Source organism: Isoptericola sp. GX10416 (genome assembly GCF_056590155.1).
The window spans coordinates 112,199-168,631 of sequence record NZ_JBWPVO010000009.1 but is presented as its reverse complement, the minus strand read 5'-3'; the positions used below and the strand labels follow the sequence as shown (position 1 = coordinate 168,631).

The window sequence follows — 56,433 nt, the reverse complement described above, 5'->3', positions numbered from 1 at the left end:
GTCTTGCGGTCCGTCACCCCGCCCGCGTCGTCGACGCCCACCGAGTGCTCCGTCATCGCAGCCTCGGTGTTGAGCGGCTCGACGTCCGAGATGGAGCCGATGAAGGTCGTCTTGCCGACGGCGAACCCGCCGGCGACGACGATCTTCGTGACGGTCGGCGCTGCCCCGGCATCCGTGGAGGGCGACGCCGCTGCCGCGGGAGCGGACTTCTGGACGGACTGCTGCTGCACCGAGTGCTGCTGCGCAGCCTGACCGGCCGATGCGGCCTGCGGGCTCACCGTCCCCTGAGAAGCGGCGACGTTCGAGGCGGCGCTCGCCTGCTGCTCGGGTGCCGACTGCGTGGGGGCCTGCGGGGCGTTGGACATCTGCTGCTTCTCCTGGGGTGCACCCGCCTCGGCGCGCGTCGATCCACCGAGCACGCTCTGACGCACCGGTGAGCTGGTCCGTGCTGCGCCGAAGGGTGACGGCGCACCGGCGGCAGGGGCGTTCAGCCCGCCCGCCGGTGACGAGACCGGCGCCCAGCTGGGGGCCCGACTGCCGGAACCCCCGGGCGCCGCGCTGTCAGAGGGTGGAAATGCCATTGAGAACACTCTCCAAGACGCTCAGGGAAAGCCCCGAGTGGTTGCTGCCGTGGCCCGTGTGGACATTCACCGGAGCCGACGTGTGCACAGTGATGTGGCCCTCCTCCTGCATGTCCGCCACGAGGATGCGGACGACCCCCAGGGGGAGCTTCAGGAGGGCCGAGAGCTCGGCGATCGACACGTACGTGTGCGCCGCGTGCTGCAGGATCGCGCGCTTCTCGGGGGTGAGCCCGAAGCTGCTGACCGCTCCTGGCATGACCTCGACCAGCGCCTCGAGCGGCAGGTCGGACATGGAGGACCGGACGCGGCCACCCGTGACCGCGTAGGGACGCACCGTGGAAGCCTCGTAGCCGTCTGCGGAGTGCGTGCCCAGGGAACCGAACGGTGCGTGCGACATCCTCTATCTCATCCAACCTGCGCTGAGCGCGTCGTGCCGTCGACGGGAAGACTGCCCCGCATCTCGGAGATGAGCTGCGGCGTGAGCGTGGCCTCGGTGCGCGACACCAGCAGGGCCATCTCGTAACCGATGAGGCCGATGTCGCAGTTCGCCTCGGCCACGACCGCGAGGACCGAACCGTTCGAGACGTTCATCAGGAAGAGGTAGCCGTTGTCCATCTCGATGATGGCCTGCCGGACGTTGCCACCACTGAGCTGGCGCGAGGCGCCACGGGTCAGGCTCGACATCCCCGACACGATCGCAGCGAGCTGGTCGCCGCTGGTGCGATCGAGATGGTCCGACATCGCCATGAGGAGACCGTCCGCAGAGACCACCAGGGTGTGGCGGCTGCCCGGGACGGTCCGGACGAAGTTGTCGAGAAGCCACCCGAAGTTGGTCGCTTCAGTACTGAGGGTCACGCTTCCTCCTCGTCAGGTGCGCTGAGTGCGCAGGTCACCGCTGCTGCGGAGACGATCCAGGGACATCATTCACGGTCAAGGGGTCATCCGTCGAGGCCTCGTCACCCGGTTGCCTCGGAACGTCCGCGAGCGGTTGCCGACTGGAAGGCCGACAGCCGCGCGCGCAGCTGCTCCGGATCACGTTCGATACGGGCTGAGAAGCGGTCCGCTGACACGGGCTGCCCAGCGTTCCTGCTCCGGCGGGTCAGGCCGTTCGTGGCCTCCGGTGCCACCGCGGTGGGCCGGTACGTCTGCTCCTCGTTGCTGGTCGTCACGTTCTCTTCCTGGAAGACGCCGCGCTGCATGAGCGTGGACATCTCCTCGTACAGGACGGCCGAGGCCATCCACTCGGACCGCGCCTCGACGGTGTCGGGCACGTAGTGGGGGTCGAGCGCGTCAGCCCTGGCGTCCCCGGTGGAACGCAGCGGCAGCACGGACTCGCCGTAGGACCTGGCCGCCGGGCGGCCGTCGTCCGGCGACGCCGCGAAGGCGGGCGCGGCAGCAGGGGGTGCGGGATCCTCGGACGGTGCCGGTTCGACCGGGCGAGGCGCGGGGAACGGGACGTCCTCGACGATCGGCGGCTGGTAGGCCACCGGTGCCGCGGCGGGACGCTCTGGAGCGAACGGCTCCGGCTCGGTGGCACGCGGTGCCGCGGCACCCGACCACCCGCCGTCTGCCCCCGGCGCCTGCTGCAGCGGGCGCTCCGGCGCGGAGCCCGCGGAGTCCTCGCTGACGGCGAGCGTCGGTGCCGTCAGCGGATCGACGCCCCGAGCGGAGCCGACGGGCTCAACCGAGGAACCGTTCGTGACCGAGCTCGCCGCCGCAGCGGCAGCCTCCTCGACGGCGGGCTTGCGGCCGAAGAGGCCACGCTTGCGCGAGCCCTGGGCGGACGCCGTCTCGCTACGCCGGCTCGGCAGGTCGGACATCAGGTCCTCGAACGCCGGCAGGGTGGTGAAGCCGGAGTCCTCGGAGGCCGCCGGCTCGTCGCGCGGGCGCTCCGGCGCGGGAACTGCCGCGACCGGTGCGGGCGCCGACCGCGCCGGCGGCGCGACGGGCGGCGACTGGACCGACGCCGGGCTCTCCGCGACCGGGCTGAACGCCACGGGCACGTCGGCAGGGTCGTCCGTCACGGCGTCGAGCTGGAGGGTGCCGTCACCGGAGGTCTCCTCCAGGCGCTCCATCGACCGGAAGCTCGAGAAGAGGCCGGTGCGCTGCTCCGGCTCGATCGGCGCCGGGGCCGGCTCGTCCTGCGGAAGGAGCGGCATCGCGCCCGAGTGGACGTTCGGCTCGTTCACGCCCCCGGCAGGGCGCTGGCGGCTCGGCAACGAGCTGCCCGACGTCGACACCTCGCGCGGCGGCGACCAGGAAGCGTCCTCGGCCTGCTGCGAGGCGGCCTCGTCCATGTGGGGCGTGGCGAGCGGGGGCAGCACGATCGACTCGGTCGGCGGGCCCTCGTCACCACGACGACGGCGCGGCATGCCGGTGGCGGTGGTGCCGTCCGTCAGGGCGTCGAGGTCGACGGGCTGGGCCGTCGGCGGCTCCGGCTGCGCCATCCCGAACGAAGACTGCGCGGGCTGCCGCTGGTCGGCCGGCTGGAGCCGGGCGGCGGGCATCGGCATCGCCGGCGCCGAGCGGCGGTCGACGGTGGCATCGTCCGGGTACTGACCCTCCGGTGCGTACGCCGGGGCGGCCGGGCTCGACGCCGCCCGCGGGTCGGCGGGGACGGTCTGCGGGACCGCTTCGGTCAGGCCGGTCCTCGCCTGCTCCGGGCCGGCCTGCGCCACCGCGTGCTGCGTCGCCGTCTCGAGCGGGTCCGTCGGCTGCGGCAGGGGAACCGCGTCGTCGGACAGGAAGAGCTCGTGCGGGAACGCGATGGTCACCGTCGTGCCCTTGCCACCCTGACCGGCGCTGAACTCGACGGTGGCCCGCAGGCGCACGGCGAGGCGGCCGACCACGAAGAGGCCGAGGCGCTGGGCGCCGACCGCGTCGGACGCGGTGGTCGAGGCGACCTTGTGGTTGGCGTCGGCGATCTCCTCGGCAGACATGCCGAGGCCGTGGTCGCGGACCGTCACGACGACACCGCGCTCGTCTCGCGCCGTAGAGACCTCCACGGGGGTGTGCGGCTCCGAGAACATGGTCGCGTTCTCGAGCAGCTCGGCGATCAGGTGAGCCGCGTTCAACGCGTTGTGGCCGAGCATCTGCGGGTCGGTGTGCAGGCTGAGCCGCACGCGGTCGTAGAGCTCGATCTCGGACGACGCCGTCCGGATGACGTCGGAGACGGGCATCGGGTGACGGACACGACGGCCGGAGTCGATGCCGGCGAGGACCAGCAGCGACTCGGCGTTCCGGCGCATCCGGGTGGCGAGGTGGTCGAGCCGGAAGAGGTTGGACAGTGTGCTCGCGTCCTCCTCCGAGCGCTCGAGCTCGTCGAGGAAGGCGAGCTGGCGGTTGAGCAGCACCTGGTCACGCCGGGCGACGTTGACGAACATCTCCGCGATCGAGCCACGGAGCGCCGCCTGTTCCCGGGCGACGTCCATCGTGGTCTCGTTGACCTGGTTGAACGCGTGCGCCAGGCGGCCGATCTCGTCGTCGGACTCGACCGGGATCTGCACCAGGTCGACGTCGGGCGACTGACCCGGGACCGCCATCTGCTCGACCATCTGCGGGAGGCGCTCACGCACGTCCGCCGTGGCGACGGTCAGGCGGCGCAGCGGGGACACGATGCGTCGGGCGATGACCAGCGCGATGACCAGCGACAGCAGCACGATGCCGAAGGTGGCGACGAGCGTACCGATCGCCTGGTTGCGGGCGTTCGACGACACGCTCTTCGCGTGGGTCACCGTCGCGTCGCGGACCTCGTCGCGCACCGGCTGCATCTCGTCGACCCAGGCCTGGGAGAGCTCGGACCAGGTCGCGGCGTTGCGCTGGTTGATGTTCGAGAAGTCGAGGAACTGCAGCTGGAACCGCAGGCCGTCCAGCTCGTCGGAGTAGCCGGGGAGCTCGATCCCCAGGCCCAGGCGGTCGACGCGGTCCTGCGCCGCCGCCCGCAGGTCGTCCGTGGTGTTCAGCGCGGTCACCATCTGGTTCATGAGGTCGCCGTTGCGATCGCCGTCGGTCGCCTCGGCACGTGCCGCGTCGGCGAGACCGAGCGCCACGATCGGCCGCTCGTAGGTGTTCGCCAGCATCGCCTGGTCCATCCCCACGTAGGCGTTCAGACGCTCGGCGAGTGCCGAGTCGGTCGAGGCTGCGGAGAGCGACCGGGGGATGTCCAGCGCCCGTTCGATGATCTCGCCGTACTGGGCGGTCGCGGACGCAGCGGTGATCTGCCCGGCGATGACGTCGGTCTGCAGGTCGTCGACGGCCCGGCGGTCCTCGAGCGTCGCGTTGATGGCGTCGCGCACGTTGGTGCTCAGCATGTCGGTGTCGAGCGCGGCCAGCGCCTCGTTGCGCGCGTCGATCGCCTCGTCCGTCTGCTCCTGCGCCTCGACGAGCTGGTCCATCGCGCCCTCGACGTCGTTCAGCGCGGCGACGGACAGCGCCCGCTCCGCCGCCATCGCGGTGCCCGCCCGGTCCTGCAGCTCGAGGCTGTCCACCAGGCCCGACGACTGGTTGGACTGGATCATGTCCTGCAGCGCGCCCCACGAGATGTACGTGGCGGCCAGAAGTAGGACGAAGATCGGCACGGCGAGTGTCGCAAGGATCTTCCCGCGAACGCCCAACCTGCGGAGCATGGGGACCTCTCTCCATCACTGATCGTTCGGAGCGTCGAAAGGCGTCCCGCCTCCGCTGTCTCCGGTGTTCATGCACCTGAGGGGGCTGCTCTGGTCACTCGACGCCGCGCGCGAGTAGCCTTCCTCCGTGTGCGAGCCGTCACGATATCGGGCGAACCCCCTGCAGGGAAACTCGCCACAACTGACATCAACCTACCCGAACCGGACACCGGGGAGGTACTGATCGACGTCGCTTCCAGTGGCGTCAACCGTGCTGACCTGCTACAACGCGCCGGAGTCTACCCGCCACCACCCGGTTCTCCCGAGTGGCCAGGTCTCGAGATATCGGGTACCGTCCGCCGGCTCGGACCGGGCGTGTCGTCCCGGCGTGTCGGCGACGAGGTGGTCGCGCTCCTCGCCGGCGGCGGCTACGCCGAGCAGGTCGTCGTCCCCGCGGCGCAGACTCTGCCGGTGCCCGACGGCGTCGATCTGCTCGACGCCGCCGCACTCCCGGAGGCGGTCTGCACGGCCTGGACCAACCTGGTGGACAGCGGCCGTCTGCGCAGCGGGGAGACGCTGCTGGTGCACGGCGGGTCCGGTGGCGTCGGCAGCGTCGCAGTCCAGCTCGGCGCCGCGCTGGGTGCCCGGGTCGTCGCCACCGCGGGCGGCCCCGAGCGCACCGCCCGCTGCCGCGAGCTCGGCGCGAGCGCCGTCGTCGACCACCGCTCCGAGGACGTCGTGGCCGCGGTCCGCGAGGCGACGGACGGCCGGGGGGCCGACGTCGTGCTGGACGTGCTCGGGGGTGGGGCGCTCGGCGACAACGTGCGCCTCCTCGCCCCGGGCGGGCGGCTCGTCGTCATCGGGCTGCAGCAGGGGCGGACTGGCGAGCTCGACCTCGCCCGGCTGATGGCAAGGCGCGCGACGGTGACCGGCACGACGCTGCGCTCGCGCAGCGTGGAGGAGAAGGCGGAGGTGGTCTCGGCCGTCGGCGAGCACGTCTGGCCGATGGTCGCGGACGGCCGGGTGCGGCCCGTGGTGCACGCCCGTCTGCCGCTGGACGAGGCCGAGGCCGCGCACGCCCTGCTCGACTCGGGCGAGGTCTTCGGCAAGGTGCTGCTCGTCCCCTGACGCCCTACTCCCGGCCGGCCGCCGTCATGACGATCGCGCCGGAGACGAGGGCCAGGCCGGCGATCTCCGGCCACGAGGGGATCTGCCGCAGGACGACGGCGCCGATCACCGTCGCCGTCGCCGGGAGCATCGCGAGCAGCACCGAGAAGGTGGCCGTGCCCACGCGGCGCAGCACCACCTGGTCGAGCACGTACGGCACGACGGAGGAGCACACCGCGACCACGAGCAGGAAGCCGAGCAGCGCGAGATCGGGCACGACGGCCGGTACCGAGGAGCCGAAGAACGGGGCGAACACCAGCGCGCCCACGAGCATGCCGACCGCGAGCCCGTCGATCCCGGCCCCGCCCCCGGCGACCCGCTTGCCCAGGACGATGTACCCGGCCCAGCACGCGGCCGCCGCGAGCACCGCCACGAGGCCGACGACGACGTCGGAGCGCGGCAGGTCGCCCTCCAGCGTCACGCCCGCGAGCAGGACGACGCCCGCGGCGGCGACGACGATCGCCCCGCGCTCGCGCCAGCCCCGACCCGTGACCGCCGCGACCGCGACGGGACCGGTGAACTCGATCGCGACGGCGACGCCGAGCGGAAGGTGGTCGATGCCCACGTAGAAGACGATGTTCATCGCCGCAAGGGCGGTGCCGAACAGCCCGGCCGCCACGACGTCGTGCCGGGTCCACCGGCGGCGCCAGGGACGGCGCCAGGCGAGCAGCACGACGGCGGCGAGGACGATGCGCCACCAGCTCACCGTGGGCGCGCCCAGCGAGTCGAACAGCCCGACGGCGACGGCGGCGCCGAGGTACAGCGTCAGCCCCGAGACGACGAAGATCGCCGGGGCCGGCACCCGGTCCAGCGGACCGCGGGCCGGTGACGGCGGCGGGCCGGGCGGGACGGGCGCGGTGGCGTCGGACACCTGGGGAGCGTACGCCCGGGCGTCGGACGGACGTCCACATGGCGAGGGATGTGGAGGAAACGCGACGAGAACCTGGACGCCGGGTGATCGTGTCGCTATGTTCGCCTGCGGTCGTCGCGCCCGTGGCGACCGGACCACGCACAAGGGATAGCTATGAGCTTCGGCACCGCCGTCAAGACCGTCTTCAGCAAGTACGCCACCTTCTCCGGCCGCGCCCGCCGCTCCGAGTACTGGTTCTGGGCGCTGTTCCAGGTCATCGTCTACGTCGTCGTGAGCTTCATCGCGGGCCCGATGATGGCTGCCGGCATCGACCTGCAGACCGGCGAGATCGGCGGCTCGTACTTCGGTGGCACGGCGCTGTTCGCCCTCGTCGGCCTCGCCTTCCTGCTCCCGAACCTCGCGGTGGTCGTGCGCCGGCTGCACGACCAGGACAAGCCCGGCCCGTTCATCTTCCTCGGCCTCATCCCGGGCGTCGGCGGGATCATCATCCTCGTCCTCATGCTTCTCGAGGGCACCCGCGGCCCGAACCAGTTCGGCCCGGACCCCAAGGCCGTCGCTCCGGCCCAGGTCTGAGCGAGAACGCAGGAGCCCCGCGACGTCGTCACTCCCCGAAGTGGAGCGCCCCCCTGGGGCGCGTGAACGCGACGTCGCGGGGCTCGCTCCCGCACACCCAGACGTGGGCTCAGCCCTTGACCGCCCCCGCGAGCATCCCTCGCACGAAGTACCGCTGCAGCGCGACGAACACGACCAGCGGCACGATCATCGAGATGAACGCGCCCGCCGTGAGCAGGTGCCAGTCCCCGCCGCGGGAGCCGGCCAGCTCGGCGACCGCCACCGTCATCGGCTGGAACGGGCGGGCCGCGAAAGTCAGGCCGACGAGCAGGTCGTTCCAGACCCATAGGAACTGGAAGATCCCGAACGAGGCGATCGCCGGCACGAGCAGCGGGAAGAGCACCCGGAAGAAGATCTTCACGTGCCCCGCGCCGTCGACCCGGGCCGCCTCGACGAGCGAGGGCGGGATGTCCTTCATGAAGTTGTGCAGCAGGAAGATCGCCAGCGGCAGCGCGAAGATCGAGTGGGAGAACCACACGGTCCAGAACGAGCCGTTGATGCCCCACTGCACGTAGTCGCTGAGCAGCGGCACGAGCGCCACCTGGAGCGGCACCACCTGCAGCGAGAACACGGCGACGAACAGAAAGTTGCGGCCGCGGAACGGGATCCACGCGAACGCGTACGCCGCCAGCAGCGCCAGCGTGATCGGGATGACCACGGCCGGGATCGTGATCACGAACGAATTGACGAAGAACGTCGCCAGGTCGGAGCTGTTGCCGTACAGCGCCTCGTTGTAGTTGTCGACCGTGAACTCGGCCTCGCCGCTGAAGAGGTCTCCGAAGACGGTCCACCATCCGCTGTTGCGGATCACCGTCTCCGGGCGGAACGACGTGACGAGCAGACCGATCGAGGGGACGGTCCACAGGATCGCGATGAGGATCGCGATGCCCGAGGCCCAGGGCGAGCTGAGCCGCCCCTTGACCGCGATCGCGCGCTTCTCGGCGCGTGACATCTTGCGTGGCTTCTCCGGCGCGGTCTCCTCGCCGACGGCGTGCGACGGGAGCGGTGTCGGGGTGCTGGTCATCGGATCTCCTCCGCCATCCGCATCTGACGCACGTTGTACGCGATGATCGGGATCACCAGGACGAACAGCACCACAGCCAGCGCCGCGGCGAGGCCCTGGTTGTTCTGCCGGAACGCCTGCGTGTAGAACTCGTTCGCCACGACCTGGGTGCCGAACTGGCCACCGGTCATGGTGCGGACGATGTCGAACGCCTTGAGCGTCGCCATGGCGATGGTGGTCAGCACCACGACGAGCGCGGGCCGGATGCTCGGCACGGTGATGTAGCGGAACATTTGCGCCCCGTGCAGACCGTCCAGCCGGGCCGCCTCGGTGATGTCGTCCGGAATGGCCTTGATCGCCGCGGACAGCACCGTCATGGCGAAACCGGTCTGGATCCAGATCATCACGACGATGAGGAACCCGGTGTTCCACGGCTGGCCGATGAGGAACTGCTGCGGTGGCATCCCCAGCCACACGAGGATCTGGTTCAGCAGGCCGATCTGCTGGATCTCGCCCTGGTCGGGACGGAACTCGTAGACGAAGCCCCAGATGATCGAGGCGCCGACCATCGAGATCGCCATCGGGACGAACACCAACGCCTTGGCGAACTTCTCGAAGCGCGTGCGGTCGACCAGCACGGCGTAGACGAGGCCGATGACGGTGCTGAGCAGCGGCGCCAGGATCACCCACGCCGCGGTGACCAGCAGCACCTTCTGGAACTGCGGCTCGGTGAAGGCACGCACGTAGTTGTCGACCCCCACGAACTCCGTGCTGTTGCGGTTGAAGAACGAGTTCCAGAGCGTGATCCCGGCCGGGCGCAGCAGTCCGTAGGCCAGAAAACCGAGCGGTAGCCCGACGAACCCGAGCGCGACCACCCACGTGGGGACGCGCTTCGGCCGGTCGACGGCGAAGAGCACCAGGCTCATCACCGCGACGAAGAGCACGATGGCCACAGCCATGACGGCGAACTTCTCACCCGGGGTCCCGGGTGTCAGCAACCAGTCCACACCAGTTCCTTCCTCCTCACGTACGGCGGACCGGGCCCGCCGGCGTCACCGCCGACGGGCCCGGTCCGCTCGCCGTCACTCCGGCCAGCTGTTCTCGATGCGGTCGACGACGTCCTGCGTGGACGCGCCGGTCAGCCAGTCGACGATGCCGGTCCAGAACGTCCCGGCACCGACGTCTCCGGGCATGAGGTCGGAGGCGTCGAAGGCCACCACGGCGGCCTCGTCGGAGAGGACCTCGGCCGCGAGCTGGTCGAACTCCGTCTGCAGGTTCGCCGGGTCGAGACCGGTGTTCGCGCTGACCCAGCCGCCCTCGGGCGTGGCCAGGGCCTTCTCGTTGGCCCAGTCCGCGCTGGCCAGGTACGTCTGGAAGGCCTGGACCTCCGGACGGTCGTCGAAGGCCGCGACGAACTCGCCGCCGCCGAGGACCGGCTTGACGTCGGTCTGGTCGGTCGGCAGGTAGAAGGCGAACACGTCGCCGCTCTCGCTCACCTCGGTGCCGGACGGCCACTGCGTCTGGTAGAAGTTCGCGGCGCGGTGCATCCAGCAGTTGCCGTCGAGGATCGGGAAGCCGGCGTCCGTCCACGCGGTGGTGGCGATCGAGTCGACGCCGCCCAGGCCCGCGTTGACGTAGTCCGGGTTCTTGAGGATCTCGCCCGTGGCCTCCCACGCCTCGACGATCTGCGGGTCGTTGAACGGGATCTCGTGGTTGTACCACTGCTCGTAGACGTCGGGGCCGGCCGTGCGGAGCACGACGTCCTCGATCCAGTCGGTGCCCGGCCAGCCGGTCGCGTCGCCGGACTCCACGCCGGCGCACCACGGCAGGGCCTCCTGCTCGCCGGCGATGGTCTCGGTGAGGTCCATCATCTCGGTCCACGTCTGCGGGACCTCGTACCCGGCCTCGGAGAACATGGTCGGCGAGTACCAGACGAAGGACTTGGCGTTGGCGCCGAGCGGGGCCGCGTAGAACGTGCCGTCGACGGTGCCGTACTCCTTCCAGGTCTCGGAGAAGAACTCGTCGACGTTCGCCACGGTGGCGTCCGGCGCCGGGAGGATGGCGTCGGGGTAGTCGCTGACGATGGTGTTCAGCAGGCCGGGCTGCGGCAGGTACGCGATGTCGGGCGCGTTGCCGGCCTGGACGCGGACGAGGAGCTGCGCCTCGAACTCGCGGGAGCCCTCGTACTCGACGGTGACGCCGGTGCACTCCTCGAACGCGTCGTAGGAGTCCTCCTGCGTCTGCTGCTCGGGCTCGACGATCGAGGTGTACACGCTCACCGAGGTGCCCTCGAGGTCGCCGAACTCGTCGTAGGCGGCGCAGTCGATCGACGACTCGGTCGCCGCACCGCCGTCCGCCGTCTCCTCCGCGACGCCGCCCTCACCGTCGGGATCGCTGCACGCGGCCAGGAGGAGCGCAAGGCTCGCACCCCCCGCGACCGCTGCCAGGCCACGGCGTCGTGCTGCCGTCGTCCTTGTGGTCATGTCCAACCCTCCACTGCGTCGTGTGGTGCCGCCGGCATGGTCCGCCGTCGGACTGCGTGGGTCGTTTTGTCCCGGCTTCGGCACTCCCGACCCCTTTGTAAAGTTGACCGCAAGTTTGCAGGTCCTGCAACCGAGACGGCGGCACGTCCCGGTTACGATGCGGTGACGATCCGACCCCGCCCCCGGTCGTGACACCCTTGGCGTCGGATGTCACGAGCACCGACGGACCAGACCGGAAGGACCACCACATGATCGAGCTGAGGACGCCGCGGGAGATCGAGGAGATGCGCCCCGCGGGTCGCTTCGTCGCGGAGACCCTGCAGGCGGTCCGCGAGGCCGCGCGGCCGGGCGTCAACCTGCTCGAGCTCGACGAGCTCGCGCACCGCCGCATCAAGGAGCGCGGCGCCGAGTCGTGCTACATCGACTACCACCCCTCCTTCGGCGCGAGCCCGTTCGGCAAGGTCATCTGCACGTCGGTGAACGACGCCGTGCTCCATGGTCTCCCCCACGACTACTTCCTGCGCGACGGAGACCTGCTGAGCATCGACTTCGCCGTCGCCGTCGACGGCTGGGTCTCCGACTCCGCCCTGTCGTTCGTCGTCGGCGAGCCGTCGTCGGACGAGCGCGCGACGGCGGACGCCAAGCTCATCCGCACCACTGAGGTCGCGCTCGACGCGGGCATCGCCGCCGCCCTGCCCGGGAAGAAGATCGGCGACATCTCGGCCGCCATCGCGCAGGTCGCACGCGAGGCCGGGTACCGGATCAACACCGACTTCGGCGGGCACGGCGTGGGCCGCACGATGCACGGCGACCCGCACGTGCCCAACGACGGTCGCGCCGGCCGCGGGTTCCCCCTGCGGCCTGGCCTGGTCATCGCCATCGAGCCCTGGTTCCTCGAGACCACCGACGAGATCTACACGGACGACGACGGCTGGACGCTGCGCTCGGTCGACGGTTCGCGCGGTGCCCACAGCGAGCACACCATCGCGATCACGCAGGACGGCCCCGTCGTCCTCACCGCGCGCGACTGACGGACGCCGCCGGGCGGGCGGGCGGGCAGCTCCGGAGGGCTCAGAGCAGGGTCTTCAGGAGCTGCGCCGCGCCGTCCTCGTGGACCGGCCCGGTGACCTCGTCCGCCGCCGCCTTCACGACCTCGTCCGCGTGGCCCATGGCGACGCCCCGCGCCGCCCACCGCAGCATCTCCAGGTCGTTGCGCCCGTCGCCCATCGCGACCGTGCGGTGCGGCTGGACGTGCGTGCGCCGCCGCACCTGCTCGAGCGCGGTCGCCTTGGACACGCCCAGGGGCGCCAGGTCCATCCAGGCGCTCCAACCCACGGCGTACGTGACGTCGTCCAGACCGAGGTGCTCCACCAGCTCGTGGAACCGCTCGGACGTCGACTCGGGGCTGCGCACGATGACACGCGTGACCTCGCTCGACCAGAGGTCCTCGAGGGGGACCACGACGTGCTCCCCCTCCAGCTCACCCTCGGGGAAGCGGTCGGTCATGCGGAAGCCGACACCGAGGTCCTCGACGGCGTAGCGGGCGTCCGGGAGCTGGTCCCGCAGCAGGCTCAGCGCCGGCTCCGGGTCGAACGTGACGACGTCCTCCGCGACCCAGCCCTCCGGCAGCTCCGGGTCCAGGCGCACCGTCACCGCACCGTTGGAGCACACCATCCAGCCCGTGTCGATGCCCAGGTGCGCCGCGATCGGCAGCATCGAGATCAGGGCGCGCCCCGAGGCGAGCACCACCTCGTGGCCTGCCGCGTGGACCGCCGTGACGGCGTCGTGCACCGCGGGGGCCATCTCGCCGTCGTAGGACAGCAGCGTGCCGTCGATGTCGAGCGCCACGAGCATCCGGTCCGGCGCGGGGGTCGTCGCCATCTCAGCGCACCGGCTCGAGGACCTCGAGCCCGCCCAGATAGGGGCGCAGGCCCTCAGGGACCCGCACCGAGCCGTCCGCCTGCTGGTGGTTCTCCAGGATCGCCACGATCCACCGCGTGGTGCCGAGCGTGCCGTTGAGCGTCGCGACGGTCCGGGTGCCGCCCTCGGTCCGCTCGCGCACGTTCATCCGACGGGCCTGGAACGTGGTGCAGTTCGACGTGGAGGTGAGCTCGAGGAACCGCTCCTGGGTGGGCAGCCACGCCTCGCAGTCGAACTTGCGCGCCGCGCTCGAGCCCAGGTCGCCCGCCGCCGTGTCGATCACCCGGTACGGCAGCTCGACCGCCGCGAGCATCGCCTCCTCCCAGGCGAGCAGGCGCTGGTGCTCGGCCGCGGCGTCGTCGACCGGGCAGTAGCTGAACATCTCCACCTTGTGGAACTGGTGGACACGGATGATGCCGCGCACGTCCTTGCCGTGGGAGCCGGCCTCGCGCCGGTAGCAGGCGCTCCACCCGGCGTAGCGCCGGGGGCCGTCCGACAGGTCGAGGATCTCGTCGCCATGGTAGCCCGCGAGCGCCACCTCCGAGGTGCCGACCAGGTAGAGGTCGTCGCGCTCGAGCCGGTAGATCTCGTCGGCGTGCTCCCCGAGGAACCCGGTGCCGCGCATCGTGTCCGGTGTGACGAGCGTCGGGGTGATCATCGGCGTGAAGCCGGCCGCCAGGGCCCGGTCCATCGCCGCGTTGAGGATCGCGAGCTCGAGGCGCGCGCCGACACCGGTCAGGAAGTAGAAGCGCGAGCCGGAGACCTTCGCACCGCGGGCGGTGTCGATGGCGCCGAGGCTCTCGCCGAGGTCCAGGTGGTCGCGGGGCGTGAAACCCTCCGCGGCGAAGTCGCGCGGCGTGCCGACGGTCTTGAGCGTGACGAAGTTCTCCTCGCCGCCCGCCGGAGCGCCGTCGACCAGGTTGGGGATCCGGTAGAGCAGCTCGTCGAGCTCCGCCTCGGCCGCGTTCGCCGCGCCCTGGTGCTCCTTGACCTGCCCGGCGAGCTCCTTGCTGCGCCCGATCAGCGCTGCCTTCTCCTCGCCGGTGGCCTGCGCCACCCGCTTGCCCATCGACTTCTGCTCGGCGCGCAGCGACTCGAACTGCGCCAGGGAGGATCGGCGCCGGTCGTCGGCGGCCAGCGCCGCGTCGACCAGGGAGAGGTCCGCGCCGCGGGCCTGCTGGCTCGCGCGGACGGCGTCGGGATTGTCGCGCAGGAGTCGGATGTCGATCACGCCCGCCAGCCTAACGGTCGGCCACGCGCGCCACCTCGCGCGCTCGGGCCCTGGTTCGTCCTATGTTGCCCTCATGCCTTGGGAGCTCACCGTCGGGATCGTCGCCCTCGTCATCGGCGTCGCCGCGCTCACCACAGCGCTGGTGGGGATGCGTCGCGTCCGGCAGCGCGCCGCTGGTCGCCCGACGGCGCAGGCGCAGCCCGGCGCCCCCCGCGCGCGGCCGCAGATCGCCGTCGTCGTCAACCCCTCGAAGGAGAACACCGACCGGATCGTGGACACGGCGCGGCGGGTCTGCGCGGAGGCCGCGCTGCCCGCGCCGCTCTTCTACGACACCACCGTCGACGACCCCGGCACCGGACAGGCGCGCGCCGCGCTGGCCGAGGGCGTGGACGTGGTGGTCGCCGCCGGCGGCGACGGCACGGTGCGGGCGGTCGCCGAAGGGCTCTCCGGTTCCGACACCCCCATGGGGATCATCCCGGCGGGCACGGGCAACCTGCTGGCCCGCAACCTCGACATCCCGCTGGCCGACGTGGGCGAGGCGATGGCGATCGTCATCGGGGGCCGGGACCGCCGCATCGACGTCGGCCGCGCGCGCATCACGCCCGTGCCCGACGACGGCCCGGCTCCGGGCGACGTCGAGCCCGAGGCCGTCGCCTCCGAGGAGGTGGCGCCCGAGGGGCCCGGCGACGAGCAGGTCGCGCACATCTTCCTCGTCATCGCCGGGCTCGGCTTCGACGCCGCGATGGTGGCGGACGCGGACGACCAGCTCAAGGCACGGATGGGCTGGGTCGCGTACTTCCTCGCCGGTGCACGGCACCTGCACGGGCGCCGGATGCGGGCGCAGATCACCATCGACGACGAGACGCCCGTGTCCGCCCGGCTGCGCAGCGTCCTGGTCGGCAACACCGGCCGGCTGCCCGGCGGCATCACGCTGCTGCCCGACGCGGTGATGGACGACGGCGTCCTCGACGTCGCCGCGATCGACACCCGCGGCGGTCTGGCCGGGTGGGCGCAGCTCTTCGGCGAGGTGGTCGCGCAGGGCATGGGCGTGCAGAACGAGGCGAAGCTCAAGATCGGCCGCATCGACCACGTGCGCGCACGCCACATCCGCATCGACGTCGAGGGCGGGGAGCAGGCGCAGGTCGACGGCGACGTGCTCGGCCGGGCCAGCTGCATGGAGTCGTGGGTGGAGCCGGGAGCGCTGGTGGTCCGGGCGCCCGCATAGGCTGACGGGGTGCGTCCCCTGGTCCGTCCCCTCACCGTCGTCGCCGCTCTGCTGGCCGCGCTCGTCCTGAGCCTGCTGCCCGCGACGGCGCACGCCGACGACGTCGACCGGCCGACCCAGACGCCGCTCGTCCTGGCGGGCGTGGCAGGCCTGCAGTGGTCGGACGTGGACGCCGCACGCACCCCGAACCTGTGGCGGCTCGTGGGCGGCGGATCGGTCGCCTCGGTGTCCGTGCGCACGCTGACGCCCACCTGCCCGCTCGACGCCTGGCTCTCGATGTCGGCGGGCAGCCGTGTCTCCGCCGCGGTGGACGAGGACGCGCTGCCGGAGTCCGGGACCGACGAGGAGGACGAGGACGGTCTCGCCACGGTCGGCGACCCGGCCGCCGCCGTCGGCTGCTCGGACCCGCCCCTGCTCCCCGCGGCGGCCGAGCCGGCACCCGTCACGGTGCCCGGCTGGAACAGCCTGGTCGACCAGGACACCACGGGCGCGACGGCGGACCCTGGCGCGCTCGGCGACCTCGCCGCGGCGGCGGGGGTGTGCACGACGGCGGCAGGCCCGGGCGGGGCGGTCGCCCTCGCGGACAGCACGGGTGACGTCCCGCGGTACGTCACCGGTGCCGGGGACCTCACGCCGGACGACGTCGCCGCCTGCCCGGTCACCGTCGTCGACCTGGAGGAGCTCCCCGACGCCGCGACGGAGCGCGCCGAGGCGCTCAGCGTGCTCGACGACACGATCGGCTCGCTGAGCACCCTGCTGCCCGGCGGCGGCCGGCTCGTCGTCGCCGGTGTCTCCGACACCCCGAACGGCCCGGCCGACCTCCAGGTGGTGGTGGACTGGACCGCTCCGGGCGGGACCGCCACCTGGCTGAGCTCCACCTCGGCCCGGTGGCCCGGCGTCGTGGTCAGCGCCGACCTCGCGGCCACGCTCGCCGACGCCATCACGGCGAGCGGCACCGCACCGCCCGCCGAGACCGACCCCGGGGACGACGGCGACGGCGACGCCTCCGCGCAGGAGGCCGCCGCGTTCACCGGCTCGCCCCTGGAACGGGGCGACGACCGGCGGCTGTCGGTGAGCCGGACGGTCGAGAACCGGCAGTACCTCGGCGTGCTCACCGAGGCGCTGCCGCTCATGACGCCCGTGCTCGTCGGCATCCTGGCGCTCGCCGACGTCCTCGTCGTGGCGGGGCTGCTGGTCGCGCGCCGCCGCACCGCGAGCACGACGCGCGCGCCAGGCACGGTGCCCCGCCGCCTGGCGATCGCCGTCCTGGCCGTCGCGGTCTCCCTGCCGGTGGCCGCGACGCTGGCCACCCTGACCCGCTGGTGGGTGGGGACCAACCCGGTGACGCTGCTCGCGGCGGCCGTCAGCGCGGTCGCCCTGACCGTCACCCTCGTGGCCTGGGCACTGCGCCGCCTCGCCCGGCCCGGCCCCTGGCGTCTGCCGACCGCACTCGCCGCGGTCACCTGGCTCGTCCTGACCGTGGACGGTCTGACCGGCACCACGTTGCAGCAGGGCTCGCTGCTCGGCCCCGCCCCGTCGCTGGGCGCCCGGTTCTACGGCTTCTCGAACTCGGTGTTCGCCGTCTACTCCGTCGCCGGCCTGGTCCTCGCGGCCGGGCTGGCCGCCCTGCTGCGCGACGCCGGGGTGCGCCGCCGCACCCGCGTCCTGCTGGTCGCCGCCGTCGGCCTGGTGACCACCGCCGTCGACGGCCTGCCCCCGTTCGGCGCCGACCTCGGCGGCATCCTCGCCCTCCTGCCGGCGTTCGCCGTGCTCGTGGCAGGCGTCGCCGGGTGGCAGCTGACCTGGCGACGCGTCCTCGTGGTCGGGGGTGCCACGGTCGCGGCCGTCGCCCTCGTCTCCGTCGTCGACTGGGCGCTGCCCGGCCCGGGCACCCACCTCGGCGGGTTCGTCCAGTCCGTGCTCGACGGCGACGCGTTCGACGTGCTCGCCGGCAAGGCGGCCGGAGCGTGGGCGACCGTCGCGAACCCTGCCGGGGCGTTCGCCGTCGTCGTGTGCGCCGTCGTCGGCTGGGCCGTGCTCGATCCCGAGCGGGCGCGGCTGGGCGGCGTGGCCGCCGCCTACCGGGCCGACCCCCTGCTGCGTCGCGCCGTCCTCGCCCTGGTGACCGTCGCCGTCGTCGGCACCGTCCTGAACGACTCCGGGATCGTGGTGGCGGTGTACGTGCTGCTCGCGTCCGCACCGCTCCTGGTCGTCGGGCCGCTCGAGCACGCCGACGCCCTCGCCACGACGGCCGCGCCTCCGGACGGCCCGGGAGCACCCCGACCCGGCCCGCTGCTGGCCCGCACCCCCGCGGTCGCCGTCGGTGTGACCGCCGGCCTCCTCGTGGCGCTGCTGCTCGGCGCGGCGGCCGTGCCCGCCCGTGGCCTGGCGGGCGCCGGGGACGTGGCCGGGCCCGGGGTGCAGGTGCTCGACGAAGAACCCGTCGTCATCATCGGCACCGAGGGCCTGCGCTGGCAGGACGTCGAGCCGTCGTCGACGCCCACGCTGTGGGGCCTCCTGCGCGACGGCGCGAGCGCCACCGGTGTCACGGCCGCCGTGACCGGGGCCTCGGGCGACTGCACCGCTGCGGGATGGCTCGGCCTGAGCTCCGGGCGCAGCCCCGTCACCGGCGAGGCGGTCGACGGCGTGTGGACGTGCGCCCCGTGGGAGGTCGCCGGCGGCCGTGCACCCGCCGCCGACGGCTCCGCGCAGGTCGAGGGCTGGCAGGACCTGGCCGACCTGCAGTCCCGGTCCGAGTTCCTGCCCCGGCTCGGCGTGCTCGGCGAGATGCTGGCCGACGGCGGCACCTGCGCCACCGCCGTCGAACCCGGCGCGGCGCTCGCCCTGGCCGGCACCGACGGGACCGTCGAGCGGTACCGCACCCTCGAGGCGGCGCTCGCCGACCCCGAGGAAGCGTTCGCCTGCCCCGTGACGATGGTCGACGCCGGTTCCGCGCCGTACCACCCCAGCGGGACCGGCAGCGCGTCCCGTCCCGTGCCGGACGACGCCACCTCCGGGGGCGACGAGCGGGCCGCCGCGCTGCGGACCGTCGACGCGAACGTGCGGCGCGTGCTCGCCGTCGTGCCCGACGAGACCACCGTCATGGTGCTCGACGTCGGCAACCCGGCACCCGGGCGGCCGTCGCTGGGCGTCGGCGTGGTGCAGACCGACACCGACACCGCGCCCGCCTACCTGACGACCTCGTCGACCCGCTGGCTCGGCGTGGTGCGGCTGCTGGACGTGCCCGTCACGCTGGTCGACGCCTACGACCTGACCCGGCCCGCCGACTTCTCCGGCGCGCCCCTCACCCTCGCCGACGACCGCCCCAGCACCACCACCGCGACCGTCCGCGAGCTCGACTCCCTCACCGCCCGGGACCACGAGCTGCGCACCACCACCGGCACGATCACCGGCATCCCGGCGATCCTCGCCCTCGTGGCGCTCGCCCTGGTGGTCCTCTGGCTCCCCCGTCTGCGCCGCCAGGCACCTCGCGCCGCACGCGCCTGGTCGCGCACGCTGGACGTCGCGCTCCTCGCCCTCGCCTCCGTGCCCGCCGCGACGTTCCTCATGACCACCTGGGGCTGGTGGCGCGGCGAGAACATCACGCCAGGGCTGTGGCTGTCCCTCGGCGCCAGCACGGCGCTCGTCGCGCTCGTCGCCGCACTCTGCCCGCGCCGACCGGTGTGGGTCGGCCCCACCGTGCTGGCCACCGTCACGTTCGCCGTGCTGACGCTGGACGCGCTGCTCGGCACACCGCTGCACCGCGGGAGCCCCCTGGGCGCCGCACCGACGCTCGGCGGGCGGTTCTACGGGTTCGGCAACCCGACGTACTCCGTCTACGCGGTGGCCGCGGTCGTCTGTTCCGCCGGTCTGGGGACCGTGCTCGCCCGCCGCCTCGGCCGGGCGGCAGGCGGTGTGGTCGCCTCCGTGGTGGGCGCGGTGGCGCTCGCGGTGACCGTGCTGCCCACGCTCGGGGCCGACGTCGGGGGCGGGCTCGTGCTGCTGCCCGTCATGGTCGTCGTCGTCCTCGCCGTCGTCGGGGCGCGGATCACCTGGCAACGCCTGCTGGTCGCCGGTGGGGCCGGCGTGCTGCTCGTGGCAGGCATCGGGATCCTCGACTGGCTGCGCCCGGTCGCCGAGCGGTCGCACCTCGGCTCGTTCGTGCAGTCGATGATCGACGGCACCGGCCTCGAGACGATCGGTCGCAAGGCCGGGTACGCCTACCGGTCGTTGTCCGGCGGGTTCGACGCCTGGCTGGCGCTCGCCGTCGTCGTGCTGACCGTCCTGGCGCTGTGGGGGCCGCGACGGTGGCGTCCGGACTGGCTCGCCCGGTCCGAACGGGCGTGGCCGCTGCTGCGGCCCGTCCTCGTCGCGCTGCTGATCGCCGGCGTCGGCGGCGCGGTCGCGAACGACTACGGGATCCGCGTCGTGTCGCTCATGCTGTTCGCCGCGGTGCCGCTCGTCGCCCTCGTCGCGCTCCGCACCGACGACGCCGAACCGGCGGACTGACGGTCAGCCGCGCGTGCGGGTGCCCATCCGGCCGATCCTGTCGACGACCCGCCGCACCTGCCGTGCGCTCACGGCCGCCATGACGTCGCGGTACTGACCGGCACGGTGGAGCTGGCCGGCCAGGTCGTTCGACGACGGCCGGTGCCGCAGGTCGCAGGGCACCTCGACGGCGACGTAGCCCGCCCGCAGCAGGTCGATCGTCATCCCGGTCTCGACCCCCCAGCCGTGCGCCAGCGGGGTGGCGGCCTCGAACGCGTCCCGCGTCAGGCAGCGCATCCCGGACAGCGGCTGGGTCGGGCTCCAGCCGGTGAGCCGGTGGATGGCGCGCCGTGCGGCACCGACCACGATGCCGCGTCCGCCGGCGCCCTTCTGCGTGGGCAGCAGCGCGATGGCGAGGTCGGCGACGCCCTCGCGCACCGGGCTGACGAGCGGGGCGGTGTTGACGGCGGTGTCGCCCAGGTCGCCGTCGATGAAGAGCAGCAGCCGCGGTGCCCGGCCGTCGGCGTCCCGCATGGCGACGACGGCGGCCCCCGTCTCCATCGCGGCGGCCTTGCCCCGGTTGTGGGAGTGCCGCACGACCACTGCTCCGGCGTCGCGCGCGACGTGCTGGGTGTCGTCCTCGGACCCGTCGTCCACCACGAGCACGAGGTCGACGTGCGGGATGGCCCGGGCGGACCGGACGGTCGCCGCGATCCGCTCGGACTCGTCCTTCGCGGGGATCACGACCGCGACGCGCTGGACGCTCCGGCCGCCACGGGCGGTGGGCGGCCGTGGTGTCTTGGCCACGGGCATGCTCGGTCGGCGTGCCCCCGGGTTCACCGCCGTCTCGCCGGGCATCGGCTCACGGCTCGTCCGTGTTGCCCCTTGGTCCGCGTTCACAGCTCCCTGCCTGTGCGGCCGTCACAGCCACGATCGTCGATGTGATCCTCGGCGCGACACGCCGGGATCGGAAGTGCAAAGAACTTCCCTCAGAATCCTACTCCCACGGTAGGGCGGGATCCTGCCCGCCGCAGGGAGAGGTCGGGGGTCACCGGGTGAAGTTTCTGTGCGGGTCAGCGCAGGGTCACCTGGCGGGAGATGATGCCCGCCCGGGCGCGCCGCTCGTTCGGGTCCAGCGGTGCGTCGACGGCGAGCGCCGCCTCGAACCGGGTCGACAGGTCCTGGATCGGCTCCGTCAGCTCGTCCGCCTCGGTGCCGCGAGGCAGCTCCCACACCGGCACCACGAGGCCGCAGGCGCGGAACATCCCCAGGAACTTGCCGCCGGCCAGGCCGGAGTCCCGCTTCGCGTGGAGGCGGGCGATGGCGTCGACCACACGGTCCTCGTCCTCGGTGCGCGCCCACCGCACGAACTCGCGGCTCATGCGGCACCAGTACGCGGAGTCCACACCCTCGACCTTGACCGTGGGGACGGTCTGCTCGGCGGCCTCCTCGAGACCCTCCTTGATCTCGGCGGTCATCTCCGCCGAGGAGTCCATCCAGTAGTCGTAGCCCTCGTGGACCGTGACCTCGAACGGCACCGAGGAGTCCAGCACGTCCTGCAGGCGCGGGGTGTCCGCGGTGACGTCGAGCTGCTCGGGCAGGACTCCCGTGCCCGGCTCGGCCTCGATCGCCGCGAGCAGCGCACCCGCCAGCGAGCGGCTGATGTCGTCGGAGCTGAGCACACCCTGCACGGCGAGCAGGACGGTGCCGTCCTCGCGGTGCAGCGCGGCCCAGCCGCCCGGCAGCACGGTGGCGACGACGACGTCGCGGCCGCCGTGCGCGTCGACGGTGCGGGCCGGCGCGGTCGCCGAGGGCACGATCTCCCGCATCGAGACCCAGTCGGCCTCCCCCGGGAGCCCTTCGAACGGACGCAGCACGAATTCAGCGGTCTTGGCCATGCGCCGATCCTAACGGCGTGCGGCCGCTCGCGGGCACACCGCACCGTTACCCGTCGGGGAGCTGTCAGGGCCGGTCCGCGTCGTAGCGCGCTCGCGCGGCGTCGACATCCGCCATGTGGTGCTCCGCCCACTCCTTGAGGAGGGTGATGCGCTCGCGCAGCGAGTCACCCAGCGGGGTCAGGGCGTAGTCGACCCGCACGGGGACCGACGGCGTGACCTCGCGCGTGACGAGCCCGTCGCGCTCCAGCGAGCGGAGCGTCTGCGTGAGCATCTTCTGGCTGACCCCGGCGATGCGGGCGGCCAGCTCGGAGTACCGCAGCGGGCCGTCGCGCAGCGCGGCGAGGACGAGGGTGACCCACTTGTCGGAGATCCGGTCCAGCAGCCGGCGGCTGGGACAGCTCGCGAGGTAGGCGTCGTACGCCTCCTTGGCCCGCTGCTTCCGTTGGACGGCGGTCGTGGTGGCCATGGAACCTCCCGTGAGTTACCTGCGGGTGCCTACCGTACTTTGAGGTGCCTTCTTCCTCTCGGAGAGCGCCTCGGCGAGGCTGAGGTCGTCACTCACCCCCACCGCGAGAGGAACCTTCACGATGCGTGCACTCGTCGCCCGTACCGGCAACAACACCCCCGTCCTCCAGGAGACGTCCCCGGAGCCCCTGGCGCCCGACGAGATCCGGGTCGCCGTCCGCGCGGCCGCCGTCAACCCTGCCGACGGTTGGGTCGCGAGCGGCGCCGCCCGGTCCCTGCTCGACCTGCCCGACGTCGTCGGCCTCGGCTACGACCTCGTCGGCACGGTGACCGACGTCGGTGCCGCGGTGACGGACCTGACCGTCGGTGACGTCGTCGCCGCCCTGCACGAGGACCGCACCGCACCCGTCCGCGCCCATGCGGACGTCGCCACCGTGCCCGCCGCCGCGGCCGCCGTCGTCCCGGCCGGCCTCGACCCGGCCGGGGCCGCCTCGGTCCCGCTCAACGCGCTCACCGCGGCACAGGGGCTCGACCTGCTCGGCCCCGCCGAGGGGCGCACCCTGCTCGTCACCGGAGCCGCCGGTGGCGTCGGCGGGTACGCCGTCGCGCTCGCCGCACGGAGCGGCTGGCGCGTGACCGGCCTCGCCCGGGCGGCCGACGAGGACTTCCTCCGCCGGGCGGGGGCCGCCGACACCGTCACCGACGTGCCGGGACCGGACTTCGACGCCGTCTTCGACGCCGCCGCGCTGCAGGAGGGCGCGATCGTCGCCGCACGCGACGGGGGTGCCTTCGTCGGCGTGCTCCCGCCCGCCCCGGTCGCGCCCGAGCGCGGCATCTCCGTCGCGGCGGTGAACGTGCGGGCCGACGGCGAGCGCCTGGCCGAGCTGCTCGGGCTCAGCCGCGACGGGGTCCTCGAGGTGCGCGTGGCGGGCGAGGTGTCGCTCGACCAGGCGGCGGCCGCGTACGACCGGCGGACGGCGGGCGGCCAGCGGGGGCGGTGGCTCCTCGTGCCCTGACGGCACACGCCCTAGGCTGCCGACCATGGAGTGGCTCGCCGCGACGCTGCCCGTCGCCGACCTCGCCCGCACCGCGCTCGAGGAGCTGCGTGCCGCCGCCCGCCGCGCCGGGGTCGCCGGGCCGCTCGTGGACGCCCCGCTCGATCCTGCACGTGTCGCCGCCGCCTTCGCCTCGGACCGCCTCCTGCGGATCGACGGCGAGCCCTGGGCCGGGTTCGCCCCGCACTCCGGGTTCTTCCGCACCGCCGACGGCTGGGTCCGCACCCACGCCAACTACCCGCACCACCGCGCGCGGCTGCTGCACCTCCTGGACCTGCCCGACGGCGCCCCGCGGGACGACCTCGCCGCCCGCCTCGCACAGCGCTCCGCCCAGGACGTCGAGGACGCGGCGGCCGATGCGGGGGCCATCGCCGTCCGGGTGCGGTCGGAGCGCGAGTGGCGAGCGAGCGCACCCGGCCGGGCCGCCGCCGTCGGCCCCCTCGTGGCCACGACCCCCCGGGCGGACGCCCGGCCGGCCCGGGCCGCCACGCCCTTCGCCGGCGCGCGCGTGCTGGACCTGACGCGGGTGATCGCCGGCCCGGTCGGCACCCGCACGCTGGCGCTGCTCGGCGCCGAAGTGCTACGGGTCGACCCGCCGGAGCCGGCCGAGATCCCCGCCCAGCACCTCGATACCGGGCAGGGTAAGCGGTCCACGCTGCTCGACCTGCGCCGCCGGGACGACCACGCGCGCGCCCAGGAGCTGCTGGACCGCGCCGACGTGCTGGTCACCGGCTACCGGCCGGGCGCCATCGAGGCCCACGGCCTGCGCCTGCCGCCCGGCGCGGTGCACGCTCGTGTCTCGGCGTGGGGCGCCGGCGGCCCGTGGGCGGGACGGCGCGGGTTCGACTCGATCGTGCAGGCGGCCAGCGGTGTCGCGCTGCTCGAGTCGGCCGACGGCGTCACCCCGGGCGCGCTCCCCGCGCAGGCCCTCGACCACGCCACCGGGTACCTGCTCGCCGCCGGGGTCGTCGACGCCCTCGCCGGGCGGGCCCGGGACGGCCGCGGCCGGGACGTGACGGTCGCGCTCGCCCGCACGGCCGCCTGGCTCCTGGACACGCCCGGCCGGGAGCCGGGCCATCCCCCGGCCACGCTCCCGCCGTCGGGCACCACGGTGACCCACGGCCGCGTGCGATCCGCGCGCCCGGCGCTGCCGGTCGACGACTACCCGGCGCCGGCCCGGCCCTGGGGCGGCGACGCGCCGCGCTGGTGAGCCGGGCGGCGCCGCCCGTCAGGTCAGGCGAGCGCCTTGGCCTTGAGCGCCTCGAACTCCTGCGGGGTGATGGTCCCGTCGTCGAGCAGCCGCTTCGCCGACGCGATGTGCTCGGCGGGCGAGCCGGCGACCGTCTTGATGTAGTCGTCGGTGGCGGCCTTGGCGTCCTTCGCCGCCGCCGTGCTGCGCTCGGCCATGCCGCGCCCGCGGGCGATCAGGTAGACCAGCGCGGTGATCATCGGCGCGAAGATCAGCAGGACGACCCACAGCGCCTTCCACCAACCGCTCAGCCGGTGGTCCCGGAACAGGTCCGTGATGATCTGGAACAAGACGATGAGGTACGCCATGAAGAGGAAGATCCAGAGAAGCAGCCAGACATAGCTCCAGAAATCGTCCATCGTGCGTGTCCTTCCGGTCCGCGAGGATGATCAGAAGCCGCATCCACGACCTCTGTCACATCACGCTAGCCACGGAGTGACGGAACGGCGCGACATAGCCCGACAAAAACTCAATCGGGGGCGGTTCGATCGACGGCCGGAACGCTGCGCAGCGCGCTCTCCGCGCCCGTGACGACGGCGGCCTCCGCCGCCCGCGCCTCGGCCAGGGCCGTCGCGCGGGCCGCGACGATGCGGCCGTGCAGCGCGGCGTGCACCCGCCGGCGCGCCGACCGGGCGATCTCGTCCCGGTCCGACGCCGTGGGCTGCTGCCCGTGGGGCGCCAGCTCGTCGGCCAGCCGCTCGACCGCGGTCTCCACCACTGCCGCGACCTCCCGCTCCGCCTCGTCGAGCAGCGCGACGACGGCCGCGTCCGCGGCGCGACCCAGTCGAGTCTCCTCGAACCGCGCCGCGGCCCGGGCCACCAGCGCCCCGGCCTCGTCGACGACGGCGCGCTCGGTCGCCGGGGCGTGCGCCATCAGCGACGCCAGGTCGTACAGCAGCACGCCCTCGACGTCCGCGGCCGCAGGCTCCACGTCGCGGTGCAGCGCGAGGTCGAGGATCACGAGGGCGTCGGGCTCCGGCTCGTCGCCCGCTCGGGCGGCGGCGCGCTCCCGCGCCCGCGCCACCGAGGCGGCGTCGAGGACGTAGGCCAACGAGGCCTCCGCGTCGTCCGGCGCCGCGCCGGACCGCCCGCTGCGCGCGCCCGAGCAAGACACCACGACGTCGGCGTCCCCCAGGGCCTCGACGAGCGCCTCGGGCTCGACGCCGACGGCACCCGTGCCGTGCGACGCCGCGAACGCCTCCGCACGGCCGGAGCGGGAGTACACCCGGATGTCGTCGCAGCCGCGGGCCCGCAGCGCCGCCACCGTGGCGCCCGCGTACGCGCCGGTGCCGATGATGACGGCGCGGGCCACCGGGTACGGACGCATCGACCGGCCGGCCAGGTCGAGCGCGACCGACACGAGGGACCGCCCGGCCCCGCCCAGCGACGTCGAGCGTCCCACCTGCTTGGAGGTGCGCGACGCCGTCTGGAAGAGCAGCTCGAGCGTCTTGGAGGTGGTTCCGTCGGCCCGCGACTCCGCGAGCGCGCGCTTCACCTGCCCCGCGATCTCCCGCTCGCCGACCACCATCGAGTCCAGGCCCGCGGCCACCGTGAACAGGTGCTCGGCGACCTCGGGGCCCGTGCGGACCGTGAACGAGCCCGCGGCGACGTCCGTGGACACCCCCGAGGACTCGGCCACGAGCTCCGCGACGTGGCGTGTGGCGTGGCGGACCGTGTCGCCGTCGAGCGGAGCGTCGACGTCCAGGTAGAGCTCGAACCGGTTGCACGTCGAGATGACCACCGTGCCCTGCACGGGCCGGCACGTGCCCACGACCGTCCGCCCCACGGACATCGAGCCGGTGGACAGTCGCTCGAGGGCGTCGAGGTCCAGCTCGTGGTGGGAGGCGGTGAGAGAGAGGAGTACCACAGTGCCCCCACTTTATGATCTGTGCTCCCTCAAGGCAGAATTGTTGACCGTGACATCCCCCACGGTGAACGTCAGCGACCTGCCCGCCTCCCACCCCCTCGTCGACGGGCGTACGGCACAGTCCTCGCTGGTCAGCGCGCTGCGAGGTGATCGACCGGCGCGGACGCCCGTGTGGTTCATGCGGCAGGCCGGCCGCTCCCTGCCCGAGTACCGCGAGGTGCGACAGGGTGTCGGGATGCTGGAGTCCTGCCTCCGGCCCGACCTCGCGGCCGAGATCACGCTGCAGCCGGTCCGCCGCCACGGCGTCGACGCCGCGATCTTCTTCAGCGACATCGTCGTGCCCCTCAAGCTGGCCGGCGTGGACGTCGAGATCGTCTCCGGCGTCGGGCCGGTCATGGACCGCCCCTACCGGACGGCCGCCGACATCGATGAGCTCGTCGCCCGCGACCTCGACGACGCCGCGCTCGCACCGATCGCGCAGGCGGTGGAGCGCACCGTCGCCGGATTGTCCGACGGCGACGCCTCGACACCGCTCATCGGGTTCGGCGGCGCACCGTTCACCCTCGCCGCCTACCTCGTCGAGGGCCGGCCCAGCCGCGACCACCTCGCCGCCCGCACCCTCATGCACGCCGACCCCGAGACATGGCGCCGGCTGACCGAGTGGACCGCCGACCTGACCGGACGGTTCCTGCGCACCCAGGTGCTGGCCGGCGCGAGCGCCGTGCAGCTCTTCGACTCGTGGGCCGGCTCCCTGTCGCTCGCCGACTACACGACGCACGTGGCGCCGTCGTCCACCCGTGCCCTGCGGCAGGTGGCGACATTCGGCGCGCCCGGCATCCACTTCGGCACCGGCACCGCGCACCTGCTGCCCGCGATGCGCGACGTGCTGCGCGGCGCCGGGTTCGCCCACGCCACCGTGGGTGTCGACTACCGCACGCCCCTGGACGAGGCCGTCGCGCTGCTCGGCGGCGACGTGCCGGTGCAGGGCAACATCGACCCCGCCCTGCTCGCAGCGCCGTGGGAGGTGCTGGAGGCGCACGTCCGTGACGTCGTCGCGCGGGGCACCACGGCCCGCGCGCACGTGGTGAACCTCGGCCACGGGGTGCCGCCGACCACCGACCCGACGGTGCTCACGCGCGTCGTCGAGCTCGTCCACTCGCTGTGAGCCAGCAGGTCGACGCCGTCGTCGTCGGCGGCGGCATCGGTGGGCTCGTCGCCGCGCGCACGCTCATCGAGCGCGGGCTGCGCACCGTGGTGCTCGAGGCGTCGACCCGGCTCGGCGGGCCCGTGCGCGGCGGCGCGTTCGAGTCGTTGCCGCGCGTCCCCGTCGACCTCGGTGCCGAAGCCTTCGCCGCCCGGGGCACCGCCGTCGGCGAGCTCGCGCAGGAGCTGGGGCTCGACGTCGTCGAACCCGCACCCCTGTCCGCCTGGGGGTACGCCGCCGGCCGCGCGTTCCCCCTGCCGCGGGCGGGCGTGCTCGGCATCCCCGCCGAACCGTGGGCCGCCGACGTGCGCCGCGCCATCGGCTGGCCCGGCGTGCTGCGCGCCTCCCTCGACCGGGTGCTGCCCCGGTCCGTCGGCGCCGACGCGGACGACCTCGGCTCCCTGGTGCGCGCCCGCCTCGGCGCCCGGGCCACCGACCGGCTCGTCGCCCCGGTCGCCACCGGCGTGCACTCGGCCCCGCTCGACCGGCTCTCGGTACGGTCCGTGGCCCCCGGCCTGATGGACCGGTTCACCGTCGAGGGCTCCCTCACGCGCGCCGTCGGCGCGCTGCGGGCCACCGCGCCCGCCGGCTCGGCCGTCCGCGGCATCGACGGCGGGATGCACGCCGTCGTCGAGGCGCTCGCCGGGCAGATCGCCGCGAGCGCCGAGATCTGGACCGACACCCCGGTCACCGACGCGACCGGCCCCATCCACACCGCGCTGCGGCTCGGCCAGGAGGTCGTGGGCATCGAGCAGGCCGACGACGGCGGCTGGGTCGTGCGCTCGCGCGCCACCGCCGCGGGGGTCGCCGGCGGCCGCGGGTCGCTGCACACCGTCACGGCACCGCGCCTCGTGGTCACCACGCCTGCCGTCGGGCCGCTGCTCGCACCGTGGACCGACGTCGTCCCCACCCCGGAGGCGGGCGCCGACGTGCGGCTCGCGACGCTGCTGGTCGACGCCCCCTCGCTGGACGCCGCCCCGCGCGGGTCCGGGATGCTCGTCGCGCCCGGAGCCGCCGACGTGCGCGCCAAGGCCCTGACGCACTCGACCGCCAAGTGGCCGTGGCTGGCCGCGCGCGTGCGGGCCGCCGCCGGTGAGGGGATGCACGTGGTGCGGCTCTCCTACGGGCGTATCGGCAGCGAGACCGTGCCCCCCACCGCCGACGAGGCAGCCCAGGACGCCTCCGTGCTGCTCGGCGTGCCGCTGACCGGCCGTGTCCGAGACCACCTGCTGCAACGCTGGGACGGCGCCCTGCCCCCGCCGACCCCCGCCTACCGGGCCGACGTCACCGCGCTGAGCGCCGCCGTCGGGCAGGTGCCGGGGCTCGCCGTGACGGGCGGCTGGGTCGCCGGCACCGGGCTGGCCGCGATCGTGGCGCACGCCCAGGCGGCGGTCAACGGGCTGTAGCCGCACGGATCTCCGCGCACGAGGCGACGAGCCGACCCTCCGGACATATGTCTACCATCCCGAGGTAGACTTCTACCATGAGTCTCAACATCAAGAACGAGCGGACGCACGCGCTGGTGCGTCGGCTCGCCGAGCTGACCGGCGCGTCGCAGACGAGCGCCGTCGAGGAGGCGGTGCAGCGGCGGCTGGACGAGCTGCTCGCGGAACGGGACGACGAGGCCGGCGAGCGCGCCGCGCGCCAGGAGCGGGTCGACCGGCTGCTCGGCGACCTGCGGGCCGAGCTCACCGAGACGGACCGAGCAGCGCTGCGCGGGTCGGACGCCGACCTCTACGACGACGCAGGGATGCCCGCATGATCGTCGACACGTCAGCGGTGGTCGCCGTGTTCCTGAGCGAGCGCGAGGCGGACCAGATCGTCGATCTCCTGATCGACCGCCCGGCGGCCATGTCCGCGGCCACCCTCGCCGAGCTCGGGATCGTCGTCGGCCGGCTCGCTCCCCAGCACGCCCGGCGGCTCGACGCGCTGCTGGCCGAGTGGCAGGTCGAGGTCGCCCCCTTCACCGCCGCCCAGGCGAGGATCGCCCGGGACGCCTATCGGGACTTCGGCAAGGGCACCGGTCACCCGGCGCGCCTGAACCTGGGCGACTGCTTCACGTACGCCCTGGCGGCCGAACGCCGCGACGAGCTGCTGTACGTCGGGGACGACTTCACGCACACCGGGGTGCGGTCGGCCCTGTGAGGGACTACCGGACGCCGCGGGCCAGGTAGACGGTGTTGCTGGACTCGCCCCCCGTGATCGGGTTGGGGAATGCGACCGGGTGCGCGGAGTGCTCGGCGAACACCCGGCCCAGCATCGACCTGAAAGCCGCCTCCGGCGGGTCGTCCGACCAGAGGGCGAACACACCGCCGTCGGTCAGGTGCCGAGCCATCGCCCGCAGCCCGTCCGCGTCGTAGAACGCTGCATGGCTGGGGTGCAGGACGTGCTGCGGGCTGTGGTCGATGTCCAGCAGGATCGCGTCGTACCGGACCTGGGGCTCGCCACGGATTCTCCGGAAGAAGTCGCCCTGGACCAGCCGGCAGCGCGGGTCGGTGGCGAGGCCCGCGGCGTCCGGCAGCAGCTCGCGGCGGTGCCAGTCCAGGACGGGCTCCGAGAACTCGATGACGGTCAGGTCGGCGACCCGGGGGTCGGCCAGCGCGGCGAGCGCGGTGTAGCCGAGCCCGAGGCCGCCGACCAGCACGCGCAGGTCGGCGGGCGCGTCGGCAGCCGGGAGCATCGCGAGCGCCAGGGTGGCGAGCTCGCGCTCCGCCACCGTGAAGAGGCTGGACATGAGGTACTCGTCCCCCAGCCGCACCTCGTACACGTCCTGCTTCGCCGCCGGGTCGTAGCGTCGGCGCAGGCTGATCTCCCCCATCGGCGTGATCTGGAAGTCGAGCTCTTCGAAGCGCACAGGCATGGGGCTCAGGGTCTCACGCGGCGACGCTCCGCCCCCGGGAGTGCCACGGAGGGCTCACCCGGGGGCGGAGCGCGAGACGTCAGTCGTCGAGGTCGACGGTGCGCGTGATCCGTTCGCCCGTCGAGGACTTCGCCACCACCTTCACGCGGTCGTCGTCCGCGCGGAACTTCTTGCCGAGCGTGACGTTGCCGTACTTGTTCGCCTTCTTCGTGGTCGAGCCGACCTTCTTACCGTCGCGGTAGAACGTCGCCGTCCAGCGGGCGTTCTTCTTCGGACCGTTGATGCGGATCTGCGCCTTGGCCCGGTCGTCGCCGACCTCGGCGACCGAGTACCCGTACCGGCTGCCCTTCGAACCCTTGCCGCTGCGGCACTCGAGGTCGTCGTCGAGCTCGATCGTGCGGGCGGCACGCTGACCGCTCTTCGAGACGGCGACGAACCGGAACCGGTCGTCGTCGTCACCACGCAGCGTCTTGGCCACGGAGATGTTGCCCTTGCTGTTCGCGCGCTTGGTGGTCCGGTAGGCCTTGTTGCCGTTGCGGTACACCGTGACGGTCCACCGCTGACCGGACTTCTTGGCGTCGACCGACATGGCTGCCCGCATCCGGTCGTCGTCGCGCTCCGCGAGCGTCACCCGGTACTGCGCGTTCTTCGAGGCGTACCCCGTGCAGCTGACCCGGTCGTCGTCGGCCTGCGCCGCTCCCGCTCCGATGCCGACGCTCGCCAGCGCCAGACCCAGTGCCGCGATCGTTCCTACGATTCTGCTCTTCATCTCAGGTGCTCCTGGTGAGAGGGCCGCGGGCGCGGGATGCGCTGTGCGGCGACGTGCCTCGCACGTCAGGAACGCTCCATGAGGGAACGGTGGCAGCACCGTGAGAGACGTCTCATGATCCCGGACGGGTGTCGATGACCAGGCGGAACCACTAGAACACACGTTCGATGACTGGTAGGATCGAGGCATGACAGCGAGGTCGGGTGCCGCGCCACCCGGGACAGCAACCGGTACGGCACCCGCCGCCCGGCCGCGAGCCACCGGCGAGGATGCGACGCTCGCGCGCCTGGACGCCCTGCTGTCGGATCTGAGCGCGGCGCAGGCCGAGATCAATGCTCTGGAGGGTCGGCGAGCCGCGCTGCTCGCCGACATCGCCGACCTGTCCGAGCACGCCGAGAGGGCTGTGCTCGACGCCGACGACCCGCACCTGCGGCGCACCTCATCCGCCCGACGACGCGAGCTCGCCCGGCGGGCGGTCGTCGCGGAGGTCGGGACCACGCTGCACCTGGGCGAGCACGCCGCCGCGAATCTGTGCGACCACGCGCAGACCCTGCGCCGCAAGGCTCCACGGTCGCTCGCCGCGCTCGCCGCCGGGCGGTGTTCCTGGGCGCACGCGGCCCGCGTGGCGCGCCACCTCGCCGATCTCGAGCCGGCCGACGCCCGACGCGTCGAGGCCTCGGTGGCCCCCGTCCTGGCCACGGGCACGCCCGCCCAGGTGGACGCCCGTGCACGGCGTGCCCGCGAGAACATCCATCCCGAGCCGGTCGAGGTCCGGGCCGCCAAGGCGTCAGAACATCGCGCGGTCTACCTCGACGACGGCCGTGACGGCATGGCCTGGCTCACGGCGCACCTGCCGGCGACGCACGCGCACGCGGCGTACGACCGGCTGACCCGCACGGCGACGGCGCTCCACGCCGAGACCGACAGCCTGACCGTCTCGCAGGGTCGCGCGGACGCCCTGGCGGCCCTGCTGCTCGACGACGGCACCCTGGACCAGAGCGCGGTGCCCGCCCTGCCTGCCTCCGCAGCGCCGCGTCCTCCCGCCCAGGACCCGGCCCTCACGCGCCCTGTGCCGAGCATCGCGGCGATCGCGCGGAACATCCGCCCGCAGGTGACGGTGACCGTGCCGGTCCTCACTCTGCTGGGCGTCTCCGACATCCCGGCAGACCTGGACGGTCACGTGCCCATCGCGCCGGACACGGCCCGTGAGCTCGCCGCTCTCGCTCCCTCGCTGCGGCGGGTGCTGACCCACCCCGAGTCGGGCATCCCGCTCTCCGTCGGTCGGGAGAGCTACACCGCCCCGTCGGCACTCAAGGCCGAGCTCGCACGGCGCGACGCCACCTGCCGCTTCCCGGGGTGCACCGTGCCCGCGGTCCGGTCCGACCTCGACCACTCCACGGCGTGGGCCGACGGCGGAACCACCGGCGCGGACAACCTGGCCCACCTGTGCCGCCACCACCACGTGCTCAAGCACCAGGCCGGCTGGACGGTGCGGCACAGACCGCCACCCGGCAGTCGGCCTGGGACACCGGGCAGCAGCCCGACCACGCCCACACCTGCATCCGCATCCGCATCCGCATCCGCCCACAGCCTCGGCCTCAACGGGCACCTCGAGTGGACCTCGCCCACCGGCCGGCGCCACACGACCTGCCCGGACGGTGGCGTCGTCGCCACCCGGCACGGTTCGGTGCCGCGCGGAACCCTGCCCACCACCGCGGACCTCCCGCCCTTCTGACCGGGCACCGCGTTCCAGCTCACCGGGCGTCCCCGTGCTCCCTGCCCTCCGCGCTCCCGCCGCACCGCGCACATGCGTGACAATGGAGCGGTGACCACCTCCGCATCCGCCCCCCTGCGTCTCGGCACCCGCGGCAGCGCGCTGGCGACCACCCAGTCCGGGATCGTCGCGCGCCGGCTGGAGGAGCTCCTCGACCGCCCGGTCGAGCTCGTCCGCATCAAGACCGAGGGGGACGTCAAGACCGGTTCCCTCGCCTCCCTCGGCGGCACCGGTGTGTTCGTCACCGCGCTGCGCGACGCGCTCGGCACCGGGCGGTGCGACGTCGCCGTCCACTCGCTCAAGGACCTGCCGACCACGCCCGCGCCCGGCCTGACATACGTCACCCCGGAGCGCGAGGACCCGCGGGACGCCCTGTGCGCGCGCGACGGACGCACGCTCGACACGCTGCCGCGCAACGGTCGCGTCGGGACCGGCTCGCCGCGCCGCGCCGCGCAGCTCCAGGCCGCCCGGCCCGACCTGGAGATCGTCGACATCCGCGGCAACGTCGAGACCCGGCTCGCCCGCGCGCTGGGCCCCGAGCCCGACCTCGACGCCGTGGTGCTCGCCTTCGCCGGGCTCACCCGCCTGCACCGCACCGAGGTGGTCAGCGAGGTGCTCGACCCGCTCGTCGTCGCCCCCGCCCCGGGTCAGGGCGCGCTCGCCGTGGAGGCGCGCAGCACCGACCTGGCGCCGGACGACGGCGTCGCTCCCGCGCTCGCCGAGGCCTTCGCCGCGCTCGACCATCGCCCCACGCGGGTCGCGGTCACCGCCGAGCGCGGCGTCCTGGCCCGCCTCGAGGCCGGCTGCGCCGCACCGATCGGCGCCTGGGCGCGGCTGGAGGAGGGAGCGCTGGTGCTGTCCGCCGTCGTCGCCTCCCTCGACGGCACGGAGCAGCTCAAGCACACCGCCCGCGTCGAGATCTCCCCGACGACGGCGGTCGCCGCGGCCGACGAGGCCGCCTACGCCCTCGGCGTCCGTGTCGCCGAGCGCCTGCTGTCCGACGGCGCGGCCCGCCTCGCCCCGCTCTCACCCGCCGAGCCCGCCCCGCCGCAGCCCGCGCGGACCCCCACCGGGACGGACGACCCGGAGGGGGCGTGACCGACCTGACCGGGCGCTCCGTCCTGCTGCCCCGCTCCCCCGCACGCGCCGCCGGGCTGGCCGACCTCCTGCGCCGTCAGGGCGCCGCGGTGACGGTCGCCCCCGTGATCGAGCGAGCACCGGCCGACGACGGCGCGGCGCTCGCGACGGCGGTCGCCGACGTCGTCGCTGGCCGGTACGCCTGGGTCGTGATCACCAGCGTCAACGCCGTCGGCGCGCTCACGGCGGCGCAGGGCCACCCCCGGGGTGACGCCGGCGTGACGCTCGCCGACGCTCCCGTGCGGTGGGCCGCCGTCGGACCCGCCACGGTGCGCGCCCTGGCTGACGCCGGGATCATCACCGACCTCGTGCCCGACGACGAGGCATCGGCCGACGGCCTCGTGGCCGCCTTCCCGGCGGCGCCCGGCCCCGGTTCCCGGGTGCTGCTGCCCCTCGGGGACCTGGCGCGACCCACGCTGCGGGACGGGCTGACGGCCCTCGGGTGGACCCCGCGCGTCGTCACCGCCTACCGCACCGTCCGCAGCGAGCTGCCCGCCGACGTCGCGGGTGCCCGCTATGACATCGTGGTCGTGACCTCCGGCTCCGTGGCCCGCGAGATCGCCCAGCAGTACGGCACCGGGACCCCCGTGGTGGCGATCGGCCGGCCCAGCGCCGAGGCCGCGCGCGACGCCGGGCTGAGGGTCGCCGCCGTCGCCGACCACCCCACCGACGCGGCGCTCGCCGCCGCCGTCACCACCGCCTGCGAAGGAGAACCATGAGCACCTCGGGGATCGTCTACCGGCCACGACGGCTGCGCGCCACGCCCCGCGTGCGGCGCCTCGTCGCCGAGCACCGGCTGCACGCGGCCGACCTGGTGCTGCCGCTCTTCGTCAAGGAGGGCATCACCGAGCCGGTGCCGATCAGCTCCATGCCCGGCCAGGTGCAGCACACCGAGGACACCCTGCGCGACGCCGTCGCGGCGGCCGCGCGGGCAGGGCTCGGCGGGGTGATGCTGTTCGGCATCCCGGCCGTGCGCGACGCCCGCGGCACCCAGGCGGAGGCGCCGGACGGCATCCTGCAGCGTGGCCTCCGGATCGCGCGCGAGGGGGTCGCCGCCGTCGAGCAGGACGGGCGGCCCGGCCCGGTCGTCATGGCGGACACCTGCCTGGACGAGTTCACCGACCACGGGCACTGCGGCGTCCTCACGGACGGCCCCGACGGCACGGCCGTGGTGGACAACGACGCGACGCTCGAGCGGTACGCGACGATGGCCGTCGCGCAGGCGAAGGCCGGCGCGGACGTCGTCTCGCCGTCGGGCATGATGGACGGCCAGGTCGCGGTGATCCGCGACGCGCTCGACGACGCCGGGTTCGAGCACGTGGCGATCCTCGCCTACAGCGCCAAGTACGCCAGCCCGTTCTACGGGCCGTTCCGCGAGGCCGTCGACTCAGCGCTGCAGGGCGACCGGCGGACTTATCAGATGGACGCCGCCAACGCCCGCGAAGGGCTGCGCGAGGCGGACCTCGACCTCGCCGAGGGCGCCGACGTCGTCATGGTCAAGCCCGCCGGCTCCTACCTCGACGTGCTGCGCGGCGTCGCCGACCGGTCCGACGTGCCGGTGGCCGCCTACCAGGTGTCCGGCGAGTACGCGATGATCGAGGCCGCGGCCGCCAACGGCTGGATCGACCGACGAGCGTCCGTCCTGGAGTCGGTGCTGGGCATCAAGCGCGCCGGCGCGGACATCATCCTCACCTACTGGGCCCTGGAGATTGCGGAGTGGATCAAGTGACCGGAACCGACAACCACGAGGCATTCCTGCGCGCCCAGGCCGCGATCCCGGGCGGGGTGAACTCTCCGGTCCGGGCGTACGGCTCCGTCGGCGGCGACCCCCGCTTCCTCGCGAGCGCCCGCGGCGCGTACGTGACCGACGTCGCGGGACGCGAGTACGTGGACCTGGTGGGGTCGTGGGGCCCGGCGCTGCTGGGCCACGCCCACCCCGAGGTGGTCGCCGCCGTGCAGGAGGCCGCCGCTCGCGGGCTGTCGTTCGGGGCGCCCACGGTCGCCGAGGTCGAGCTCGCCGAGGAGGTCCGACGGCGGGTCCCGGCCGCCGAGCGGGTCCGCCTGGTCTCCACGGGGACCGAGGCGACGATGACGGCGATCCGCCTCGCCCGCGGCGTCACCGGGCGACCGCTCGTCATCAAGTTCGCCGGGTGCTACCACGGGCACGTCGACTCCCTGCTCGCCGAGGCCGGCTCCGGCGTCGCGACCCTGTCGATGCCCGGGTCCGCCGGGGTCACCGAGGCCTCCGCCGCCGAGACGCTCGTGCTGCCGTACAACGACCTGGACGCCGTCGAGGCGGCGTTCGCCGCGCACGGGGCGCGCATCGCCGCGGTGATCACGGAGGCCGCGCCCGCCAACATGGGCGTGGTGCCGCCGTCGGACGGGTTCAACGCCGGGCTGCGGCGGATCACCGCCGAGCACGGGGCGCTGCTCATCCTGGACGAGGTGCTGACCGGGTTCCGGGTGTCCGAGGCCGGGTACTGGGGCTTCGAGAACGCGGGCCGGGACGCCGGCGACGTCTGGACGCCGGACCTGTTCACCTTCGGCAAGGTCGTCGGTGGCGGGATGCCCGTGGCGGCGCTCGGCGGCCCGGCCGCGATCATGGATCGGCTCGCGCCGACCGGCCCCGTCTACCAGGCAGGCACGCTGTCCGGGAACCCGGTGGCCGTGGCTGCGGGCCTGACCACGCTGCGCCTCGCCGACGACGCCGTCTACGCCCGCGTGGCCGAGGTGGCCTCCGCCGTCTCCGGCGCCCTCGGCGAGGCGCTCGACGCCGAGGGGGTGCCGCACCGGATCCAGAGCGTCGGCTCGCTGTTCTCGGTGTTCTTCGGGGAGGCCGCCGCCCGCGACGGTGTGCGGAGCTTCGCGGACGCCCAGGGCCAGGACGTGTTCCGGCACAAGCCGTTCTTCCACGCGATGCTGGACGCCGGGGTCAACCTGCCGCCGTCCGTGTTCGAGGCCTGGTTCTGCTCGGCCGCGCACGACGACGCCGCGGTGGAGCGGATCCTCGAGGCCCTGCCCGCGGGGGCGCGGGCGGCGGCAGCGGCGCGGCCCTAGGCCGTCCCGGCGAGCGAGCGTCTGCCTTTCGGGGGCCGCTGATCTGCGGTTGAATGCCCGGGACACGCCCGGCATCCGGAAGGTGACCTCAGATGAACAAGGCAGAGCTCGTGGCAGCCGTCGCGCAGCGCACGGACAGCAGCCCGGCCGACGCGCGTCGGCACGTCGACGCCGTGATCGAGTCCATCGTCGAGGGCGTCTCGGCCGGTGAGCGCGTGTCGCTGATCGGCTTCGGCACGTTCGACAGCACCGCGCGTGCTGCCCGGACCGCCCGCAACCCGCGCACCGGTGCCACGGTCGACGTGCCCGCCGCCGTCGTCCCCCGCTTCCGCGTCGGCGCGGGGTTCAAGGCGAAGGTCGCGGGGGCCGACGGCGCGAGGCCGGCCGGCAAGGCCGCTGCGGAGTCGCCGACCGGGACCACGAAGAAGAAGGCGGCTGCTCCGGCCGAGGAGCCGGCGACGCCCGCGAAGGACGGGTCGAAGGACGGCAAGAAGAAGTCGTCGAAGAAGGACAAGAGCTCGAAGAAGGACTCGAAGAAGAAGTCCAAGAAGGGCAAGAAGTCCAAGAAGAAGTGAGGTGGCGCGCGTCAGCGTCGGCCGTCTCACCCTCCGTCCCCACCCTCTTGACAATGTACCCCCCAGGGGTATGTTGGACCTATGACCGAGACCGTAGAGCACGTCGACGCGTCAGCCGGCCCGCACGACGGGCCGCACGGCTACGCCTCCGACAAGGCCGCCTACCTCAAGCGCATGCGCCGCATCGAGGGCCAGGTCCGCGGTATCGCGCGCATGATCGACGAGGACGTCTACTGCATCGACATCCTCACGCAGGTCTCCGCCGTGACGAAGGCCCTGCAGTCGGTCAGTCTCGCGCTGGTCGAGGACCACCTCGGCCACTGCGTCGTCGACGCGGCCCGCGAGTCCGACGATGCCGGCGCCGCCAAGATCAAGGAGGCGTCCGCAGCGATCGGCCGCCTCGTCCGCAGCTGACCCACCCACCACCGACCGAGGGAGCACCCATGAGCACCGTCACCACGCTGGGCGTCACCGGCATGACCTGCGGCAACTGTGTCGCGCACGTGACCAGCGAGCTCGAGTCCGTCGAGGGCGTCGAGCACGTGAGCATCGTGCTCGACAACGGCGGAGAGTCCGAGGCCACCGTGTTCTCCGACGAGCCGCTCGACGAGCGGGCCCTGCGGGGCGCCGTCGACGAGGCCGGCTACGAGGTCGCGTCGCTCACCGTGCAGCCGAACGCCCTGCGCGAGCAGCACGCCGAGCAGGCACCGAGCCGCCAGCAGGCCCACGACGCCGCCGCGCGCCATTTCGGCACCGACGCGTAGCCACCGCACCTTCCCCCGCGGACCGCCTGCCGACCCACGGGACCGACGCTCCGCCGTCGGCCCCGTGCAGGCACTCCGCGCCGCGCCGGGCATGCCCGGCGCCCCGACCCCGACGGCCGCCACCCCGGCCCGTCGCCGGTGACCTCCGCCGCACCGCACCATCCAGGAGTCACCCATGAGCACCCCCCACAGCACCACCCACGACACCCCCACCCCCACCCCGCAGGCCGAGGTGGACCTCGCCATCCAGGGCATGACGTGCGCCTCGTGCGTCGCCCGGGTCGAGAAGAAGCTCACCCGGCTGCCCGGCGTCGAGGCCACCGTGAACCTGCCGCTCGAGAGCGCGCACGTGCGCCGGCCGGACGGCGTCACCGACGCCGACCTCCTGCAGGCCGTCTCCGCCGCCGGATACACCGCCACGGTCACCGGCTCGCGACCGGTGGCCCCCGCGCCCGACGGCGCCACCCCGGCCGCGTCCGACGAGCATGCCGAGCACAGCGAGCACTCCGGCGGCCACGTGCACACCGAGTACCGCGGCGACGACCTGCGCCGCCGGCTGCGCGTCGCCGCCGTCCTCACCGTGCCCGTCGTGCTGCTGTCGATGGTCCCCGCCTGGCAGTTCGCCGGCTGGCAGTGGGTGGTCGCCGCCCTCGCCCTGCCGGTCGTGACCTGGGCCGCCTGGCCGTTCCACACCGCGGCCGCCCGGGCCGCCCGCCACGGCTCCTCGACCATGGACACGCTCGTCTCGATCGGCGTCGCGGCCGCGACCCTCTGGTCGCTGTGGGCGCTCCTGATCGGAGGCGCCGGCGAGATCGGCATGACGATGCAGGTCACCCTGCTGCCGTCGCGCGAGCACGCGGCCACGCCCGAGCTCTACCTCGAGGTCGCCGCCGTCGTGACCACGTTCCTCCTGGCCGGCCGGTATGCCGAGCACCGGTCCAAGCGCCGTGCGGGCGACGCGCTGCGCTCGCTGCTGGAGCTCGGCGCCAAGGAGGCCGAGCGGGTCGTCACCGGCCCGGACGGGCACCCGGTCACGCGCCAGGACGGCGCGCACGTCACGGAGCACGTGGCCGTCGCCGCGCTGCGTACCGGCGACCTGTTCACCGTCCGCCCGGGCGAGAAGGTCGCCACCGACGGCGAGGTCGTCGAGGGCACGTCCGCCGTCGACACGTCGCTCCTGACGGGCGAGCCGGTACCGCTGGACGTGGGACCGGGCGACGCCGTCACGGGTGCCACGGTGAACACGTCGGGCCACCTGCTGGTGCGCGCCACGCGCGTCGGCGAGGAGACCACGCTGGCCCAGATCGGGCGGCTCGTGTCCCGCGCGCAGACGGGCAAGGCTCCGGTCCAGCGGCTCGCGGACCGCATCTCCGCGGTGTTCGTGCCGATCGTGCTGGTCCTGGCCGTGCTCACCCTGGGCGGCTGGCTGCTCGCGGGCGCCGGCGCCCAGCTCGCGTTCACCGCCGCCGTCGCGGTGCTGATCATCGCCTGCCCCTGCGCGCTCGGCCTCGCGACCCCGACGGCGCTGCTCGTCGGCACCGGCCGTGGCGCACAGCTCGGCGTGCTCATCAAGGGCCCGGAGATCCTGGAGTCCACCCGCCGCGTCGACACGGTGGTGCTCGACAAGACCGGCACGGTGACGCAGGGCGCGATGGCGCTCGAGCACGTGGAGCCGGCCGAGGGAGTCTCGGCGGGCGAGGCGCTCCGGTACGCCGCCGTCGTCGAGGCCCGCAGCGAGCACCCGATCGCCCAGGCGGTCGCGGCGGCGCCAGAGCACTCGGCGACGGCCGTCGACGGGGCCGCCCGGGGCACCGGGGCCGACGGCGTCACCATCGGCGCGCTGCAGGTGTTCGACTTCCGCTCCACCCCCGGCGGTGGCGTGGAGGCCGTGGTCCGCACGGCCCACTCCGGGCTCGGCGCCGGGGGCACCGGGCTCGGTGCCCGGCGGGTCACGGTCGGTCGCCTGACCTGGCTCGACGACGCGGGCGTGCGCGTGCCGGACGAGGTTCGTGACGCCGTCGGGCGGGCCGAGGCCACCGGGGCGACCGCCGTCGTCGTCGCGTGGGACGGCACCGCGCGGGCGACGCTCGTGCTGCGCGACCCCGTGAAGCCGACCTCCGCGGAGGCCGTCCGCGAGCTGCGCGACCTGGGTCTGCGCCCGGTGCTGCTCACCGGCGACTCCGAGGGCGCGGCGCGGGCTGCGGCCGCCGAGGTCGGCATCGACGCGGTGATCGCCCGCGTGCTGCCGCAGGACAAGGCCACGACGATCGCCCGGCTGCAGGGCGAGGGACGGACGGTCGCGATGGTCGGCGACGGCGTGAACGACGCCGCCGCGCTGGCCACGGCGGACCTCGGGCTCGCGATGGGCACCGGCACGGACGTGGCGATGCAGGCGAGCGACATCACCCTGGTGCGGGGCGACCTGCGGGCTGCCGCCACGGCGGTGCGCCTCTCCCGCGCGACCCTGCGCGTCATCAAGCAGAACCTGTTCTGGGCGTTCGCGTACAACGTGGCGGCGATCCCGCTCGCCGCGGCAGGTCTGCTCAACCCGATGATCGCGGGTGCGGCGATGGCGGCGTCGTCGGTCATCGTGGTGTCGAACTCGCTGCGCCTGCGTCGCGCGGGCTGAGCCGCCGCTCGAGCGCGTTGTGGGCGCGAATTCTGGCCTGTTTCACCCCGCTTTGGGTGGATTTGGCGGCACAGAATTCGCGCCCACAACGCTCGGGGTTCAGCGGAAGCGGCGGCCCTCGTCACGGCGGTACGCCCACGCGGCCAGCGCGCCGAAGACGAGCGTCCAGCCGATAAGCACCGGCCAGGCCCACGGGTTGGCCTCGATGCCGGTGAGCGCCTCGACCATCAGGTCGCGGCCGGCGCGCGTGGGGGTCGCCTGCGAGAGGGTGTCCAGCCACGCGGGGAACATCATCGGCGGCAGGAACAGCCCGCCCGCGAACGCCAACGGGAACAGGATCACCTGCACGATCGGCAGCGCCGCCTTGGCCGTGAGCGAGTAGCCGATACCCATCCCCAGCAGGACGAACGGCACCGACGTCAGCAGGATCATCCCGATCCCGACCGCCAGCTCCGACGCGGTGACCGCGGCGTCCGTGAACAGCCAGGCCACGACGATGAGCGGGACCAGGCCGAACAGCGCGAAGATCGCCCCGTTGCCCACCCGTGCCACCATGCGCGGCATCGGGCCGGCCGGCAGGGAGCGCACGAACGGGTCGAACGGCAGCGCGCGGTCCTCGGCGACCCCGAGCCCGTACGTGAACAGGCTCGCGGAGCACACGCCGAACATGGCCAGCCCCGCCACCGCCATCGTCGCGAACGCCGGGTTGCCCGCCACCTCGGCCTGGGGCACCACGAAGAACGCCATGGCCAGCGCCGGGAACAGCGCGTTGCCGATCACCGCCATCGGGATCCGTACCGTCTCGAGGAACTGGAACCGCAGGTGCAGCCAGGCCAGGCGGGCCGGGCTCACGGTCTGCGCCGGGCCCGACGGCGGGGCGCCAGGTCGGGTGGTGGGGTGCGTGGTGGTCATCGGGTCGCTCCTTCCAGGGGGGCCGGCACGGCGGTGTCGACCATCTCCGCGAACGCTTCCTCGAGGCTGGCGCCCCGGATCTCGAGGTCGCGGAAGTCGACGTCGGCACGCACCAGGTCGCGGACGAGGGCGTCCGCGTCGGGGGTGAACAGCGACTGCCGGGTGCCGCCGTCGGACGACGCCCCGTCGAACCGCTCGACGCGCACGACCCCCGGCCAGGCGGAGAGGTCGTCGGCGCAGGTGAGCACCACGCGTCGCAGCGAGACCTGCTGCAGGATCGCCTCGAGCGAGTCGTCGGCGCGCACGACGCCGCGGTCGATGACCACGACGCGCTCGGCGAGCGCCTGGACCTCCTCGAGGTAGTGGCTGGTCAGCAGCACCGTGCCACCGCCGGCGTGGTACCGGCGGATGGCGTCCCACAGCGCCTGGCGCGCGCTGACGTCGAGGCCCGTGGTGGGCTCGTCGAGCAGGACGACGCGCGGCCGCCCGACCAGCGACAGCGCGACGGCGAGCCGCCGCTTCTGCCCGCCGGACAGCGCCCCGGTCTGCTTGCGGGACATCTCGGTGAGGCCGAACTGGTCGAGCAGCTCACCGGTGGGCACGGGGTCCGGGAAGTGCCCGCCGACGAAGTCGACGACCTCCCCCACGCGCAGGGTCGCCGGCAGGCCGGTCTCCTGCGGGGTGATCCCCAGCCCGATCCGGCTCGCCGCGTCGCGCGGGTCTCCACCCAGGAGGCGGACGGTCCCGCGGTCGGGCCTGCGCTGCCCGCTGATCAGCGACAGCAGCGTGGACTTGCCGGCGCCGTTGGGGCCGAGCAGCCCCACGAGCTCGCCGGGGCCGACGTCGAGGGAGACGTCGTCGAGCGCGACCACGTCCCCGAATCGGCGGGTGACGCCGTCGACGGTGATGACGGTCATGATCCTGTTCCCTTCAGCAGTGCGGTGAGGGTGGTCGTGTAGTCCTCGAAGGCGCGGCGGCCTTCGGTGGTCAGTGCGAGATAGGTGACGGGCTTGCGGCCGGCGTGCCCCTTGACGACCCGGACGTAGCCGGCGTCCTCGAGCTTGCGCACGTGGGTCGAGAGGTTCCCCGCGGTCATGTCGAGGAGCTGTTGCAGCCGGGGGAAGACGATCTCGTCGTCCCGCGGCAGCGCCGCGAGGGTGGAGACGACCCGCAGGCGTGCGGGGGCGTGGATGACGGTGTCGAGCTCAGTCATCGTCGGCACCCGGCCCGACGGCGGCGGTGGCGCCGGGCACCCGGCCGCGGCGCCGTCGTCGGGCCACGAGCACCACCTCGATGCCGCACATGACGAAGAACCCGCCGCCGCCGGCGAGCGCCATGACGAGGTAGGTGGCGGGCATCCCGGCCGCGGTGGCGACGCCGCCCGTGAGCAGGATCCACAGGCCGAGCACGTAGAGGCGGTTGTCGCAGAAGAACGTGCCGCCGGCGAGGTACATCAGGCCGACGATCACGCAGGCGAGCGCGTTGGCGACGAGGCCGATGACCTCGTCCGAGGCCCCCGCGTCGGCGATGCCGCCGATGATGAACGGGTACGTCACGAACGCGAGGCACCAGGACCAGCCGTACATGGTGCCGGCGCGGGTGCCGGGTCCGCGGGTGCCGGCGCCCCGGACGACGCTGTGCACGATGGTGATCGTCATCGCGACGGCCAGCAGGGCGAAGAAGACCGCGAACGCGATGCCGTCGGGCGCGCTGCCGTTCGACCGGGTGCTCGTCCACAGCACGAGGTACCCGACGAGCCACGCGACGCCCCAGACGAGGTACAGCAGCCTCCCGTCGGGCTCGGTCGCGGCGCGAGCGCGCTGCTGGGACTCCTCGATGAGCCGCAGGGACTCGGCGGGGTCGAGCGGCGGACGCCCGGGGGCGTCGTCGTCGTGCTCGGGGCTGGTCATCTCGGCACCTTTCAGGTCTTGCGAAGTAGTTTGTGTTGCAAACCTGTTTGTAGGGTCGCATACGTGCGGAGGCAGCACAACCCCCTGCGGCCGACGGAGGACTCGCCTACCGTGCGAGACACCGCCCTTCGGCCGAGGCAGAGGAGATCCCATGGAGCTGCCGCTCCTGTACGCGACGATCGGCGTGGCGAGCGTCCTCCTGGCACTCCTGAGCAGACGCCTGCGCTTCCTGCCCGTCACCGAAGCGATGGTCGGGCTGCTCCTCGGTGTCGCGCTCGGCCAGGCCGGCGTCCTGGGCGGCTCCGGTGCCCTCGGCTGGGACGACGCGCAGCGCGACACGCTCCTGCTCGAGTCGTCACGCCTGCTGCTGGCCGCCTCCGTCATGGCCGCTGCGCTGCGCTTCCCGGCCGACCAGCTCCGGTCCCTGGTGCGCCCCGTGGTCTGGCTGCTGGTCGTCGTCATGCCCGTCGCGGCGCTGGTCTCAGGCGCCCTCGCACTGGCCCTCGGGCTCCCGCTGGCGCTGGCCGCCGTCGTCGGAGCCTGCCTGAGCCCCACCGACCCCGTGCTCGCCGCCTCCGTGGTCACCGGCGACGTCGCGGAGAAGTCCCTGCCGAGCCGGGTGCGCGCCCTGCTCACCGCCGAGAGCGGCATCAACGACGGCCTCGCACTCCCCCTGGTAGCCGTCACGATCTCCCTCGCCCTCACCCCGCGCGAGACCGGCCACGAGCTGCTGCTCCTCACCTGGGAGGTGCTGGGCGCCGTCGCGATCGGCGTCGTCCTCGGGCTCGCCGCCGCCGCGGGCCGCCGGATCGCGACGCGCGAGCACGACCTCGACAGCGGGCCCACGCTCATGCTCACGCTCCTGCTCGCCCTGGCGACCCTCGGCGTCGCCCAGCTCGCCGGGACCGACGACGTGCTGGCCGTCTTCGGGGCCGGCGTCGCCTACGGGGCACGCACCGACCGGACGATCCGAGAAGAGCAGGACATGATCGACGAGGCCGTGAACCGGTACGCCGTCGTCCCGTTCTTCGTGCTCGTCGGCGCAGCGCTGCCGTGGGCGGACTGGGCCGCGCTGGGACCCGTCGTCGTCCTCGTGACCGTCGGGGTCCTGCTCGTGCGCCGCCTGCCGGCGGTGCTGCTGTCCGCGCCCGTGCTCGGCCTGACCCGCCGCGACGCCGCGTTCGCCGGCTGGTTCGGCCCGATGGGGGTCTCCGCGGTCTTCTACCTCACGTACGCGCGGGACCAGGGCGTGACCGACCCGCGCGTCTTCGCCCTCGGGATGCTCGCGGTCGCGGCCAGCACCGTGGTGCACGGGATGACGGCGGCCCCGCTCGCCCGGATCCACCCGCGTCCGGCGAGCTCCTCGGGCTCCGACCCGGCACCCTGACCACGCCCGTCGGCCCACCACCGCACCGTGGGTAGGCCTACCCTGGACGCCGTGCACGACTCCGCCTCCGCACCGCCCGACCGATGGATGGCCCCCGCGCCCGCCGCACCGGCGCGCACGGTGCGCGACCGCCGTCGGACCGGCGCCGAGATCTGGATCGTGCTCGGGCTGAGCCTCGGCCAGAGCGGCGTCTACGCGCTGGTGAACATCGTCGCGCGGCTCACCGCGGAGACGTCGCTGGCGGAGCAGTCCGCCACCCTCAACGCGTCCCGCTCGCCCCGGCCCTGGCTCGACCTGACCTACCAGCTCCTCGGCGTCGCGTTCGCCCTCGTCCCCGTCGCCCTGGCGATCTACCTGCTCAGCGCCCGAGGGCCCGGCACGCTGCGGCGCATCGGGCTCGACGCCGCCCGGCCCGGCCGCGACACCACCTGGGGCTTCGCACTGGCCGCGGCCATCGGGCTGCCCGGCCTCGCCTTCTACGCCCTGGGGCGCCTCCTCGGGATCACCGTGAGCGTCCAGGCCAGCGCCCTGGACGCGCACTGGTGGACCGTGCCGGTGCTGATCCTCGCCGCCCTGCAGAACGGGCTGCTCGAGGAGGTCGTCGCGGTGGCCTACCTCGCCGAGCGCACCACCGACCTCGGATGGACGCGCCTCAAGATCGTCGTCGTCAGCTCGCTGCTGCGCGGGTCCTACCACCTGTACCAGGGGATCGGACCGTTCCTCGGCAACGTCGTCATGGGCGTCGTCTTCGCCTGGTTCTACACCTCCCGGTGGGGCCGGCACCGCGTGCTGCCCCTCGTCGTCGCGCACACCGTGCTCGACGTCGTCGCGTTCGTGGGCTACGCGCTGGTGCCGGCCGAGTGGCGGGCGGCGCTCGGCATCACCTGACGGGTGCCGCCGTGAGCTCCTCCCACGCCTGCCGCCGCTCCGCCTGGGCCACCGGGTCCGGCACCGGCAGCGACGCGAGCAACCGCCGGGTGTAGTCCTCGCGCGGCGCACCGAGCACCTCGGCGCCCGTCCCCTCCTCGACGAGCCGACCGCGGTACAGCACCGCGATCCGGTCCGCGAGGAGGTCCACCACCGCCAGGTCGTGCGACACGAACAGGCACGCGAAGCCGAGCTCGGCCTGCAGCTCGGTGAACAACGCCAGCACCTTGGCCTGGACCGAGACGTCGAGGGCCGACGTCGGCTCGTCCGCGACCAGCAGCTCCGGGTCGAGAGCCAGGCCCCGGGCGAGGGACGCCCGCTGACGCTGCCCGCCGGACAGCTCGTGCGGGAACCGGTCGCCGTACGAGCGGGGCAGCTGCACCGCCTCGAGCAGCTCGTCGACCCGCTTGCGCGCCGCCTCCGGCGTCCGGGCACGCCCGTGCACCACCAGCGGTTCTGCCACGCACTCCGCGATGGTCAGCAGCGGGTTGAACGAGGTGGCCGGGTCCTGGAACACGAACCCCAGCCGGGGGCGCATCGTCCGCAGGCTCCGCCCGCGCGCACCGTTCATCTGCGCGCCGAGCACCTCGAGCGACCCGCCGCTCACCGGCGTCAGGCCGGCGATCGCGCGCGCGATCGTCGTCTTGCCCGAGCCGGACTCGCCCACCAGGCCCAGCACCTCGCCCGGCCGGATGGTGAACGAGACGTCGTCCACCGCCGTGAACGACGGCTGCCGCAGGCGGCCCGGGTAGGTGATGGTCAGGCCGTCCGCGCGGACGACCGGCTCGGCGTCGTGCCACCCCTGCGGACGCTCCTCGAGGCGGGCCTCTGCGCGAGCCACACCCTCGCCGATCCGCGGGACCGCACCGAGCAGCGCCCTGGTGTACTCGGCCTGCGGGTCGGCGAAGAGGTCCTTGACCGGGGCGCTCTCCACGACCTCACCCTGGTACATCACCGCGACGCGGTCCGCCAGGTCCGCGACCACGCCCATGTTGTGCGTGATGAGGACGATCGCCGTGCCCGTGTCGTCCCGCAGCCGCCGCAGCAGCTCGAGGATCTCGGCCTGCACCGTGACGTCGAGGGCCGTGGTCGGCTCGTCCGCCACGATCAGGCCCGGGTTCAGCACCAGCGCCATCGCGATGACGATGCGCTGCTTCTGCCCGCCCGAGAACTGGTGCGGGTAGTGGTCCACCCGCTCCTCGGGGTCCGGGATGCCGACCGTGCCCAGCACCTCGATCGCGCGGCGACGCGCCTCCTTCTTCGAGACCTTGCCGTGGGCGCGCAGCCCTTCCGCGATCTGCCGGCCCACCGTGTAGACCGGGTTCAGGACGCTCGACGGCTCCTGGAAGACCATCGCGACGTCCCGGCCGCGCACCTCGCGGAGCTTCGCGCCCGACACCGACACGACGTCGGTGGTGCTGCCGTCCCGCCCGGTCAGCACCACGGCGCCCCGGATCGTGGCCGTGGCGGGCAGCAGGCCGAGGATGGCCTTCGCCGTCACGGTCTTGCCCGAGCCGGACTCCCCCACGACGGCCAGGACCTCGCCCGGGCGCACCTCGAGGCTCACGCCGTCGACGGCGCGCACCGGCCCGGCGTCGGTGGCGAACGAGATCGCCAGGTCGTTGATCGATGCGACGGCGCTCACGCGACGTCTCCCTTCTGCTGGTCGTCCGCGAGGACGGACGTGGCCGCGACCTTCCCGGAGACCTGCTTCGACCGGGACCGCGAGCGCAGCCGCGGGTCGGCGAGGTCGTTGAGCGACTCGCCGACCAGCGTCATCCCCATGGCGGCGATGACGATCGCCAGCCCCGGGAACAGCGCGGTCCACCAGATGCCCGACGTGACGTCGGCGACGGCCCGCTGCAGGTCGTAGCCCCACTCGGCGGCCGCCGTCGGCTCGATCCCGAAGCCCAGGAAGCCGAGCCCGGCGAGCGTGAGGATCGCCTCGGAGGCGTTGAGGGTCACGATGAGGGGCAGCGTGCGGATCGAGTTGCGCAGCACGTGGCGCGTCATGATCCGCCAGTGCCCGGTGCCGAGCACGCGCGCCGAGTCGACGAACGCCTCGCCCTTGACCCGGACCACCTCGGCCCGCACCACGCGGAAGTACTGCGGCACGAACACCACGGTGATGGACAGCGCCGCGGCGAAGATGCCGCCCCACATGCTCGACTGCCCGCCCGAGATGACGATGGCGAGCAGGATGGCGAGCAGCAGGGACGGGAACGCGTAGACGGCGTCCGCCACGAGCACGAGCATCCGGTCGAGCCAGCCCCCGAAGTACCCGGACAGCAGCCCGAGGACCACCCCGACCACGATCGAGGACAGCACCGCCACGACGACGACGAACAGCGCCGTCTGCGCACCCCACACCACCCGGGACAGCACGTCGTAGCCGCCCACGGTGGTGCCGAACCAGTGCTCGGCGCTGGGCGGCTGCTGCGCACCGAACATGCCGTCCGGGCCGCGCAGCTGCGCCCACGTGTACGGCGCGATCCACCGTGCACCGGCCGCCAGCAGGACGAAGGCCCCCATGAGGACCAGTCCGGCGACCAGCATGCCGCGCTGCAGCCCGACGCTCTGGCGCAGCTGGTGCACCACGGGCAGCCGCTTGAACCACGCACCGCGACCGCGCAGGTGCTCCGGCGCGGCACCAGCGGTGCCGACGCTCGTGATCTCCGGCGCAGTCATCAGTACCTCACTCTCGGGTCCACGAGGACCGCGATCATGTCGACCAGGAAGTTCGTCACGGCCACCACCACGGCCATCACCACGACGATCCCCTGCACGGCGACGAAGTCACGCGCCTGCAGGTACTGCGCGAGCTGGAAGCCCAGCCCGCGCCACTCGAACGTGGTCTCGGTGAGGACCGCGCCGACCAGCAGCATGGCGATCTGCATGCCGGCCACGGTGATGATCGGGATGAGGGCCGGCCGCCAGGCGTGACCCGTGACGAGGCGGCGCTCGCTGATGCCCCGCGAGCGGGCCGCCGTCACGTAGTCGGTGCCGAGGGTGCCGATCATGTTGGTGCGGACGAGCCGGAGGAAGATCCCGGCGGTCAGCAGCCCGAGCGCGAGCGCCGGCAGGGCGGCGTGGGAGAGCACGTCGAGGACGACCTCGGGGTCCCCGGTGCGCAGCGCGTCGATCAGCACGAACCCGGAGTCGGCGCCGGCCTTGCGCATCTCGATCTCGCCGCCGGTCGACACGCGGCCCGCCACGGGGAACCACCCGAGCCAGACCGAGAAGACGAGCTTGAGCAGCAGGCCCGCGAAGAACACGGGCGTGGCGTACGCCAGGATCGCGAGCACCCGCAGGACGGCGTCCGGGACGCGGTCACGGAAGTAGCCGCTCAGCATGCCGAACGGGACGCCCAGCAGTGCGGCGACGAGCACCGCGTAGACGCTGAGCTCGAGCGTCGCCGCGCCGTAGGTGGTGAGCACCTCGGTCACGGGCCGGCTGTCGCTGAGGGTCGTGCCGAGGTCGCCGGTGAAGATCCCGGAAAGGTAGTCCCAGTACTGCACGATGATCGGCCGGTCGTACCCGGCGGCGTGGATGCGTTCGGCGAGCTGGTCCGGGGTGAGACGACCGCCGAGGGCGGCCGTGATCGGGTCACCGGTGGCGCGCATGAGCACGAACACGGTGGTGACCAGGATGAAGACGGTGGGGATGATCAGCAGGAAGCGCACCAGGACGTACCGTCCCAGTGCGCCTCCCGCTGCAGGTGTTGCAGCCACGGGCGATGTACCGGCCCGTCAGCCCTTGGCCAGCGCGGCGTAGCGGAACTTGAACGACGGGTCGAGCGTGTCCTCGGCACCCGTGACGTCGGCGCCGACGACGGCGACCTGAGCACCCTGGAGGTAGGGCACCGTGGACAGGTCCTGCGCCACGGTGTCCTGGATCTCCTCGATGATGGCGGTGCGCTCGGCCGGGTCGGTGGCGACGCCCTGCTCCAGGATGAGGTCGTCGACCGCGGGGTTCGAGTAGTGGTTGCTGAGGAAGTTCTCCGTCTGGAAGAACGGCGTCAGGTAGTTGTCGGCGTCCGAGTAGTCCGGGAACCAGCCGAGCTGGTACGCGGGGTAGACGTCGGAGGAGCGGTCCTCGCTGTACTGGACCCACTCGGTGGTCTGCAGGTCGACCGTGAACAGGCCGGACTCCTCGAGCTGGTCCTTGATGAGGGCGTACTCGTCACCGGACGACGGCCCGTAGTGGTCGTTCGAGTACTGCAGGCTCAGGCCGACGGGCGTCTCGACGCCCGCGTCGTTCAGTGCCTGCTCCGCGGCGGCCGCGTCCGGGCCGCCCTGCCCGTCGCCGTAGAGCTCCTTGAGGGACTCGGTCGCGCCGGTCAGGCCCGCCGGGACGTAGGAGTACAGCGGGGTGTAGGTGCCCTTGTAGACCTGCTCCGAGATCGCGTCGCGGTCGATCAGGTGCGCGACGGCCTGGCGCACGGCGAGCGCCTTGTCCTCGTCGGCCTCCGGCTGCTCGGCACCGTACGGCTGCGTGTCGAAGTTGAAGACGATGTAGCGGATCTCGCCGCCCGGCCCCTCGACGACCTTGACGTTGTCGTCGCCCTGGAGGTCCTCGACGTCGGTGGAGGACAGCGAGCGGAACGCCACGTCGACCGAACCCTGCTGCACCTCGAGCTTGAGGTTCGAGGAGTCGGCGAAGTACGAGACGTTCACCTCGGCCGTCTCGGCCGGGCCGAGCAGGCCCTGGTAGCCCTCGTACGCCTCGTAGGTGATGAGCTCGTTGAAGTTGTAGCTGGTGATCGCGTATTGGCCCGCGAAGGCGTTGCCGTCGACGATCTCCTGGTCGGGCGTCAGCTCGTCGGCGGAGAAGACGTCCTCGTCGACGATCGGGCCGGCCGGGGAGGACAGGATCTGCGGGAAGGTCTGGTCGTTCTCGCTCTTGAGGTGGAAGACGACGGTGGTGTCGTCCACGACCTCGGTGCTGTCCAGGTTGTACAGCAGCGAGGAGGGGCCGTTCTCCGCGGCGATGGCGACCATGCGGTCGAAGCTGAACTTCACGTCCGAGGCGGTCAGGTCGTTGCCGTTGGCCCACTTGAGACCGGGCTTCAGCGTCACCGTGTACTCGGTGGGCTCGGTGAACTCGGCCGACTCGGCGATGTCGGGCTCGACGTCCGGGCTGCCGTACGGCGTGTTCATCAGGAACGGGTAGACCTGGTTCATCACGGCGAACGACCCGTTGTCGTACGAACCGGCGGGGTCGATCGTCGTGACCTTGTCGGTGGTGCCGACGGTCAGCGCACCGCCGGCGTCGCCGCCCTCGTCGCCGCTCTCGCCGTCGCCACCGCCGCTGCACGCCGCGAGCAGGACCGCGACGCTCGCCGCGCCTGCGACGGCGGACAGGCCGCGTCGGTTGCCTCGAATGGACCTCATGGTTGATCTCCTCTGGATGCGGCCGCGGATCGTCGCGGGCACGGAGTTGTCTAGCAGCCGCCTGTGTCGGGCAGGTCACGTCGGTGTGACGCCATACGACCCGCCCCGCAACGCTGCGGATGTTGTGCGCGGCACACTACCCCTCGGACACGGCATATTTCGACCAGCCCTCGGCGACCCGCCCACCTAGACTCGCGAGCATGTCCCGCGCGCGTGAGGAGGCCCCGACGGGGCCCGCTGCCCCGCGCTCCGTCGTGCACGAGGTCGGGTCCCTCGCCCCCGAGGAGGCCTCGAACCCCCCGACGGGCGCCTTGCGCGCGCTGTTCGTCGGCGGGGGCCCACCCGACCACGACGCCGGCCTGGTGCGCGTGGTCGACAACCCCGAGCAGCGCGTGCGCAACCCTTCCGACCTGCTCGGGCTGGTCCTCAGCGCGCTGGGCGTCACGCTGGTCCTGGTGCTGTCGGTGGTCGCGCACGGCACCACCGAGGGCGTCACCCAGGACGTGCGCGCGTTCAACACGCTCCTCGGCGAGCTGCTCTTCATCCCGGTCCAGCTCCTCGAAGGGCTCGTCACGCTGATCGTGCCGGTCGCGGCGCTGCTCGAGCTCGGCATGCGGCGGCTCGGGCGGCAGGTCGTCGAGTCGATCGTCGCCGCGGGCCTGGGTCTGGTCCTCGGCGTGCTGGCCATGCTGGCGCTCGCCTGGCTGGGCAGCGACGAGCTCGTCCGCACCCTGTCGGTGTTCCGCGACGGCGCCTGGACGATCACGATCCCGGGCTACGTGTCCGCCATCGCAGGGCTGCTGACGACCGCCGGGCCGCGCACCCGCCGTCGGACGGTGCGCTGGTCCTGGAACGTGCTCTACCTCGCGCTCGTCGTCGCGCTGATCACCGGGCAGGCCGCGCTGCCGGGCGTGCTCGTGGCACTGCTGCTCGGCCGGCTCGCCGGGCAGGCGGTCCAGTACGCCTCCGGGGTCCGCTCGGAGCGGGCCTACGGCGGCGAGCTCGTCACCGCCGTCCGGCACGCCGGCTTCCGGCCCACCGCGCTGGTCCGCGTCCGGGGCGTGTCCGCACAGGTGGACGACGACGGCACGGACGGTCCCGGCACCGGTACGGGCAGCGCGCTGCCCGACGACACGGTCACCCACGTCGACGCCGCCGGTGAGGTCACCGGGCGCACCACCCTGCGGGCCATGATCCGTCACCGCGGCCGGGCCGGCGCTCGCGGCAGCCGGGGCGAGCAGGTGGACCAGCCGGACATCCCGTCGTCGGGCACCCTCGCGGACCCCGCCACCATGGCGCTGACCCGGGCCGGCGACACCCGCGTGTACGCGATGTTCACGCCTGACGGCGACCGGCGCGACGTCGTCGTCCTCGACGGGGACCGGCACGTGGTCGGGGTGCTGACACGGGCCTGGCGGGCGCTGCGGCTGCGCGGGCTCGAGGGGCGCGCGCAGGTGTCGCTCAAGGCGGTCGCCGAGCGCACCGCGCTCCTCACCTATGCCGCGACCGCGGCCGGCGTCCGCACTCCGCACCTGCTCGGCGTCGGCGAGGCCGCCGACTCGATCGTGCTGGTGAACGAGCACGCCGAGGGCGCCGTCTCGTGGCGGGACCTGCCCGACGACGCGCTCGACGGGGACGACGGGGACGAGATCCTCGCGGCCGCCTGGGAACAGCTGTGCCGCGCGCACGCCGCGGGACTGACGCACCACGCGCTGACGCAGGACGTGCTGCTCGTCGGGCGCGACGACGACGGCACCCCGCGGGTCTGGCTCACCGGCTGGGAGCAGGGCGAGATCGCCTCCACCACGCTCGGCCGGCGCCTCGACCTCACCCAGATGCTGGCGCTGCTCGCGCTCAAGGTCGGCCCGGACCGAGCGGTCGCGTCCGCGGTGCGGGCGCTCCCGGACGCCGACGTGACCGCCGTCGGCCCGCTGCTGCAGTCCGTCGCGCTGCCCGCACCCACCCGGGTGGCCGTGCGCCAGCGCAAGGGCCTGCTCGACGCGCTGCGCGACGCGCTCGTGGAACGGCTCCCGCAGGTCGACGTCCAGCCGCAGAACATCACCCGGTTCGGCGCGCGCACCGTCATCATGCTGACCCTGTTCATCGTGGTGATCACCGCGCTGGTCACCACGATGAACCTGGACGAGATCACCGAGGCGGTGAGCCAGGCCAACCCGTGGTGGATCGTCGTGGCGTTCACGCTGGGGGCGATCACCTGGTTCGGGGCCGCGCTGACGTTCGTGGCGTTCTCGCCGAAGCGGCTGCCGGTGTGGCGCGCCACCCTGACCCAGATGGCCGGATCGTTCGTCGCGCTCGCGGCCCCCGCCGGGATCGGTCCCGCGGCGCTCAACCTGCGCATGCTGAACCGCCGCGGCGTCGCGATGCCGATGGCGGTCGCGACCGTGGCCCTGGTGCAGGCCTCGCAGTTCGTGGTGACGGTCCTGCTGCTCGTGGTGCTGTCGATCTTCACGGGCTCGGGCGGCCTCATCGAGCTGCCGTCCATCACCGTGCTGCTCGCGATCGCCGGCGTCGCCGCCGTCGTCATCGCGACGTTGCTGGTCCCGGCGGTGCGCCGCTGGGTGTGGGAGAAGACGCGCCCCACCCTCGAGCAGGTGTGGCCGCGACTGTCGCAGATGCTCGGCCAGCCCGGTCGGCTCGCGCTGGGGATCGGCGGCAACGTGATCATGTCGCTGGGGTACGTGCTCGCCTTCGACGCGTCGCTGACGGCGTTCGGGCAGTCGCTCCACCTCATCGACGTCGCGGTGATCTACCTGGTCGGCAACGCCCTCGGCGCGCTCGTCCCGACGCCCGGCGGCCTGGGCGGAGTCGAGGCCGCGCTCACCGCCGGCCTCACCGCCGCCGGCATCCCGGCGTCGATCGCGCTGTCCACCACGATCCTGTTCCGGCTCGTCACCTACTGGGGCCGGGTGCCGTTCGGCTGGGTCGCCATGCGCTTCCTGGAGCGCAAGGGCGACCTGTGACGCGCGAGGGCCCGCCGTCCGCGGCAGAGCGGACGGCGGGCCCTCGAGGTGCTGACCGAGGTCAGCGGGACGTCACTTGGCGACGGCCTTCTTCAGCAGCGAACCGGCGCTGATCTTGACGCCGTAGCCCGCGGGGATCTGGATCTCCTCGCCCGTGCGGGGGTTGCGGCCGGTGCGGGCGGCACGCTCGACGCGCTCCACCGACAGCAGACCGGTGACCTTGACGGCCTCACCCTTGCCGAGCGACTCGATGAGCACCTCCTGGAGGGCGTTGAGCGCAGCCTCGGCGTCCGACTTGGTCAGGTCGGCCTTGGCGGCGATGGCCGAGGCGAGCTCGGACTTGTTCAGCGACATGTGAATCCCCTTCTCCGGATCACGACGTACGAGACCCGCACGTCGTCACGTTCTCGGTCGGTCCGGCGCGAACCGGTGGACCGGGAACACACTAAGGAACATCCGCACGTTCCTGCGACTTTTGCGCCCTTCGGCGTGGCTCGCAGGCCGCACGGACGGCTGGTTCAGACCTGCGGACCGTCCCGCGGGCCGGGCTCGACGGACTCGTGCAGGCGTCGGCGCGACCGGGTGACGAGCACGGCCGCCGTACCGATCAGGACCACCAGGACGGCACCGTAGACGAGCGGCATCGCGCTGCCCGAGCCAGCCTCGTCGGCGGCCGCGTCCGCCCCGCCTGCCGCCGGCTCCGACACCTCGGGGGTGGGCTCGGCAGTGGGCTCGGCCACCGGCTCGTCGCTGGGCTCGTCGGCGGGCTCGTCGCTCGGCTCGTCGGCGGGCTCGGCCGGCGCCGCGACGGTGTAGGAGAACTCGCCCTCGATGGGGTGGCCGTCCGCGGAGACGGCGCGCCACTGCACCACGTGCTCGCCGCCCTCGTCGGACGGGTCGAACGTCGCGGTGACGGTCTCGCCGTCGACGGCGACCTCCGCGTCGACCTCGCCCGACGGCGTGCTGACGCGCACCTGGGTGCCGTCCGGGATGATCACGGCGCTGTAGGTCAGCGTGAGGGTGTCGACCGGCGCGTCGAGCTCGTCGCCGTCCGCCGGGTCCGACGACACCAGGCGGTCGTGCGCGCTCGCCGGTGAAGCCGCCAGGATGCCCACCGCCGCGCCCCCGACCGCCGTCAGCAGCATCGCGAGGGCCACGATCGCCGCGACGACGCGGCCACGGTTCTTGCGCACCGGCGTCCAGGCGGGCCCGGAGTCGTTCGACGAGCGTGGGCCGGAGGGTCGAGGAGCGGGGTCGGAGCCCGCTGGTTTCTGCGCCACGGTGCGACCATATCCGGGCCGCGCCGCCCCCGGCGAACACGGAGGCACGACGTCGGGCACACTCGGAGGGTGGACTTCCGCAACGCCTACGCCCACGGCTTCGCCCGTGTCGCCGCCTGCACCGTGCCCGTGACGGTCGCCGACCCCGCCGCCAA

Annotated in this window: 51 protein-coding genes (2 of these 51 only partly in view); 24 read left to right on the top strand and 27 right to left on the bottom strand. The window is 73.5% G+C overall.

Features of this window, described 5'->3' with window-relative positions:
• The 4 genes from ACWAT2_RS14045 to ACWAT2_RS14030 form a co-directional block, all read right to left on the bottom strand.
• Positions 1–143 carry the start of a GTP-binding protein gene (locus ACWAT2_RS14045; RefSeq protein ID WP_402376755.1) on the bottom strand. The gene continues 403 nt to the left of window position 1, outside the view, so 143 of the gene's 546 nt are visible here — the first part of the coding sequence; it begins with the start codon at positions 141–143; its stop codon lies beyond the left edge, outside the window.
• Positions 144–561: 418 nt separating this feature from the next.
• Entirely contained in the window at positions 562–978 is a 417-nt protein-coding gene (locus tag ACWAT2_RS14040; RefSeq protein WP_402376392.1) for a DUF742 domain-containing protein, read from the bottom strand.
• Between the two features lie 8 nt (positions 979–986).
• Positions 987–1,436, bottom strand: a complete 450-nt coding sequence (locus ACWAT2_RS14035) for a roadblock/LC7 domain-containing protein (protein WP_106265244.1) — start codon at positions 1,434–1,436, stop codon at positions 987–989.
• A gap of 101 nt (positions 1,437–1,537) precedes the next feature.
• On the bottom strand, positions 1,538–5,206 hold the full coding sequence (locus ACWAT2_RS14030; RefSeq protein ID WP_402376395.1) for a sensor histidine kinase: 3,669 nt from the start codon (positions 5,204–5,206) through the stop codon (positions 1,538–1,540).
• A gap of 129 nt (positions 5,207–5,335) precedes the next feature.
• Here ACWAT2_RS14030 and ACWAT2_RS14025 point away from each other — a divergent pair, with 129 nt between their 5' ends.
• Positions 5,336–6,313 carry an NAD(P)H-quinone oxidoreductase gene (locus ACWAT2_RS14025; protein ID WP_402376397.1) on the top strand — a complete coding sequence of 326 codons (978 nt, stop codon included), beginning with the start codon at positions 5,336–5,338 and terminating at the stop codon, positions 6,311–6,313.
• A gap of 4 nt (positions 6,314–6,317) precedes the next feature.
• On the opposite strand, the gene ACWAT2_RS14020 is transcribed toward ACWAT2_RS14025, so the two are convergent.
• Positions 6,318–7,154 (bottom strand): EamA family transporter, encoded by an 837-nt coding sequence (locus ACWAT2_RS14020; RefSeq protein ID WP_402376758.1) that lies wholly within the window; start codon positions 7,152–7,154, stop codon positions 6,318–6,320.
• Between the two features lie 222 nt (positions 7,155–7,376).
• Between ACWAT2_RS14020 and ACWAT2_RS14015 the strand changes: the two genes are divergently transcribed.
• Positions 7,377–7,796, top strand: a complete 420-nt coding sequence (locus ACWAT2_RS14015; protein WP_402376399.1) for a DUF805 domain-containing protein — start codon at positions 7,377–7,379, stop codon at positions 7,794–7,796.
• 109 nt (positions 7,797–7,905) lie between these two features.
• Here ACWAT2_RS14015 and ACWAT2_RS14010 read toward each other — a convergent pair whose 3' ends face one another.
• From ACWAT2_RS14010 to ACWAT2_RS14000, 3 genes are all read right to left on the bottom strand, one after another.
• Positions 7,906–8,859 carry a carbohydrate ABC transporter permease gene (locus tag ACWAT2_RS14010; protein WP_402376402.1) on the bottom strand — a complete coding sequence of 318 codons (954 nt, stop codon included), beginning with the start codon at positions 8,857–8,859 and terminating at the stop codon, positions 7,906–7,908.
• The gene (locus ACWAT2_RS14005; protein WP_402376404.1) at positions 8,856–9,845 is read right to left on the bottom strand and encodes a carbohydrate ABC transporter permease; all 990 of its coding nucleotides are present in this window, start codon (positions 9,843–9,845) and stop codon (positions 8,856–8,858) included. Before ACWAT2_RS14005 ends, ACWAT2_RS14010 begins: the two co-directional genes overlap by 4 nt.
• 75 nt (positions 9,846–9,920) lie before the next feature.
• Positions 9,921–11,321, bottom strand: coding sequence for an ABC transporter substrate-binding protein (locus ACWAT2_RS14000; protein ID WP_402376406.1), 1,401 nt, complete (start codon positions 11,319–11,321; stop codon positions 9,921–9,923).
• Positions 11,322–11,569: 248 nt separating this feature from the next.
• Here ACWAT2_RS14000 and map point away from each other — a divergent pair, with 248 nt between their 5' ends.
• Positions 11,570–12,352: a type I methionyl aminopeptidase gene (map, locus tag ACWAT2_RS13995; protein WP_402376409.1), complete on the top strand. Its 783-nt coding sequence runs from the start codon at positions 11,570–11,572 to the stop codon at positions 12,350–12,352.
• 40 nt (positions 12,353–12,392) lie between these two features.
• On the opposite strand, the gene ACWAT2_RS13990 is transcribed toward map, so the two are convergent.
• Together ACWAT2_RS13990 and serS are read right to left on the bottom strand one after the other, a co-directional pair.
• The gene (locus ACWAT2_RS13990) at positions 12,393–13,202 is read right to left on the bottom strand and encodes an HAD family hydrolase (RefSeq protein WP_402376412.1); all 810 of its coding nucleotides are present in this window, start codon (positions 13,200–13,202) and stop codon (positions 12,393–12,395) included.
• A 1-nt stretch (position 13,203) separates the two neighbouring features.
• Positions 13,204–14,472, bottom strand: a complete 1,269-nt coding sequence (serS, locus tag ACWAT2_RS13985) for a serine--tRNA ligase (RefSeq protein ID WP_402376415.1) — start codon at positions 14,470–14,472, stop codon at positions 13,204–13,206.
• Positions 14,473–14,545: 73 nt separating this feature from the next.
• Here serS and ACWAT2_RS13980 point away from each other — a divergent pair, with 73 nt between their 5' ends.
• Both ACWAT2_RS13980 and ACWAT2_RS13975 read left to right on the top strand, forming a co-directional pair.
• Positions 14,546–15,697 (top strand): diacylglycerol/lipid kinase family protein, encoded by a 1,152-nt coding sequence (locus ACWAT2_RS13980; RefSeq protein ID WP_402376417.1) that lies wholly within the window; start codon positions 14,546–14,548, stop codon positions 15,695–15,697.
• Positions 15,698–15,706: 9 nt separating this feature from the next.
• Entirely contained in the window at positions 15,707–20,206 is a 4,500-nt protein-coding gene (locus ACWAT2_RS13975; protein ID WP_402376420.1) for a hypothetical protein, read from the top strand.
• A gap of 3 nt (positions 20,207–20,209) precedes the next feature.
• Here ACWAT2_RS13975 and ACWAT2_RS13970 read toward each other — a convergent pair whose 3' ends face one another.
• The 3 genes from ACWAT2_RS13970 to ACWAT2_RS13960 form a co-directional block, all read right to left on the bottom strand.
• Complete coding sequence (locus tag ACWAT2_RS13970) at positions 20,210–20,998, bottom strand: glycosyltransferase family 2 protein (protein WP_402376759.1); 789 nt, start codon at positions 20,996–20,998, stop codon at positions 20,210–20,212.
• A 260-nt stretch (positions 20,999–21,258) separates the two neighbouring features.
• Positions 21,259–22,083 (bottom strand): DUF5926 family protein, encoded by an 825-nt coding sequence (locus tag ACWAT2_RS13965; RefSeq protein ID WP_402376423.1) that lies wholly within the window; start codon positions 22,081–22,083, stop codon positions 21,259–21,261.
• 64 nt (positions 22,084–22,147) lie between these two features.
• On the bottom strand, positions 22,148–22,549 hold the full coding sequence (locus ACWAT2_RS13960) for a winged helix-turn-helix transcriptional regulator (RefSeq protein ID WP_402376426.1): 402 nt from the start codon (positions 22,547–22,549) through the stop codon (positions 22,148–22,150).
• Between the two features lie 121 nt (positions 22,550–22,670).
• Here ACWAT2_RS13960 and ACWAT2_RS13955 point away from each other — a divergent pair, with 121 nt between their 5' ends.
• Complete coding sequence (locus ACWAT2_RS13955) at positions 22,671–23,564, top strand: alcohol dehydrogenase catalytic domain-containing protein (protein ID WP_402376429.1); 894 nt, start codon at positions 22,671–22,673, stop codon at positions 23,562–23,564.
• Between the two features lie 25 nt (positions 23,565–23,589).
• Positions 23,590–24,813: a CoA transferase gene (locus ACWAT2_RS13950; RefSeq protein ID WP_402376432.1), complete on the top strand. Its 1,224-nt coding sequence runs from the start codon at positions 23,590–23,592 to the stop codon at positions 24,811–24,813.
• A 23-nt stretch (positions 24,814–24,836) separates the two neighbouring features.
• Here ACWAT2_RS13950 and ACWAT2_RS13945 read toward each other — a convergent pair whose 3' ends face one another.
• Both ACWAT2_RS13945 and ACWAT2_RS13940 read right to left on the bottom strand, forming a co-directional pair.
• Positions 24,837–25,211: an SHOCT domain-containing protein gene (locus ACWAT2_RS13945; protein WP_402376434.1), complete on the bottom strand. Its 375-nt coding sequence runs from the start codon at positions 25,209–25,211 to the stop codon at positions 24,837–24,839.
• Positions 25,212–25,321: 110 nt separating this feature from the next.
• Entirely contained in the window at positions 25,322–26,719 is a 1,398-nt protein-coding gene (locus ACWAT2_RS13940) for a glutamyl-tRNA reductase (RefSeq protein ID WP_402376437.1), read from the bottom strand.
• A gap of 49 nt (positions 26,720–26,768) precedes the next feature.
• On the opposite strand from ACWAT2_RS13940, the gene hemE reads away from it, so the two are divergent.
• From hemE to ACWAT2_RS13920, 4 genes are all read left to right on the top strand, one after another.
• Positions 26,769–27,884, top strand: coding sequence for a uroporphyrinogen decarboxylase (gene hemE, locus ACWAT2_RS13935; protein ID WP_402376440.1), 1,116 nt, complete (start codon positions 26,769–26,771; stop codon positions 27,882–27,884).
• Positions 27,881–29,329, top strand: a complete 1,449-nt coding sequence (locus tag ACWAT2_RS13930; RefSeq protein WP_402376443.1) for a protoporphyrinogen/coproporphyrinogen oxidase — start codon at positions 27,881–27,883, stop codon at positions 29,327–29,329. Before hemE ends, ACWAT2_RS13930 begins: the two co-directional genes overlap by 4 nt.
• A gap of 77 nt (positions 29,330–29,406) precedes the next feature.
• Positions 29,407–29,685: a type II toxin-antitoxin system VapB family antitoxin gene (locus ACWAT2_RS13925; protein ID WP_402376446.1), complete on the top strand. Its 279-nt coding sequence runs from the start codon at positions 29,407–29,409 to the stop codon at positions 29,683–29,685.
• A complete protein-coding gene (locus ACWAT2_RS13920) occupies positions 29,682–30,068 on the top strand; it encodes a type II toxin-antitoxin system VapC family toxin (RefSeq protein WP_402376448.1) in 387 nt (128 codons plus the stop codon). Before ACWAT2_RS13925 ends, ACWAT2_RS13920 begins: the two co-directional genes overlap by 4 nt.
• A 4-nt stretch (positions 30,069–30,072) precedes the next feature.
• Here ACWAT2_RS13920 and ACWAT2_RS13915 read toward each other — a convergent pair whose 3' ends face one another.
• Positions 30,073–30,783 carry a spermidine synthase gene (locus tag ACWAT2_RS13915; protein ID WP_402376451.1) on the bottom strand — a complete coding sequence of 237 codons (711 nt, stop codon included), beginning with the start codon at positions 30,781–30,783 and terminating at the stop codon, positions 30,073–30,075.
• A 79-nt stretch (positions 30,784–30,862) separates the two neighbouring features.
• Positions 30,863–31,552, bottom strand: coding sequence for a hypothetical protein (locus ACWAT2_RS13910; protein ID WP_402376453.1), 690 nt, complete (start codon positions 31,550–31,552; stop codon positions 30,863–30,865).
• A gap of 187 nt (positions 31,553–31,739) precedes the next feature.
• Here ACWAT2_RS13910 and ACWAT2_RS13905 point away from each other — a divergent pair, with 187 nt between their 5' ends.
• From ACWAT2_RS13905 to ACWAT2_RS13865, 9 genes are all read left to right on the top strand, one after another.
• Entirely contained in the window at positions 31,740–33,287 is a 1,548-nt protein-coding gene (locus tag ACWAT2_RS13905; RefSeq protein ID WP_402376456.1) for an HNH endonuclease signature motif containing protein, read from the top strand.
• A gap of 90 nt (positions 33,288–33,377) precedes the next feature.
• On the top strand, positions 33,378–34,424 hold the full coding sequence (gene hemC, locus ACWAT2_RS13900) for a hydroxymethylbilane synthase (RefSeq protein ID WP_480048918.1): 1,047 nt from the start codon (positions 33,378–33,380) through the stop codon (positions 34,422–34,424).
• Positions 34,421–35,182, top strand: coding sequence for a uroporphyrinogen-III synthase (locus tag ACWAT2_RS13895; RefSeq protein WP_402376461.1), 762 nt, complete (start codon positions 34,421–34,423; stop codon positions 35,180–35,182). Before hemC ends, ACWAT2_RS13895 begins: the two co-directional genes overlap by 4 nt.
• The gene (hemB, locus tag ACWAT2_RS13890) at positions 35,179–36,192 is read left to right on the top strand and encodes a porphobilinogen synthase (RefSeq protein WP_402376464.1); all 1,014 of its coding nucleotides are present in this window, start codon (positions 35,179–35,181) and stop codon (positions 36,190–36,192) included. Before ACWAT2_RS13895 ends, hemB begins: the two co-directional genes overlap by 4 nt.
• Entirely contained in the window at positions 36,180–37,520 is a 1,341-nt protein-coding gene (gene hemL, locus ACWAT2_RS13885) for a glutamate-1-semialdehyde 2,1-aminomutase (protein ID WP_402376466.1), read from the top strand. The genes hemB and hemL overlap by 13 nt, the downstream gene beginning before the upstream one ends.
• Before the next feature lie 92 nt (positions 37,521–37,612).
• Entirely contained in the window at positions 37,613–38,095 is a 483-nt protein-coding gene (locus ACWAT2_RS13880) for an HU family DNA-binding protein (RefSeq protein WP_402376468.1), read from the top strand.
• Positions 38,096–38,176: 81 nt separating this feature from the next.
• Positions 38,177–38,509, top strand: coding sequence for a metal-sensitive transcriptional regulator (locus ACWAT2_RS13875; RefSeq protein ID WP_402376471.1), 333 nt, complete (start codon positions 38,177–38,179; stop codon positions 38,507–38,509).
• 29 nt (positions 38,510–38,538) lie between these two features.
• Positions 38,539–38,859 carry a heavy-metal-associated domain-containing protein gene (locus ACWAT2_RS13870; RefSeq protein ID WP_402376473.1) on the top strand — a complete coding sequence of 107 codons (321 nt, stop codon included), beginning with the start codon at positions 38,539–38,541 and terminating at the stop codon, positions 38,857–38,859.
• A gap of 175 nt (positions 38,860–39,034) precedes the next feature.
• Positions 39,035–41,488, top strand: coding sequence for a heavy metal translocating P-type ATPase (locus ACWAT2_RS13865; RefSeq protein ID WP_402376475.1), 2,454 nt, complete (start codon positions 39,035–39,037; stop codon positions 41,486–41,488).
• A 99-nt stretch (positions 41,489–41,587) separates the two neighbouring features.
• Here ACWAT2_RS13865 and ACWAT2_RS13860 read toward each other — a convergent pair whose 3' ends face one another.
• From ACWAT2_RS13860 to ACWAT2_RS13845, 4 genes are read right to left on the bottom strand one after another with little or no spacing between them, the layout of a single operon-like run.
• Positions 41,588–42,400, bottom strand: a complete 813-nt coding sequence (locus tag ACWAT2_RS13860) for an ABC transporter permease (RefSeq protein ID WP_402376478.1) — start codon at positions 42,398–42,400, stop codon at positions 41,588–41,590.
• A complete protein-coding gene (locus tag ACWAT2_RS13855; protein WP_402376479.1) occupies positions 42,397–43,317 on the bottom strand; it encodes an ABC transporter ATP-binding protein in 921 nt (306 codons plus the stop codon). Before ACWAT2_RS13855 ends, ACWAT2_RS13860 begins: the two co-directional genes overlap by 4 nt.
• Positions 43,314–43,613: a transcriptional regulator gene (locus tag ACWAT2_RS13850; protein WP_402376482.1), complete on the bottom strand. Its 300-nt coding sequence runs from the start codon at positions 43,611–43,613 to the stop codon at positions 43,314–43,316. The genes ACWAT2_RS13855 and ACWAT2_RS13850 overlap by 4 nt, the downstream gene beginning before the upstream one ends.
• Positions 43,606–44,310 (bottom strand): hypothetical protein, encoded by a 705-nt coding sequence (locus tag ACWAT2_RS13845; protein ID WP_402376484.1) that lies wholly within the window; start codon positions 44,308–44,310, stop codon positions 43,606–43,608. The genes ACWAT2_RS13850 and ACWAT2_RS13845 overlap by 8 nt, the downstream gene beginning before the upstream one ends.
• A gap of 151 nt (positions 44,311–44,461) precedes the next feature.
• Here ACWAT2_RS13845 and ACWAT2_RS13840 point away from each other — a divergent pair, with 151 nt between their 5' ends.
• Positions 44,462–45,697 carry a cation:proton antiporter domain-containing protein gene (locus ACWAT2_RS13840; RefSeq protein WP_402376486.1) on the top strand — a complete coding sequence of 412 codons (1,236 nt, stop codon included), beginning with the start codon at positions 44,462–44,464 and terminating at the stop codon, positions 45,695–45,697.
• Between the two features lie 87 nt (positions 45,698–45,784).
• On the top strand, positions 45,785–46,585 hold the full coding sequence (locus tag ACWAT2_RS13835) for a CPBP family intramembrane glutamic endopeptidase (protein WP_402376762.1): 801 nt from the start codon (positions 45,785–45,787) through the stop codon (positions 46,583–46,585).
• Here ACWAT2_RS13835 and ACWAT2_RS13830 read toward each other — a convergent pair.
• The 4 genes from ACWAT2_RS13830 to ACWAT2_RS13815 form a co-directional block, all read right to left on the bottom strand.
• On the bottom strand, positions 46,578–48,269 hold the full coding sequence (locus tag ACWAT2_RS13830) for a dipeptide ABC transporter ATP-binding protein (RefSeq protein WP_402376489.1): 1,692 nt from the start codon (positions 48,267–48,269) through the stop codon (positions 46,578–46,580). The genes ACWAT2_RS13835 and ACWAT2_RS13830 overlap by 8 nt on opposite strands.
• Positions 48,266–49,312: an ABC transporter permease gene (locus ACWAT2_RS13825; RefSeq protein ID WP_402376491.1), complete on the bottom strand. Its 1,047-nt coding sequence runs from the start codon at positions 49,310–49,312 to the stop codon at positions 48,266–48,268. Before ACWAT2_RS13825 ends, ACWAT2_RS13830 begins: the two co-directional genes overlap by 4 nt.
• Complete coding sequence (locus ACWAT2_RS13820) at positions 49,312–50,307, bottom strand: ABC transporter permease (protein ID WP_402376494.1); 996 nt, start codon at positions 50,305–50,307, stop codon at positions 49,312–49,314. The genes ACWAT2_RS13825 and ACWAT2_RS13820 overlap by 1 nt, the downstream gene beginning before the upstream one ends.
• 66 nt (positions 50,308–50,373) lie before the next feature.
• Positions 50,374–52,017 (bottom strand): ABC transporter substrate-binding protein, encoded by a 1,644-nt coding sequence (locus ACWAT2_RS13815; RefSeq protein ID WP_402376496.1) that lies wholly within the window; start codon positions 52,015–52,017, stop codon positions 50,374–50,376.
• Positions 52,018–52,217: 200 nt separating this feature from the next.
• On the opposite strand from ACWAT2_RS13815, the gene ACWAT2_RS13810 reads away from it, so the two are divergent.
• Positions 52,218–54,998, top strand: coding sequence for a flippase-like domain-containing protein (locus ACWAT2_RS13810; protein WP_402376499.1), 2,781 nt, complete (start codon positions 52,218–52,220; stop codon positions 54,996–54,998).
• Positions 54,999–55,070: 72 nt separating this feature from the next.
• Here ACWAT2_RS13810 and ACWAT2_RS13805 read toward each other — a convergent pair whose 3' ends face one another.
• Entirely contained in the window at positions 55,071–55,352 is a 282-nt protein-coding gene (locus ACWAT2_RS13805) for an HU family DNA-binding protein (RefSeq protein WP_106265333.1), read from the bottom strand.
• A gap of 164 nt (positions 55,353–55,516) precedes the next feature.
• Complete coding sequence (locus ACWAT2_RS13800) at positions 55,517–56,278, bottom strand: copper resistance protein CopC (protein ID WP_402376502.1); 762 nt, start codon at positions 56,276–56,278, stop codon at positions 55,517–55,519.
• A 69-nt stretch (positions 56,279–56,347) separates the two neighbouring features.
• On the opposite strand from ACWAT2_RS13800, the gene ACWAT2_RS13795 reads away from it, so the two are divergent.
• Positions 56,348–56,433: the 5' end (the start) of an NAD(+) synthase gene (locus ACWAT2_RS13795; RefSeq protein WP_402376505.1), read on the top strand. It continues 1,963 nt past the right edge of the window; the window shows 86 of its 2,049 coding nt (coding positions 1–86); its start codon is at positions 56,348–56,350; the stop codon falls past the right edge of the window.

What these genes read in the sequence shown, in the direction of transcription:
- ACWAT2_RS13845 (WP_402376484.1), bottom strand. Translation starts at nt 44,310, where the DNA reads ATGACCAGCCCCGAGCACGACGACGACGCCCCCGGGCGTCCGCCGCTC.
- ACWAT2_RS13960 (WP_402376426.1), bottom strand. Translation starts at nt 22,549, where the DNA reads ATGGCCACCACGACCGCCGTCCAACGGAAGCAGCGGGCCAAGGAGGCG.
- ACWAT2_RS13835 (WP_402376762.1), top strand. Translation starts at nt 45,785, where the DNA reads ATGGCCCCCGCGCCCGCCGCACCGGCGCGCACGGTGCGCGACCGCCGT.
- ACWAT2_RS13915 (WP_402376451.1), bottom strand. Translation starts at nt 30,783, where the DNA reads ATGCCTGTGCGCTTCGAAGAGCTCGACTTCCAGATCACGCCGATGGGG.
- ACWAT2_RS13910 (WP_402376453.1), bottom strand. Translation starts at nt 31,552, where the DNA reads ATGAAGAGCAGAATCGTAGGAACGATCGCGGCACTGGGTCTGGCGCTG.
- ACWAT2_RS13880 (WP_402376468.1), top strand. Translation starts at nt 37,613, where the DNA reads ATGAACAAGGCAGAGCTCGTGGCAGCCGTCGCGCAGCGCACGGACAGC.
- ACWAT2_RS13825 (WP_402376491.1), bottom strand. Translation starts at nt 49,312, where the DNA reads ATGACTGCGCCGGAGATCACGAGCGTCGGCACCGCTGGTGCCGCGCCG.
- ACWAT2_RS13920 (WP_402376448.1), top strand. Translation starts at nt 29,682, where the DNA reads ATGATCGTCGACACGTCAGCGGTGGTCGCCGTGTTCCTGAGCGAGCGC.
- ACWAT2_RS13945 (WP_402376434.1), bottom strand. Translation starts at nt 25,211, where the DNA reads ATGGACGATTTCTGGAGCTATGTCTGGCTGCTTCTCTGGATCTTCCTC.
- ACWAT2_RS13955 (WP_402376429.1), top strand. Translation starts at nt 22,671, where the DNA reads ATGCGTGCACTCGTCGCCCGTACCGGCAACAACACCCCCGTCCTCCAG.
- ACWAT2_RS13875 (WP_402376471.1), top strand. Translation starts at nt 38,177, where the DNA reads ATGACCGAGACCGTAGAGCACGTCGACGCGTCAGCCGGCCCGCACGAC.
- ACWAT2_RS13805 (WP_106265333.1), bottom strand. Translation starts at nt 55,352, where the DNA reads ATGTCGCTGAACAAGTCCGAGCTCGCCTCGGCCATCGCCGCCAAGGCC.
- ACWAT2_RS13840 (WP_402376486.1), top strand. Translation starts at nt 44,462, where the DNA reads ATGGAGCTGCCGCTCCTGTACGCGACGATCGGCGTGGCGAGCGTCCTC.
- ACWAT2_RS13870 (WP_402376473.1), top strand. Translation starts at nt 38,539, where the DNA reads ATGAGCACCGTCACCACGCTGGGCGTCACCGGCATGACCTGCGGCAAC.
- ACWAT2_RS13815 (WP_402376496.1), bottom strand. Translation starts at nt 52,017, where the DNA reads ATGAGGTCCATTCGAGGCAACCGACGCGGCCTGTCCGCCGTCGCAGGC.
- ACWAT2_RS13950 (WP_402376432.1), top strand. Translation starts at nt 23,590, where the DNA reads ATGGAGTGGCTCGCCGCGACGCTGCCCGTCGCCGACCTCGCCCGCACC.
- ACWAT2_RS13965 (WP_402376423.1), bottom strand. Translation starts at nt 22,083, where the DNA reads ATGGCCAAGACCGCTGAATTCGTGCTGCGTCCGTTCGAAGGGCTCCCG.
- ACWAT2_RS13860 (WP_402376478.1), bottom strand. Translation starts at nt 42,400, where the DNA reads ATGACCACCACGCACCCCACCACCCGACCTGGCGCCCCGCCGTCGGGC.
- ACWAT2_RS13980 (WP_402376417.1), top strand. Translation starts at nt 14,546, where the DNA reads ATGCCTTGGGAGCTCACCGTCGGGATCGTCGCCCTCGTCATCGGCGTC.
- ACWAT2_RS14040 (WP_402376392.1), bottom strand. Translation starts at nt 978, where the DNA reads ATGTCGCACGCACCGTTCGGTTCCCTGGGCACGCACTCCGCAGACGGC.
- hemB (WP_402376464.1), top strand. Translation starts at nt 35,179, where the DNA reads ATGAGCACCTCGGGGATCGTCTACCGGCCACGACGGCTGCGCGCCACG.
- ACWAT2_RS14010 (WP_402376402.1), bottom strand. Translation starts at nt 8,859, where the DNA reads ATGACCAGCACCCCGACACCGCTCCCGTCGCACGCCGTCGGCGAGGAG.
- map (WP_402376409.1), top strand. Translation starts at nt 11,570, where the DNA reads ATGATCGAGCTGAGGACGCCGCGGGAGATCGAGGAGATGCGCCCCGCG.
- ACWAT2_RS13810 (WP_402376499.1), top strand. Translation starts at nt 52,218, where the DNA reads ATGTCCCGCGCGCGTGAGGAGGCCCCGACGGGGCCCGCTGCCCCGCGC.
- ACWAT2_RS13925 (WP_402376446.1), top strand. Translation starts at nt 29,407, where the DNA reads ATGAGTCTCAACATCAAGAACGAGCGGACGCACGCGCTGGTGCGTCGG.
- ACWAT2_RS14015 (WP_402376399.1), top strand. Translation starts at nt 7,377, where the DNA reads ATGAGCTTCGGCACCGCCGTCAAGACCGTCTTCAGCAAGTACGCCACC.
- ACWAT2_RS13865 (WP_402376475.1), top strand. Translation starts at nt 39,035, where the DNA reads ATGAGCACCCCCCACAGCACCACCCACGACACCCCCACCCCCACCCCG.
- ACWAT2_RS13850 (WP_402376482.1), bottom strand. Translation starts at nt 43,613, where the DNA reads ATGACTGAGCTCGACACCGTCATCCACGCCCCCGCACGCCTGCGGGTC.
- ACWAT2_RS14000 (WP_402376406.1), bottom strand. Translation starts at nt 11,321, where the DNA reads ATGACCACAAGGACGACGGCAGCACGACGCCGTGGCCTGGCAGCGGTC.
- ACWAT2_RS13905 (WP_402376456.1), top strand. Translation starts at nt 31,740, where the DNA reads ATGACAGCGAGGTCGGGTGCCGCGCCACCCGGGACAGCAACCGGTACG.
- ACWAT2_RS14030 (WP_402376395.1), bottom strand. Translation starts at nt 5,206, where the DNA reads ATGCTCCGCAGGTTGGGCGTTCGCGGGAAGATCCTTGCGACACTCGCC.
- ACWAT2_RS13855 (WP_402376479.1), bottom strand. Translation starts at nt 43,317, where the DNA reads ATGACCGTCATCACCGTCGACGGCGTCACCCGCCGATTCGGGGACGTG.
- ACWAT2_RS13970 (WP_402376759.1), bottom strand. Translation starts at nt 20,998, where the DNA reads ATGCCCGTGGCCAAGACACCACGGCCGCCCACCGCCCGTGGCGGCCGG.
- ACWAT2_RS13990 (WP_402376412.1), bottom strand. Translation starts at nt 13,202, where the DNA reads ATGGCGACGACCCCCGCGCCGGACCGGATGCTCGTGGCGCTCGACATC.